Raw genomic sequence first — 57,671 nt, forward strand, 5'->3', positions numbered from 1 at the left:
AAAAGTTTTTCTTTTTTTAAAAAAATAGAAAACGAGAAGCGTATTCTTCTCGTTTTCTTATGATTATACAAGTTCTTTATATTTTTTCTGTTCTGCTTTATTTGCCCAAACGTAATGTCCAGGTTTGATTTCAACCATTTCTGGTTTGTCGGTTGAATAATCATGTTGATCAGGATCATAAACTTTCAGAACTTTTTTGCGTTCTAGAATTGGATCTGGAATTGGAACAGCAGATAGTAGAGATTGTGTGTATGGATGAATTGGATTATTAAACAATTCTTCCGTTTCAGCTACTTCTACAATAACTCCTTTGTAAATAACCGCAATACGATCAGAGATAAATCGAACGACTGAAAGATCGTGTGCGATAAAGAGATAGGTCAAGCCCAACTCTTTTTGGAATTTCTTAAGGAGATTTAAAACTTGCGCACGTACGGATACGTCAAGGGCTGAAATTGGCTCGTCTGCGATAACAAATTCTGGTTCCATTACCAAGGCACGAGCGATCCCAATCCGCTGGCGTTGTCCACCAGAGAATTCATGAGGATAACGAGTTAAATGCTCTGCTAGAAGCCCCACTTCATGCATAATCTCTTTTACTTTACGTACTCGGTCTTCTTCATTTTCGAATAGGTGATAATTGTACAAACCTTCTGAAATAATGTAGTCGACTGTTGCACGCTCATTCAAACTTGCAGCTGGGTCTTGGAAGATCATTTGAATTTTACGGATTAATTCATTTTCATCCTTGCGCGATTGCTTCCCATTGATTTTTTTGCCATCATAAAGGATGTCACCTGCACTAGTGTCATTCAAACCAATGATTGCACGACCAATTGTCGTCTTTCCACTACCAGACTCACCAACAAGAGAAAATGTTTCCCCTTTGTTGATGAAGAAATTTGCATTCTTTACAGCTACAAATTTTTTACTTCCTTCACCGAAGGAAATTTCTAGATCTTTAACTTCTATTAATTTTTCTGTCATTTCCTTCTCCTAGTCCTTGATTGTAGTGAATCCCATTTTCGCACTAATCTTTTCATGAAGATTATCAATAATTTCTGGTTTATTGACTTTTGGTGCATCTTCATGTAAGAGCCATGTTTTAGCCCAATGTGTATCAGAAACATTGAAGACTGGTGGATGTTCCTCGAAATCAATTTGCATCGCATAGTCTGAACGCAAAGCAAATGCATCCCCTTTTACTGGTGAATATAATGATGGGGGAGTCCCTGGGATAGAATATAGATCACCTTTAGATGTAGACAATTGTGGCAAACTTGAAAGGAGACTCCATGTATAAGGATGTCTTGGGTCGTAGAAGATTTCTTCTACTTTACCAAATTCTACAATTTCACCAGCATACATTACAGCAACCTTATCTGCAATACTTGCCACCACTCCTAAGTCGTGAGTGATAAAGATTGTTGTAAAGTTATATTCTTTTTGCAATGATTTCAACAAGTCAATGATTTGAGCTTGGATGGTTACGTCAAGGGCCGTTGTAGGCTCATCACAGATCAAGATATCTGGGCGACAAGCAAGCGCAATAGCAATAACAATCCGTTGGCGCATCCCACCTGAATATTGGAAAGGATATTCATCAAAGCGACGTTCCGCTTCTGGGATTCCAACCTTTTCCATATAATCAATGGCCATTTCTCTGGCTTCTTTGGCACTCTTACCTTGGTGTTTAATAATAACTTCCGTAATTTGTGATCCGATTGTATTAATCGGGTCCAAACTGGTCATTGGATCTTGGAAGATTGTTGCAATTTTTGCACCGCGGATATCTTCCCAGTCTTTGTTTGACTTGAGTTCTGTTAATTCTTGCCCACGATAATTAATGCTACCATTGGCAATTCGTCCGTTGTCTTCTAACATTCCTGTGAAGGTTTTTGTCAAAACAGATTTACCAGAACCTGATTCACCAACAAGTGCCATGACTTCACCTTCAACAAGGTCTATGGACACATTGCGAATGGCTGTTAAGACACGATCCCGAACATCAAATTCTACTACGATATCGCGAGCAGATAAGATTACATTTTTATCATTTGTCATACCTACTCCTCCTATCTATGTGTACGTGGATCGCTGGCATCTGCAAGGTTTTGTCCAACGATATAGAATGACAAGGATACCAAGACTAAGACAGTCAGTGGAATCCAGAAAAGATACGCATTGGTTGTTACGTTTTGTGAGTAGTCTGAAATCAGACGACCTAAACTTGGAACTGTAATTGGCAATCCCAATCCAAAGAAGGAAAGGAAGGCCTCAGTTGAAATAAAGGCTGGCAACAATTGAGTTGTTGTTGTCACAATAACAGATACCAATTGCGGCAAAATATTTTTTGTCACGATTTTTAGAGTTGGAGTCCCCAAAGTACGGCTGGCCAAGTTGTACTCTAAATCACGGTAACGCATAATTTGGACACGGATAGAATAAGCAATCCCAATCCATCCTGTTACCGTCATCGCTAAAATCAAGTTCCAGAAACCAGCACCGATTGAGTAAGTCAAGACAATAACAATCAACATGAATGGAACGTTTGAAATAACGTTATAAACTTCCATCATGAAGCGGTCGATTGATTTTGACACACCCCAAATCCCACCAATCACTACACCAATTACAACGTTGATCAAGGTAGCAATGAAAGAGATGATAATCGAATTGCGGGCACCAAACCAAACTCCATCAAACAACGATTTACCATTGTTATCTGTACCAAAGAAAGCTTTGGCACTTGGAGGATTCAAACGAGCAGTGAAATCATTTACTTTACTTACATCATTGTAATCAAAGTTTGAAAACATTGGATAAACAAAACTCATCAAGAGAATTCCCACCAAGACTGCTAACATAAAAATGGTTGATTTCTTTTTGAAAAATTGGCGAAATACCGATTTCCAGTAGGAGTACGACGGCGCATCAATTGTTTCAGAGGCAAAGTCGTCACGTTCAACAAATTGGAATTTCTTTTTATCGATTGTAGACATTATTTGCCTCCTTTCTTAGTTGTCAATTTGATACGAGGGTCTACCATAACCATGAGAATATCACCTGCCATTGCTCCAAATACAGCAAGAAAGGTGAAGATGAAGACAAGCCCCACCACCATGGTATTATTCGATGCCTTGATGGAATCAATCAACATTTTACCCATACCAGGGAAGGCAAAGACGGTTTCTGTCAAGGTTGCCCCTGAGATAACCAAGACCAACTGAACAGGAATACCTGTAACGATTGGAACCATGGCATTTTTGAAGATATGCTTGCGTGAAATTTCTTTTTCAGAAAGTCCTTTAGCACGTGCAAAACGGACAAAGTCTTGTGAGTGCAAGTCAATCATATAACGGCGAATCCAAACAGCCAAACCTGGCGCACTCAACAGTCCCAAGATAACTGAAGGAAGAACGTACGATCTCCAGTCCTGAGCTCCTAAGACTGGGAAGGAGTCTGGAAGACCGATTGTTGAACCAACCAAGCGGACGATGTAGACCAAGGCAATCGTTGGAAGAGCCATCATCAATGTCAAGACAGCTGTTGAGGCACTATCAAACCATGTATTCTTCAACAAGGCCATGTAAGATCCCAATGGAATCGCAATCAAGTAAGCAATTGCAATCCCGATCAAGCCGATAATAGAAGAGCTCACAATCATGGATGGATTTTCATAGTTACTCAAAGTTGCTGTATAAGCATCTCCTTCACCAAAGCGGGCAATATCTTGAGCATCTGCCTTGCTTGGTGATTTGTAAGTACGTGAGTAGATATTGATAGAAGATTCTTTTTTCCCTGTTGGGAAGTTTACTTCACTCTTCTTGGTAGTTCCTTGTCCTTGTGTAATAACCTGAAGAACTGGCGTATTCGAATAAGTTGGATAAGATTCACCCAAGTTTAACGATACAAAATTTTGATGAATGAACGGGAATTGACCATTGAAATACAAAAGATATTTATGTTTAGTCCCCGAACCAACTACTGACCAACCAATAGCTGGATCATTTTCAATGCGAATATAGCGTTCAAGTTTTGGATTTGAAGCATCTTTGATGACATTTGGATGATCAATCTGAATCAGATTGCCGTAGAATCCAATAACACGTTCAAAGACAGGGACTTCACGAGTTGCGTAAAAGCCTTTGTTTTCAGGGAATCGTTTCAATACCCAGCCATTTCCAAGATTAGAAATGTACTTTTTGTAGATCTTTTCGTTTTCTTTAGTAGGCTCTACAGTTACTGATGAGTCTTCCTTGCTTGCTTTTTCTTTCAAAGCTTTTGAATCAAGATATTCTATATACCCCATACGATCATAGACTGTGTTTTCATAATTGATTTTAGAATCCTTAGTCTTTGCAATCTTATTGTAGTTAGGGTCGTTTTTGAAAATTAAATTTCTTGGGGTTAGCGTATAAATAATTGTATACGTCAATGTCGTAACTAAAAAGATCGACACTAACGAACGTAAAATACGCATAAATATATATTTTTTCATATTCCGTTCCTTTAATGTTCAAAAGAACTTTCTCCCCTATTAGAGAAAGTTCTGATGAAGGTGATTATTTAACGTGTTTTTCTAGTTCTTGCTGAGCTTTTTTATTTGAATCAGCTTTTTCTTTCAACCATTTTTCACGTGCTTGATCATATTGTTTTTTAGTAACAGGTTCATCTTGAACTTCAACATATTTGAAATAAGTTGATCCTTTGTTACCTGTTTGTGATGAAGGTCCAGAGAATGGAACTACTTTTGAAACAACTGTTCCAGCACCTGAACTTGTCATAGTTGGAATCACTAATGCACTATCTGTTAACCAAGCTTGAGCTGCTGCAAATTTGTCGTAACGAGTCACTACATCTTGCGTTTCTTTTTCTGCATCATCAAGCAATTTCGCAAATTCATCTAAACCGACTGCTTTAGCAGAAGCATTGTCGACACCACCAGCAAATCCAAGGTAAGTCTTAGTTTGGTCTGGTGAAGATGGTTGCAAGGTGTCAAGGTAAGTAGATGGATCATCGTAGTCTGGATTCCATCCTACAAGCCCTTGAAGATCCCAGTCAGTTTCTGCAGCTGATGGCACGTTCAATGTAATGTTCAAGACTTCATCTTGGTCCATCATTTGAAGGTCCACAACAACGTTTTCTGTACCAAGTGTTTCTTCAACTGATTGTTTGAAGGATTGCATCCGTGACACAAAGTTTGTTGAGTTTTGTGCAACTGGAACATCCAAGTGGATTGGGAATTGAACACCTTCTTTTTGGAGTTCAGCTTTTGCTTTTTCAAATTGAGCTTTTGCTTTTTCCTTGCTATAGAGGCCGTTTTGACCGTCTGCAAGATTCACACCGCTCCATTGATCTCCATATGTTTGCAACTTGTCTGCTACTACATCCCCAAAGTCTTTACCGTTTACTTGAACAAAGGCAGGTGCAGTGTACATGTTTCGAATAGCAGCCTTAGCGTATTCTTTACCATTGACTTGTGCTGAATAATTTTCGCGGTTCAAGGCAAATGTGATCGCTTGACGGAAATTCTTGTTTAAGATCGCTTTCTTAGTAGAAGATTTCTGATCATCTGACGTCTTAGAAGTATGGTTGTATGCTTGACGGTCAATGTTGAAACCAAAGACTGCTACACCAGCTCCAGGTTGTGTGTTGTAGATATTGTCTTTGTATTTCTTTTCAACAGACGCAAAGTTTGAACTTGCTGGGAAGAGACGAGCAACTGTGTACGATCCATCACTAAAGCCACGCGCCAATGAATCTTGATCTGATCCATCATAATAAGAGAATTTGATCTTGTCGATATGAACGTTGTCTTTATCCCAGTAATCTTCGTTCTTCTCAAAAGTGATTTCTGATTTAGAAGTGATTGATTTCAAAAGGAATGGACCATTGAACAAGATTGATTTGACATTACCTGGTTGACCAAATTCATCACCCTTGCTCTTCAAGAATTCTGTACTAATTGGGAAAAGAACCCCATTAGTTGTTTTTGAATTCCAGAAAGTTTCTGGTTGATTCAAGGTGTATTCAAGCGTATAATCATCTACTGCTTTGACCCCAACCTCAGAGAAGTCTGAAATTTTTCCTTCTGAGTAGTCTTTCAATCCTTTGATTGAGTCTTTCACCAATGGAAGAGATTCTGATTTCTTGTCTGCCGCATGCTTCAATCCAGTAACAAAGTCATGAGCTGTTACTTCGCCATGCTCTTCGCCGTCGGCATCATACCATTTAACACCCTTACGGATTTTGTAAGTATAAGTCAAACCGTCTTTTGAAACAGACCAATCTTCAGCAATAGATGGTACAAGATTTCCGTATTTGTCGTTTTCCAACAAACCATCTACACCGTTTGTTGTAATATCGTGTACAGAAGCTTTTGAAGATACAGTGTAATCCAAAGTTGTTGGATCATCTGTATAAACATAACCATATGTTGTATCTTTTTTTGATGCAGACTTGCTATCTTTTGAGCCAGAACATGCTGCAAGGAAAGTTGCTGCGAGTAATGTTACTCCGGCAAATGCAAAAACTTTACTTTTTTTCATTTTGAGTCTCCATTTTATTGAATTTAGATAGAATTATAGCATAAGTGAGACAAAAAGTAAACTAAATTTTCTGAATATTTGGCAAGTGAAAGGAGCCACTAAGCGGAGGACTGTCTAAAAAATCAATCCTTTTTAGTGGCTCCTTCCCCTACATAAACTTATGCGTTCTTACTATCCCAGCTATTTCGATTCGATGTGGTTCTTTAATTCTTCTTGGGCTTTTTTATTGGATTCAGCCTTTTCTTTCAACCATTTTTCTTTACTTGCATCGTAATCCTTTGTCTTGATGACTTCTTCTGAAAGTTCAAGATATTTATAGTTGGTTCCTGTACCTTTTGTTCCAACCCATGAAGCTGCACGACTATACGGAACAGTCCGTTGCAACATTGGCGTTCCACCATTTGAAACAGTTGGCAAGATCAAAGAACTATCGGTTAGCCATGCTTGAGCGGCTGCGTATTTCTCATAGCGTACAGCTTGATCACTCACTTCTGCATTGGCATCTTTTAAGAGCTCTGCATACTTCCCGAAATCAACTGCTGAAATAGCAGGGCTGTTCGAACCTGCATCCACACCTAGATAGTAGAAAACAGAACCGTTAACAGGACTTAAACTCTCCAAATAAGTAGATGGATCTTGGTAGTCTGGCACCCATCCTCCGCCTGCAAGATCATAATCTTTCTCAGCAGCAGTATCTGTGAAATAGGTAATGTTGTTAAAGTCATCATCAGATAATTTCTGAATATCTACGACAACATTGTCTGCACCAAGAACAGCTTCTACGGATTGTTTGAAGGAGCTAGCTTGTTGCACCTGACTGTTATCTGTCTGACTGACAACGTAATCCAGATGAATTGGGAATTGTACCCCTTCTTTTTGCAGTTGTTCTTTAGCTTTTGCAAATTCAGCCTTGGCCTTTTCTTGATTGTAGAGAGTGGTTTGGGCATCATCTAGATTTACGTCTTTCCACTCATCCCCATAGGTCACCAATTGTTTCTCAACAACCTTACCGAACTCTTCACCATTTACTTGAACAAAAGTCGGTGGAACCAAGGTGTTTCGAAGAATCTTGGTCGCCGCATCCGCACCAGATGTTTGAGCTGCATAGGCTTCACGGTCAAAGGCAAAGTTGACGGCTTGACGGAAATCCTTGTTTAAAATCGCTTGTTTTGTAGACGATTTTTGAGCATCTGTCGTTTTGGCTGTATGGTTATACTTCTGACGATCAATATTGAAGCCTAGGTAGTAAGATGTACCATATTGAACACCATAAACAATATTATCACCAAATTTCTTTTTCACACTCTTATAAGTAGAGCTATTTGGCATTACTGTCGCAAATGAATATTGACCATTTTCGAATTTCTTGATGACCGATTCTGGATCTGATCCGTCATTGTAGGTCAACTTCACATTATCAATATGAACATTCTTTTCATCATAGTATTCTTTATTTTTTACAAGTTCAATTTGAGATTTTGAAGTTAAATTCTTCAAATAATAGGGACCGTTATAGAGAATACTACTTGGTTTTAAAGAACCAAAGTCTTTTCCTTGAGATTCTAAGAAAGCTGCGTTAACTGGGAAAAGGACACCTGATGTCGTCTTAGAATTCCAAAAGCTTTCTGGACGTTCCAAGGTATATTGAACGGTGTAATCATCTAGGGCTTTCACGCCAACTGTCTTGAAATCTGTTGTTTCACCCTTGGCATAGGCATCCAAACCTTTAATGGAGTTTTGGATTAAGAAGAGACCTTCAGATTTTGATTCCACAGCATGTTTGACCCCTGTTACAAAATCGTGGGCTGTTACAGCACCGTACTCTTCCCCTTCACTGGTATACCATTTGGCATCTTTTCGAAGTTTATAAGTATAGACCAAGCCATCTTCTGAAACTGTCCAGTCTTCTGCCAAACTTGGGATTAAATTTCCATATTTATCATTTTCTAACAAACCATCAACAAGGTTACTTGTAATATCAGACGTCGTTGTACGAGTCGATGCAATGTAGTCCAATGTATTTGGATCTGTTGAATAAATATAAGAATAAGTAGATTGATTGCTGCTTCCACCACCGCAGGCTGTCAATAGAAGAGCGCTGGCTAGAGAAACACCGGCCAGTACGAACCGTTTATTTACTTTCATCACTATCTCCTTATGTTAGGTTTTCTACCATTATACACTATTTCTTCCATTTTACCAACTATCTTTCAAATTTGCCTATGACCTTCGAGTCCTAAGAGAGCAAAAATAGGAATAGAGCAGTTGCCTTCTTTTATGATACAATAGTAGAGACAAAAAACAATCGAGGATTCAAACGTGAAAAAAATAATCACCTTACTTCTTTGTCTAATTCTTACCCTTCTCAGTACTTCTCCTGTAAAAGCGGAGGACCTAGACCTTGGAGCCCAGCATGCTATTGCGATTGATGGGACAACAGGTAAAATACTCTACGAAAAAAATAGTGATGAGAAAAAAGAGGTTGGCGGAATCAGCAACCTTTTGACCACTTATCTCGTCTATGAAGCCATTCAGCAAGGAAAAATCTCTTTAACTGATGACGTGGATATTTCGGATAAAGCTTATCAACTAACCGCTGTCGAAGGTATCAGCAACGTCCCTATGGAAGCCCGTAAATACAAGGTTAAGGACTTGCTCACTGCTCTCCTCGTATCAAACGCCAATAGTGCCGCCATCGCCTTAGCTGAAAAAGTAGCTGGTAGCGAAGAAAAATTCGTCCTCCTCATGAAAGCAAAGCTCAAAGATTGGGGAATTACAGATGCGACGATTGTGAATGCTAGTGGATTGAACCAATCTATCATTGATGGGGATGAGGAAAATAAAAAGAAAAATACCGAAAATAAGCTGAGCGCTTATGATGTGGCAGTCATCGCAAAACATCTTCTAGAAGACTTTCCTGAAGTTACAAAAATCACCTCCCTCTCCCATGCAGAATTTGCTGGAATTCAATTGGAGAGCGGCAATTATATGTTGGAAAATATGCCTAACTATCGAGCAGGAGTAGATGGTCTAAAAACCGGAAATTCCGAAAAAGGGGGGATTTCATTTGTAGCCTCTACTAATCAAAATGGGATTCGAATGATTACCGTTGTCATTGGTGTTGAGGCAATCGATGGTGACCCTTACGCACGATTTGTTGCAACAGCCAATCTGATGAATTACGTTAGCCAAAACTTCGTTCCAAGCCTCATTGTCAGCAAAGGCGAAGCCTACAATAACAGCAAATCAACAGTTCTCGATGGCAAGAAAACAAGCGCCACTGCTGTCGCCAAGGATGACTTCATCGTGATCGAACGACAAGGAAGCCAAGCAGAACCTAAAACCACCTTTAAAAGTAGCCAATCTTCATTTAGCGCCCCTATAAAGAAAGGTACTTCTCTCGGAACCCTTACCTACACTGATCCAGAACCCATCGGTCGAGGGTATATCGAAGGTAAAGCCCCTAGTATGGAAATGGTGAGCGGAGAAAATATCCAAAAAAGTTTCTTCTTAAAAGTATGGTGGAATAAATTTGTTCGTTACGTCAACGAAAAACTATAAATGCTCATAAACAAAAAAAGAGGTCACCCTCTTTTTTTGTTTATTTTATTCCTGTCAACAGAACTTCTATCGAACTTCGAAATAAGGAAAAGCAGTATCGCTGTCTATTGGATGAGTCGGGATTTCTTGTTCAATCACCGCACGCCAACCTGCTACCAATTCTTCAAAAGTTAAGCTAGCTTCAGGTGTAGCTGTTGTTAGCTTCCGACCAAACCAAGCCATGGTCGCCGTTTCTAATTGAAGCATGGCATAGCTAATCACAGGAACATTGGCAGCTTCATAATTCTCATTTACTGCTTGGGCAACTTCTGATGCTTGTGGAAGAAGTTGATTGCTGATTTTATCTACAACACTTGCGTCCATCTCTCGCCAAGAAAGTAATTGACCATCTACCTGATAAAAGAGCTCAAAGGTTTCTTGATTTTTCTTAAAATTGGTAAGAACAAAAGCACGTTCTACCGCATCGGGACCACCAACAGCCTTGACAGCGTTTATCAAGAGAAGCTCTTCCGTTTGTCTCCAGTAATCATCTGCTTCTGCTTCAAGATCAAAAACAAATGCCTGATCCAACTCTTCAATCGGTGCTTCTCCCTTATTCACTTTTTCAATCGTTCCAAACAATCGCTTTAAGAATCCCATTTACTTCTCCTTTTGGGTTTTATCCAACTGACCCTTCCATTTCGTAGCTAATCAAGCGGTTGAGCTCAACTGCATATTCCATTGGTAGTTCTTTTGTGAAGGGCTCTACAAATCCCATAACGATCATCTCAGTAGCTTCAGATTCTGACAAACCACGACTCATGAGGTAGTATAGTTGTTCTTCTGAAATCTTAGAAACCTTAGCTTCGTGCTCCAATGCAACTTGCGAGTTGTGAATTTCATTAAACGGAATGGTATCTGATGCTGACAAGTCATCCATGATAATGGTATCACACTCGATGTGACTGACAGATTTCGCTGAATCTTTATTGAAGGTCACTTGTCCACGGTAGTCAACCTTTCCTCCACCTTTCGCGATGGATTTTGAGACGATTGAAGAGCTGGTATGTGGAGCATTGTGGATCATTTTAGCACCTGTATCTTGGTGTTGCCCCGCATTTGCAAAGGCGATAGAAAGCATGGTCCCACGCGCACCTTCTCCATCCAGATAAACAGACGGGTATTTCATGGTCGTTTTAGCCCCGAGGTTTCCATCAATCCATTCAACTGTCGCATCTTTAGTCGCTTTGGCCCGTTTGGTTACCAAGTTATAGACATTGTCGGACCAGTTTTGGATAGTCGTGTAACGCATATAAGCGCCATCCAAGGCAAAAATTTCGACAATAGCAGCGTGCAAGCTGTTGCTTGAATAAGTCGGTGCTGTACATCCTTCTACATAGTGAACGCTAGCGCCTTCGTCAACAATAATCAAAGTCCGCTCAAACTGACCGGTATTTTCATTATTAATCCGGAAGTAGGTCTGCAAAGGAACATCGACCTTTACACCCTTCGGTACATAGATAAAGGTCCCACCTGACCAAACAGCTGAGTTGAGGGCTGCCAACTTATTATCCGTTGGAGGTACCAACTTAGCAAAGTATTGCTTAAACAAGTCTGGGTATTCCTTCAAAGCCGAATCTGTGTCCGTAAAGATAATTCCGAGCTTTTGGAATTCCTCCTTCATGTTATGGTAAACTACTTCAGACTCATACTGAGCAGCTGCTCCGGCCAAGTAAGCACGCTCTGCTTCTGGAATACCAATCCGTTCAAATGTTTCCTTGATTTTTTCAGGCACTTCATCCCAGCTACGTGCAGGTTTATCAGATGGTTTTTGATAATAAATCAAATCATCAAAATCAATATCTGACAAGTCCGCTCCCCAAGTTTGCATCGGCATTTTTTTAAATGCTTCATAAGACTTCAAACGGAACTCCAGCATCCATTCTGGCTCATTTTTCGCAGCAGACAACTCGCGAATAACCGATTCATTCAACCCTTTTCCTGTTGACAAGATTGGGTCTACATCATCGTGAAAGCCAAATTTATATTCACCAAGATCAATTGGTTTTGGTTCTACTCTTTCTTCTGTCATATCTTTCCTTTCATTTTCTTTTTAGCACTCTTTCCATGTGATTACTCTTCTAGTCTGGACAATCAGCAGCCGAATGTTAATAGCACTTCTCACCAGAAGCTCGGTTAAAAAACAGACTTGAATCTTCATCACTTTTATTCATCATTAGGCTTGAGCATCGATTGCTTTTTTGAGAGCATTCCAAGCCAGGGTCGAGCACTTGATCCGTTGTGGAAATTTAGCAACCCCAGCTAAAAAGGCTGCATCTCCCAACTGGTCTTGACGAGTATCTTCTTTTCCTTGGACCATTTCTGAAAAAATAGTCGCCAACTCTAGCACTTCTTCTTTGGATTTTCCTAGGACAACGTCTGTCATCATACTAGCAGAAGCCGTCGAAATCGTACAACCTGAGTTGACAAAGGCAATGTCCTTGACTACTCCTTCATCATCAAACTGAACAGACAAACTAATCACATCGCCACAGGTTGGATTGTTTAAGTTGATTTGTTCAACCCCTTCAATCTTTCCATGGTGATGGGGATTTTTTGAATGGTCAGCTACTACAGCCATATAGAGGCTATCTAATTTAGAAAGTGCCATTGAAAAACTCCTTTGTTTTTATCAGCGCTTCTACAAGCTTATCACAGTCTTCCTTTGTATTGTAGAGATAAAAGCTAACTCGAGCAGTCGCTGGAACCTCCAAATACTGGATCAAAGGTTGAGCACAATGGTGGCCTGCCCGAACGGCAACTCCTTCATAATCCAAGGCGGTCGCAAGATCATGAGGATGCAGATCCCCTAAGTTGAAGGAGATCACCCCAGAGCGTTTCGCTAAATCTTGGGAGCCATAGATTTTCAAGCCTTCAATCGCTTGAAGTTTAGGAAAGACGTAGGCAATCAAGTCTTGCTCGTGATGCTCAATGGCATCCATGCCAATGGCCTCCAAATAATCAATCGCCGCAGCTAAACCAATAGCGCCAGCCATATTTGGAGTCCCAGCTTCGAATTTCCAAGGGAGTTCCTTCCAGGTTGCGGATTGTTCATAGACAAAGTCAATCATTTCCCCACCAAATTCAACAGGTGACATTTGATTGAGATAGTGCTCTTTTCCATACAAGACTCCAATTCCTGTCGGTCCAGCCATTTTATGCCCGGAAAAGACAAAGAAGTCTGCATCTAGTTTTTGCACATCAATTTTCATATGCGGGACTGATTGAGCCCCGTCCACTACCATAATGGCTCCTTTTTCATGAGCCAATTGAGCGAGTTCCTGGATAGGATTAATTACCCCGAGTACGTTAGAAGCATGGGTAATGGAAACAAATTTGGTTCGATCTGTCAATTTTTCTCGGAAATCCTCTAGATCCAGACCACCGTCTTTCAAGTAGGCATAGACCAACTTCGCCCCTGTCTTCCGACAAGCTTCCTGCCAAGGAAGGATGTTGGAATGGTGTTCCATAATAGAGATGAGGACCTCATCCCCCTCTTCGAGGATTTCCTCTGCAAACCGCCCAATCCAGTTCAAACCTGTCGTAGTCCCTCTCGTAAACAAGACCTCTTTGGTCGAGGAAGCATTTATAAAACGACGGACAGTTTCTCTTGCTGCTTCATAGGACGCGGTCGCCCGTTCGGCCAAGGTATGAACCCCGCGGTGAACATTGGCGTTATTCTCTTGGTAATAGCGATTCACCGCTTCTAGGACAGCTTTTGGTTTTTGTGTCGTCGCTGCATTATCTAAATAGACAAGCGGCTCATCATTCACTATTTGATCTAAAATCGGGAAATCTTTCCGAATCTTTTCGACATCTATCATGTTTATCTCTTCAATAATTTATCTTCAATGGTTTGGATCATTTCTTCACGAACTTCTTTGACTGGAATCTCCACGATCACTGATCCAAGGAACCCACGAACAACTAGGCGTTCTGCAGTTGCCTGATCCAAGCCACGGCTCATGAGGTAGTACATGTCTTCTGGATCTACCTGACCGATAGAAGCTGCGTGACCTGCAGTCACATCATTTTCATCGATCAAAAGAATTGGGTTAGCATCGGAACGAGCTTGGTCAGAAAGCATTAACACACGGCTTTCTTGTTGGGCATCTGCCCCTTTTGCTCCTTTAATAATGTGGCCAATCCCGTTGAAGGTCAAGGTTGCCTTTTCAAGAATGACCCCATGTTGGAGAATGTTCCCTACCGAATTGCAACCATAGTTGGTTACACGGGTATCAATCCCTTGTACCTGACGACCACTAGATAGGGCTACGACCTTCAAGTCAGCATGGCTGCCGTTTCCTATCAAGTCACTATCAAAGTCAGCAACGACATTTCCTTCGTTCATGACACCGATTGCCCAGTCAATGCTAGCATCCTTACCTAGTTTCCCACGGCGGCTAATGTAGGCAGTGACATTCTCACCAAGACGATCAATCGCAGCAAACTTCACTTGCGCACCTGAACGTGCAATGACTTCTACTGTGATATTGGCAGTTGCTTTAGCACTACCCTCACCACGTGACTCCAGACGCTCAAGGTAGCTAATCTTACTGTTCTTACCAGCGATAATCAAGATGTGCTTGTTAAATGGCACATCGCTATCACTATCCTGGTAGAAGACACCCTCGATTGGCTCCGCGATTTCTACATGATCTGGAATATAAAGAACAGCTCCACTATTGAAATAAGCTGTGTGGTAGGCTGCCAACTTGTCATCATCATATTTAACGGATGACATAAAAAAATCTTCTACGACCTCTGGAATTACTTCCAGAGCTGAGTGGAAGTCTGTAAAGATGACTCCCTGGTTGGCCAAGTCAACTGGAATCTGTTCAAATACTGTATGAGTTCCATGCTGAACCAATTTTAATTGATTGTCAATCGCAGTGAAGTCTGGCACAGCAGTAAGGGGCTCACTTTCTGTGATCGTTCCATCGCCAAGATTCCAACGATGAAATTTCACGCGTTCAATCACGGGTAGTTCTAAATCATCAATTTTATCAAAAGCCTTCTGGCGCAAGTCCTGCAACCATTGGGGCTCTGCATGCATTTCTGAAAAAAGTTTGATATTTTCTTTGGTCATTTACTCCTCCTCAAAGATCCTGTTCAGTTTCGGACACAAGATTAGAGTTCTTCTTTGTAGTCGTAACCTAACTCTTCTGCTAATTTCGCGTATCCTTCACGCTCCAAACGCACAGCAAGTTCAGGACCACCTGAAAGGACAACACGACCTTCCATCATCACGTGAACCACATCAGGAGTAATGTAGTTTAAAAGACGTTGGTAGTGGGTAATAATCATGGCACCAAAACCTTCGCCACGCATTTCATTGACCCCTTTTGAAACTACTTTAAGGGCATCAATATCCAAACCGGAGTCAATCTCATCAAGAAGGGCAAACTTCGGTTCCAACATCAACAATTGCAGAATCTCATTGCGTTTCTTCTCACCACCTGAGAAACCTTCGTTCAAATAGCGTTCTGCCATTTCTTCCTTCATATTGAGGAGTTCCATTTTCTGGTCCAATTTTGTGATGAAATCACGAACAGAAATTTTTTCATCCTCTTCTTTGCCCGCATTCATGGCTGCACGAAGGAATTCAGCATTGGTAATTCCTGGAATTTCTGATGGGTATTGCATAGCCAAGAAAAGGCCCATGCGAGCACGTTCATCCACTTCCAATTCAAGGATATTCACTCCATCAAATAGAATTTCACCCTTGGTCACTTCATAGTTTGGGTTCCCCATGATGGCTGCAGATAGGGTTGATTTCCCTGTCCCGTTAGGTCCCATGATGGCTGCAATTTCCCCTGTTTTAAGGGTCAAGTTCACGCCTTTTAAAATTTCCTTGCCTTCAATTTCTACATGAAGATCTTTAATCTCTAATACTGACATTTGTATTCCTTTCTGCTATAGAGTTTTGTCTTATCTAGTATAACAAAAAAAAGCCTAAAAGGCTTTTCTGGTGTTTAGAATCGTTCTTATTTAGTCTTGTTTTTTCTATTTTGTCGAACTTCCTCTCGATAGGCAGAATTTCCGATATAGCGTAAGCAATTGAGGAGCGGACTATGGTTCGGACCTAAGACTCCAATCAATTCTGCTAATAATTCAACTCCTAATACCAAACCGATGACAAGCAGAACGCCACCAATACGAGTCGAAATATTCAATAGAAGAGAAATCATAGCAAAAATCATCGAAATTCCATAGATGACCAAGACAGTTCCACGATGCGTTAAGCCCAAAGAAAGTAGGCGATGGTGCAAGTGATTCCGGTCTGGGGCATAGAACTTCTGGCCAGAGAGAGTCCGACGAACAATCGCTAAAAAGGTATCCGTAATGGGAACTCCCAAGATAATCATCGGCGTGACAACCGCAACTGCCGTCGCATTCTTAAGACCTTGCAAGGACAAAACAGAGATCATAAAACCAATGAAGAGGGCACCTGTATCCCCCAAATAAAGAATCGCTGGATGATAATTAAAGGGGAAGAAACCAGCAATGGCCATGACTAAGACAAAAATCGTCATAGTCAGAAAGAGATTGGGCACTGGGAGAAAGAAATGAGAAACAATCCCCATCGTCACCAAGGAAATAATCGAAACCCCACTGACCAGGCCATCCAACCCATCAATCAAATTGACTGCATTGGTAATCGAAATGATCCAAACGACTGTTAAAATATAGGACAACCAGGGATCAAAATGAAGAAATGGCCCTCCAAAAGGGATCTTGAAATCATTTAAGCGAAAATCTGTAAAGAACCAGATCACACTAGCCCCTAGGAAAATCCCCAGCATCTTTAACCGCGGCGATAATTCTTTTATATCATCGATTAAACCAGTCAAACCTATAATCCATCCTCCAACGACAACTGGTAAAGTATAGGTCAGATAAGATGTCTTAGCTACATAGCCTTTGGTAATCATCGGTAGCAATACCACGGTTGCAATGGTGAAAGCAAGAAGAATGGCTAAACCACCAGCGCTGGGCATTGGTTTTTTATTGATCCGACGCGCATTTGGATAGTCTACGGCATCTATTTTAAAGGCCAATAACCTCACAAAGGGAGTTAGAATCAAACTGATCAAAAAAGTTGCAATCAGGACCAGGATAAATTGTAATGGAAAAGTAATCATACCAAATTAACCTTTTGAAGTTCGTGAATAGCATCTGAGACGAGCAAGAGATGGCCATGTTCCTGGAGGACAGCTCTAGTAGTATCTGTATCTTCCGCATATTCACGCATGGTTGCCAAGAGCCAACCTGGATAATCTTGCGGGCACCCTTCCAAATCAATCAAGACGGTTAAATAGTAAACCCCGTCCATTTTATAAAGTTCCGAAGTCTCGACCGCATAATGAACTGTCTTTGTAAACCGAATCACTTCTTCTAACTGAGAGAACTGGAGGATATAATAAATATACCGTGTATCTACTGGATGATTCTGTGTATCTTCTTCTGAAAGCTGATTCTCATCAGCCAATTCCTCAGCTTCTAAATGACGGATAGCATCGCCGTCTCCCTTACTCTTTTCAGAGATGGTTTTTTCCAAGGTCTTGATAAATTCGTCTGGAGACATTTGCGACAATTCTTCCATATCAGGCAAGTCGGAAAAGTCTTCAAAATTTAGATGCTGATCAATTTTTGATTTGGTCACAAAAACATCGAGCTTATCCGGCTTAGGAGTCACTCGGAAACTCAACATGCCACTGTCTAAGAAGCTTTCTGGCATTTCCAATTCATCTAAGATGGTATAGAAAAATTCTTCTGTTTTTTCTTGAGGCACCAAAAAATCAGCCATTTCCATGCCTCGTTCCTCCAAATCCTCTAATTGAATCGTGATTTTAATGGTTGAATCACTGATTTGCTTCATCTTCATGACTGCACCTCATACTGTTAGTCTTTCTATTATACTAAAAAGGGACATATTTTTCAAAACATGACCCCCCATCTCAGATATGAAAAAACTTAAACAAAAGAGCACTTCCTCCCCCCTCAAACATAGCCATTTGAAGAGAAAGAAGAAGCACTCCTATCTCATGGTTAGATAAAGATTTTAATTACTGCATAGACCAGCAAAATCGCTCCCAAAACAATCCGATATTTTCCAAAAACCGTGAAGTCATGAGTTTTAACATAATCTGTCAAGAAGCGAATTGCTACCATACTGACTCCGAAGGCAACTGCCATAGCGACCAAAAGGATCGTTCCTTGGCTGAAGCTTAAAGCATTTCCTCCCAAGACAAACTTAGCGACCTTTAATAGACTAGCTCCAAACATAGCAGGAATCCCCAGATAGAAGGTAAATTCTGTCACAACTGAGCGGCTAACTCCATTGACCAAACCACCTACAATCGTTGCACCTGACCGACTGGTCCCTGGGAAAAGTGACAAGACTTGGAACAAACCAATATAGAGAGCAGTCTTATAAGGCAACTTGTGTAATTCCGTCACTTCTGGCTCTACTTGCTCCCGTTTTTCAAGGTAAATAAAGGCCCACCCATAGGTGATCAGCATGATGGCTACAGAAAAAGAGTTATGAAAATGAGCTTCAAACCAATCATCCAATTTAAAGACAAAGAGCAAAGGTAGGGTCGCTACAGCAACCTTGGCCCACAATTGCCAAGTCCGTCTCACCTCTTTTTTCGATTTTCCAGGCTTAAATGGATAAAGCTTGTCGAAGTAAATCACGACGACGGCCATAATAGCACCAAGCTGAATAACAACATTAAACATCTCCATAAAGGCAGGGTTCTGATCCTTAAACTGAATAAAGTCTTGGATCAAAATCAAATGACCTGTACTTGAGATTGGAAGCCACTCGGTGACTCCTTCAACGATTCCAAAAAGAATCGCTTTTATCACTTCAATGATAAGCATCTTCTTCTCCTAAACTTACATTTGCTATATTATAACACATTTCTAGCCATAGAACCAGATGTGCTTGCAAGGATACATAGACTAAAAAAGAGAGTGGGACAGAAATCGGTAATTCGTTAGAATTCGATTTCGTCGTCCCACCTCCGCACAGTTGAGTAGGGCTGTAAAAGCTGATGAAATCAGCGTAGTAGAGCCCACTCAACCACTGCGTCTTGCTCAACAATCCCAAAATAATTGAGAGGCTAGGACTTTTGTCCCAGCCTCTTCTATAAAATTATACACACAACTGTGGCTAGCTAGCACTTTTCGACTCTAAAAAGCACCGAAGCCACCGCCGCCACCGCCACCAGAGAAGCCACCACCAGAACTACCACCCGAAGATACTGTAAAATGACTAGCAGTTGTCGCGGTCGTTCCATAAGTAGATAAGAGATGGCTGGAATGGATCAGATTACTACGAAATGGAGTGTAGACATAGGCATCCATACTTGGGTTGTCTAGGTGGATTTGACGAAGTTTCATCACTTTACTTACTTGATCTGCAAAACCAAACAGAGTAGCATAGACTAATAAGCGATTCCATAAAACCAGCGATTGAACTTCTGCTTCTTCCAAATGAGCGATATCCCGCAACATATTACGGAAGCTATCCCAGTAATAGCGCTGTTCTGCACCGAGGTCCGTTGGGACTCCATCCCGTCGATAGAGGGTGAACTTCCCTTGGAAGGATGCCGGAAGAATCCACATTACCAACACATAGATCACACAAAAGATAGAGAGCCAATTCAAGATGAAATAAGCAATTAGGCCGGCTACCAAAGCAATGCTCCACGCAGCCCATCCAAAGAAGAGACACATACGGCCTGCACGATCCTCCCCTACCTCTAAAGGACGGTAGCAAGGAGAAAGGGCAAAGGTTTGGATCTTTTGTTGAACTGCCTGAGCGACACGAGAAATCGCTGCATCAATCCGATCTTGCGCTTGTTTTCCTCGCTTGCGAATGGCATCTTGCTCTTTCTCAGAGGCATATTTATAGAGAGAATCCGAAATTTCATAATCTGAAAACAAGTCATCTGTTCTACAATATTTTTGAGAACCGAAAGCTAGTCTAAGAAATTCGCGCTCAAATTCATCCAATGTATCTTCATTTTGAATGGTTAAAACTGTATGAGTGTCGTATTGCTCACAGATGATATTTTTTCGATCAATCAAATCAAGTAAGGTTGCTTGCACCAACTGATCAAATTTAAAGGCGCCCCGAGCATGTTTTTTGGTTGGAGAAATCTCATCTAGCTCTGTAGAGTATACAATCGAGGCCATTAGTAGAGGCGCAACGTCATTTGGAATCTCATACAAGCGGCTATTTTTTGGGAAAACTCTGGTAGAAGTCACAGATTGCATGAATTGATGACGATAATAAATAGCAAGAAGAAGGATGAACAGAATAAGGATTGGGAGTAGGACCTTCATAAATAAGCGAATCCAGGTCCGTTTTTGAACAATTCCTGCTTCCGTCCGATGATAGTTGGACTCCTCCATCAAACCTGTATCGCGATAGGATTCCCCAAAGGAAGCTACATCCGATTTCCGCCAGTAAGCATAAATTTCAACACCTTCTTTTCGTTTCAGATTCTCTAGAGTAGCCTTATAGTTTGCTTCTTCTTTCTGAACAGTTGCCTCAGCCCCCAAATAAGCCGTATGGATATTCAGTTCCGACTTCGAGGCAGGCGTGGCAAATTTCGGGATAACCTGTAACTCTACTTTTTTGACCTCTTGATCCCCATCACTGATTGGTTTCCAGTTCAATAATAGGATATCTTGGTGAACATAGAGCAGGTTTTTTAAGCGCCAGATAACCTTTATCTTGACAGTATCCCCTGCACTTCCGCCGTTATAAATCTTTACCTGATAACCATCGCCTAAATTATGAACTTCTGGTTCTTGCGACAAGGTTCTACCTTCCACTTCCACCAAAGGAGGAATGACTATTTCAAAACCTTGAGGCATTTTACCCGCACTTCCCAAGGTGACATATTGACCATTATAGGAAGTTGTAAAATGATAGACCAATTCTTCCTCATAGGTAGCATCATCCCAAGTTTCCAAGGTAAGAGTCCCCCGATAAGACTGAACCTCATAGGAAGGACCATCCGCTTTTACAAAACCTGTTACAAATAGACAGGCCAACACTGCCAATAGAACATACAGAATTTTTTTCATTTCCCCTATACTCCTTTGGTTTATTATAGCATTTTTTCATGAAAAGGCTATCAGGTTTGAAAAGTAGACCAATTTCCTGTACAATAAGATGATACTATTTATAAAGGAAGAGGAGACTACATGAAAAAAACTATCATTGGAGTCTTTGCCGGAATATTGACAGTACTATTCATTTTTCTGGCAATGACTCAAGGTTCAAAAGAAGATGAATATCTGCGTATTGGTATGGAGGCGGCTTATGCTCCTTTCAACTGGACTCAAGAAGATGACTCAAATGGAGCCGTGAAGATTGATGGCACCAACCAATATGCCAATGGATATGATGTTCAAATTGCCAAAAAAGTAGCTGAGAAGCTTGGAAAAAAACCACTAATTGTAAAAACATCTTGGAATGGACTTATCCCAGCTCTCTCATCTGGAAAAATCGATATGATCGTCGCCGGGATGAGCCCTACTGAAGAGCGTAAAAAAGAAGTAGCATTTTCAAATAGCTACTATACCAGTGAGCCAGTCATGCTGGTACGTAAAGATGGAAACTATGCGAATGCCACTAGTCTAGATGACTTTAAGAATGCAAAGGTCACCTCTCAACAAGGGGTCTACCTATATAATCTCATCTCGCAATTAAAAGGGGCCAAAAAAGTGACTGCGATGGGCGACTTTGCCCAGATGCGTCAAGCTTTAGAATCTGGCGTTATCGATGCCTATGTTTCTGAGCGTCCCGAAGCCCTTACCGCCGAGTCCGCTAATCCTAAATTTAAGATGATCCAATTCAAAAAAGGATTTGAAGTTGGAGAAGAAGATGCGACCATCGCTATCGGGATGAAGAAGGGTGACACTAGACTTGACCAAGTCAATGCGGCACTAGCCAATATTTCATCTGAAGACCAAGTCAAACTGATGGATGACATGGTTACAAAACAACCTGTTTCAACAGATACTAGTGAAAGCAAGGAACCTTTCTTTGACCAAGTAGTAAACATCTTAAAAGAAAGCGGTCCACAGTTCTTGCGTGGAACTGGAATGACCCTCCTCATCTCCATGACGGGAACCATTGCTGGGTTGATTATCGGTTTGTTAATTGGTGTCTTCCGAACTGCCCCTATGTCTAAGAACAAGGCCCTCGCCGCCTTGCAAAAATTCTTCGGTTGGTTCCTCAATGTCTACATTGAAATCTTCCGTGGAACTCCGATGATTGTTCAATCCATGGTTATTTTCTACGGTTCAGCCCAAGCCTTCAACATTTCCTTGGATCGTACCTGGGCGGCTATCTTTATTGTTTCGATCAATACAGGGGCTTATATGAGTGAGATTGTTCGTGGAGGAATCTTAGCAGTGGATACTGGTCAGTTTGAAGCGGCTACCGCTCTAGGAATGACCCATGGACAAACCATGCGTAAGGTCGTCCTTCCTCAGGTCGTTCGGAATATCTTGCCAGCGACAGGGAATGAATTTGTCATCAACATCAAGGATACATCTGTCTTGAACGTTATCTCCGTGGTCGAACTTTACTTTACAGGAAATACAGTTGCAACACAGAATTTCAAATACTTCCCAACCTTTACGATTATTGCGGTTATTTACTTTATCCTGACTTTCACTATCACCCGTATCCTTCGTTACATCGAACGTCGCTTAGATTCTGATACCTATACTACTGGTGCCAATCAAATGCAAGTCAAAGAGGTGAAATAATGGCAGAAAAAATACTTGAAATCAAACACTTAAAAAAATCCTACGGTCAAAACGAAGTTTTGAAGGACATCTCTCTTTCTGTTGAGAAGGGTGAAGTAATCTCCATCATTGGGAGCTCTGGTAGTGGGAAATCTACCTTCCTTCGCTCCATCAATCTCTTAGAGACACCGACTGATGGGGAAATCCTCTACCGGGGGCAAAACGTTCTTGATCCTGACTATGATCTCACCCACTATCGGGAAAAATTGGGCATGGTTTTCCAAAGCTTCAACCTATTTGAAAACTTAAATGTCTTAGAAAACACCATTGTCGCTCAGACAACTGTCCTAAAACGGGACAGAGAAACGGCTGAGAAGATTGCTAAAGCGAATTTAGAGAAAGTTGGTATGGGAGAACCTTATTGGGCTGCTCGTCCAAAACAACTTTCAGGAGGACAAAAACAACGGGTCGCTATCGCTCGGGCCCTCTCTATGGATCCGGATGCCATTTTGTTCGATGAACCAACCTCTGCTCTGGACCCTGAAATGGTCGGAGAAGTTCTTAAAATTATGCAAGACTTAGCCAAAGAAGGCTTAACCATGATCGTGGTCACCCACGAAATGGAATTTGCACGAGACGTCTCAAGTCGTGTTATCTTTATGGACAAGGGGGTCATCGCTGAACAAGGTGATCCGAAAGAAATCTTTACCAATCCAAAAGAAGAACGGACCAAAGAATTCTTACAACGTTTCTTAAACTAAAACAAACTCCCTCACTGGAAATCCTTCCGATGAGGGAGTTTTTTAATACCTTCAATTGAAAGTATGATTCCACACATAAACTTGTTGAAATCCTTTGATAGATATGAAGAAAACTAGTGATACTTTCCTACGATATCCTGATTTATACTATATAAAAAGAAGGGAAGCTTTTTCCCTTCTTTTTTATATCTAAGTTTAATTTTCGAATTTTTGATGATTCTTATCATAAAAATCGATCAAGCCAAGCGCAGTTTCAAACGAAATGTTTTTCACTTTTGCACGACCTTGCGCAAGTGCAATGATAGACATTTCACGGGCGTTCGTTTCTTTACTGATACGATAGCCAGTGATCTTTTTATCACGTACCCAACCAACAACTGATTCCACTTTTTCGAAGTTCGATTTAGCCATGATTCTTCTCCTATATTATTATTTCCAATACTAATATAAAATTTTTTGCATATTTTGTCAACCATAATAGCTGAAAATACGAACAATTTTAAAAAAGTCAGATATTTTGTTATTTAGCTTTTAAAGCTGAGAGGATTTGGGTGCGAATATTCTCTACGCCATCCGGATTTGCTGGTAAGAAGAGGGTATTGGTACCTTGTTTTTCTGCAAAGTTATTCAAAGTATCCAAATATTGGTTGGTCAAAAGAATCGACATGATCTGTTCTTCTGTCAAATTCACATTGGTGTCTTTCAATTCCTTGATAGAATCTGCCAAACCATCTACAATGGCCTTCCGTTGCTCTGCAATCCCGACCCCGTGAAGGCGATCTTTTTCAGCTTCCGCTTCGGCTGCGGTAACAATTTTAATCTTATCCGCTTCAGCCAATTCTTGAGCAGCCACACGTTTCCGTTGAGCAGCGTTGATTTCATTCATTGACTGCTTCACTTCAGCATCTGGTTCAACCTTGGTAATCAAGGTTTTTACAATGATATACCCGTAGGTTGACATTTCTTCAGCTACTTGTTTTTGAACCTCAAGGGCGATTTCATCCTTTTTCTCAAACAATTCATCCAAGGTCAACTTTGGAACAGATGAGCGCAGAGCATCTTCGATGTAAGATTTGATCTGAGCTTCTGGACGCATCAATTTGTAGTAAGCATCCGTTACATTGTTTTCATTTACACGGTATTGTGTCGCGACATTCATAGTAACGAATACGTTATCTTGTGTCTTCGTTTCGACTACAATCTCGCTTTGCAAGAGACGCAATTGCACACGCGCAGCAATTTTATCGATTCCAAATGGTGCACGGACATGAATCCCACTGTTGCTGATCTTTTGATAGCGTCCAAAACGCTCAATAATTGCAACAGATTGTTGTTTCACCACATAGAGTGAGCTAATGAATACAGTAGCTCCAACTACTAGAATAGCCAATAGAAAAATCCAAATCATTTACTGATTCTCCTTTATATTTTATTACTTTTTTGAAGTGACTCTTTGTTAAAGAAGCCATCATACCAACATGTTATAGAGGGTTTCATTTCCGTTTAAGTTAATGAAAGAAGGGTCAAATTGTTCAATCCGATTGATCAGACCTGCATAATCATGCTTATCTGCCAAAGTGACACCAATCAAGACTGGGCCAGTCCCCTTACTTGCTCGTTTGATGTACTCAAACCGCGTGATATCGTCATTTGGGCCTAAGATATCATTTACAAATTCTCGAAGAGCTCCTGGACGTTGCGGGAAGTTGACGATGAAGTAGTGTTTAATACCATCATAGATCAAAGCTCGCTCTTCCATCTCTGGCATCCGGTTAATATCATTGTTCCCACCAGAAATCACACAACAAATGGTCTTCCCTTTGATATACTCTCTCAATACTTCTAAAGCCGCTACACTGGCAGCTCCAGCTGGTTCTGCAACCAAGCCTTGCTTAGAATAAAGATCAATCAAGGTCTCAGATATCAAACCCTCGTTGACGCCAATCAAGGTCTCAACATTTTTTTTCGTTGCCTCATAAGTCAACTGGCCTACCTTTTGAACAGCAATCCCATCCGCAAACTTATCAATCTGTTTGAGTTTTACCGGGCCTCCAGCTTCAAAGGCTGCCTTCATCGACCGAGCCCCATCTGCTTCAATTCCAATAACCTCGATTTCCGGCGCTTGTTCCTTGATATAGGTGGATACTCCGGCGATGAGGCCTCCCCCACCAACCGGTACTAACACCGCATCGAAGTCAATGGATTCTTTTTTAGCTTCCTCTAGAATTTCGTAGGCTACAGTTCCTTGACCCGCTTGGACATTGGCATCATCAAATGGATCAATGAAGGTACAGTTTTTAAGTTCAGTATATTCCTGCGCCGCCTTAGAAGAAGCATCAAAAGTATCTCCTACTAATTTAATGGTCACGTACTCTCCACCGAAGAAACGAACCTGGCTAATCTTTTGCTGAGGTGTCGTAATCGGCATAAAGATGGTCGCTGGTATTTTCATTTCCCGGCAGGTGTAGGCAACTCCTTGAGCGTGATTGCCCGCCGAGGCACAGACTACTCCTCGCTCTCTCTCTTTCTCATTCAACTGAGAAATCGCGTAATAGGCTCCACGAATCTTAAAGGAACGAACCCGCTGCGCATTTTCTTTCTTTAAGTAGATTTTCGCTCCATACTTTTCGGATAAATAATGATCATAATCTAAGGGAGTCTCAACAACCACACCCTTTAAGACCTTATGGGCTTTTATGATATCTTTCGATGTTATCATGATCTTCCTCTTCTTCTCCTTATTTCATCTAATTATATCAAAAGACTGCAAAAATTTCAGCGTGTTTTCCAAATTTTCAGAAAAATCACCCAAAATGTTCGATATGGCACGTCTCTTCATACAGATTCTGCTAAATGGTTGAAAATACCTTCCAATCCATCTCTGCTATTGATGAAAAAGAAGTTGGGATTTCTCCCAACTTCACCATCACCTCATTAGTTATAGATTTTAAAGGCGTCGTCGTCATTTTTTCCAACGAATGGCATTGCTTTACGCAATTCAGCACCAACTTTTTCGATTTCAAGGTTAGCCGCTTGTTCACGGTAAGCAGTCAATTTTGGACGACCAGCTTTGTAGTCGTTCACAAAGTCGTTGGCGAATTTACCATTTTGGATATCCGCAAGAACGGCTTTCATGTTTTCTTTCACTTGTTCAGTGATGACACGTGGACCTGAAACGTAGTCACCGTATTCAGCAGTGTTTGAAATTGATTGACGCATTTTCTTGAATCCACCTTCGTAGATCAAGTCAACGATGAGTTTCATTTCGTGAAGCACTTCAAAGTAAGCCAATTCTGGAGCGTATCCAGCTTCCGTCAAGACTTCGAAACCTGCTTCGATAAGGGCAGTCAAACCACCACAGAGAACGGCTTGTTCACCAAACAAATCTTCTTCAGTTTCTTCTTTATAAGTTGTTTCCAAAAGACCAACGCGTGCTGAACCAACACCTTTACACCAGTCCATGGCGATATCTTTAGCATTTCCTGTAGCATCTTGGTAGACAGCGTAAAGTGCTGGAACACCAAATCCTTCTTCATACGTACGACGTACCAAGTGTCCAGGTCCTTTAGGCGCACACATGAAGACATCTACATCCGCAGGAACTTTGATAAATTCGAAGTGGATGTTGAAACCATGTGCAAATCCAACAGCATTTCCAGCTTCCAAATTTGGAGCAATTTCTGCTTCGTACAATTCTTGTTGGATTTCGTCTGGAGCCAAAATCATGATGACGTCAGCTAATTTAGTTGCTTCTGCTACTGTGTAAGTATCAAAACCATCTTCTTTTGCTTTGTCAAAAGATTTTCCTGGACGTACACCGATGATCACATCGTGACCTGAGTCACGCAAGTTTTGTGCGTGGGCATGACCTTGTGAGCCATAACCGATAACGGCGATTTTTTTACCGTCAAGTGCTGCTACTTTTACATCTTTTTCGTATTCCATTTGAACTGCCATAGTTATTTCTCTCTTTTCTATTTTTATTGCCTATTAGGCTATTTTAACAAATTTAGGTTGGATTTTAATCGCGGGTAAAGCCAGTTGCACCAGTCCGTGCGACATTTTTAATCCCATAAGGACGAATGACACGCAAGAGAGCTTCATTCTTCTCTGCATTTCCTGTCATCTGCACGGTGATGGAACTTGGAGCCACGTCTACCACAGTCGCGCGGAAGGGCTGGATAATGGCCAGCAATTCTGCCCGTTTCTCTGCAGGTGCAGAGACCTTGATCAGAATAACTTCACGCTCTAGGTGAGGCTTATCTGTAATGTCTCGGACGCGAATCACATCGACCTGGCGATTGAGTTGCTTGATGATTTGTTCGACTTCATCATGAGATGCAACATCGATGATGATGGTAATCCGCGATACATTCGGATTTTCTGTCGCTCCCACTGAGATACTCTCAATGTTGACTTGTCGTCTGGACAAGACACCGGTAAAGCGATTGAGAACCCCTGACCGGTTTTGAAGTTTGGCTGTTAACATTCTACGCATTAAACTTCACCCCCAACATCTCATGATTGCTCTTACCAGCTGGTACCATTGGTAGAACGTGTTCTTTCCGAGAAATGTCAATCTCGATGAACATTGGTACATCTTCGGTAATGACTTCCAAATCCTTCTCGAGGGTCTCGGGATTGTCAAATTTGTAGTTCTTAATCCCATAGGCTTGCGCCATCAATTGGAAGTCTGGCAAGGTTTCAAAGACGGACTCTGATGTTCGTCCATCATAGAAGGCTTCTTGCCACTGCCGAACCATCCCAAGTGAATGGTTGTTGAGCATGATGACCTTGATCGGAATCTTGTAAACATTCAAGATTGCCAATTCTTGGTTGGTCATCTGGAAGCCACCATCTCCGACAAAGAGCACGACTTCTTTGTCTGGATTGGCAATCTTAGCACCAATTGCAGCTGGTACACCGAATCCCATGGTCCCTAGACCACCAGAAGTCACTAATTGCCGTTCGTTTTGGTATGGGTAGTACTGAGCTGCCCACATTTGGTGTTGGCCAACGTCTGTCACGACGATGGCATCCCCCTTGGTCAACTCACCCACGCGTTCAATAACTGCTTGGGGTTGGACCACGCGTTCTTTCTTATCGTAAGAACGAACCCGGTTCTTATCTTTTGTGACCTTCTCGATCCATTTCTCCGTATTGTTGTGAACGACTGGCTCTGCCAACAATTGTTGTAGAGCTTTCTTCGCATCGCCAACGACGGGAATATCGACTGCAATGATTTTACCAATCTCTGCTGGGTCAATATCAATATGAGCGACTTTGGCATTCTTCGCAAAGGTCTTTGGATTTCCTGTCAGACGGTCATCGAAACGACAGCCAATACTGATCATGAAATCCGCTTCAGTCATGGCAATGTTGGCTGCAAAGGAACCGTGCATCCCACCCATTCCAAGGAAGAGAGGATGGTTGGTCGCAATCGTTCCCTGACCTAAAAGGCTAGTCACTACAGGGATCTGATAGCGTTCTGCTAAGGCTACCAATTCTTCTGCTGCTTCCGCATAGCTAACGCCACCCCCAGCCAAAAGGACTGGTTTCTTAGCCTTGCCCAATTGCTTCAAGATTTTCTTAATCTGCAATTCATTTGGCTCAATGGTCGGCTGGTAACTTGGAATGTTGATTGCTGGGTTGAATATATAATCTGTTTCTAAGGCAGAGACATCTTTTGGAAGGTCAATGACGACAGGGCCTGGACGACCAGTTGTCGCAATATGGACCGCTTCAGTAATAATCCGTGGAATATCTGCCGTCTCTCGTACTTGGTAATTGTACTTGGTGATTGGCATGGTAATCCCAACAATATCTGCCTCTTGGAAGGCATCCTTCCCGATACCGGAACGGTTGACCTGTCCAGTAAATACAAGAAGAGGGACACTATCACTCATGGCATCAGCAATACCTGTAATGGCATTGGTTGCCCCTGGTCCACTAGTGACGACTGCGACACCCAACTTTCCAGTTGATTTGGCGTAGCCTTCAGCTTCATGCAAGCAGCCTTGTTCATGTCGGCCAAGAATGTGTTTGATCCCTTTAAAACTATAAATAGCATCGTAAAGGGGCAAAACTGCTCCACCTGGGTACCCAAAAATGGTATCAATCCCAAGATCTCGAAGCGTTTCTAGCACAAGCTCTGAACCTGTCTTTGCAGTTTCTAAGGTAATTTTCTCCATGTCTCTCCTTTCTGTTTCTTTGATTATCAAATGAGCATGCTACTATCATACCATTTTTGGAAAATATTTCAAGTAAAAATCACAAATTTTCTGAATTTTCTATCCAAATCCGAATAATGAAATTTCTCCTAAAAAAAGAACAATCCAATCAAAAAAGTCTCTAGGAATCCTAGAAACTTTGCTTGCTTATAGCCAGCCCCTTTCTTGGGCAATCTTTGCTGCCTCTGTCCGGTTCTCTGCATCCAACTTGGTCAGAATGGCTGACATATAATTGCGGATGGTCCCGTTAGAGAGAAATAAACGATCAGCAATTTCTTGGTTGGAAGCTCCTTTGGCGACTTCTTTTAGGACTGCTTGCTCCTGAGAGCTTAGAGGATTGGGATGAGTCAAGATCCCCTCCATTAATTCAGGAGAATATTCTTTTTGCCCTGCCAAAACGGTATGAAGTGTTGCCATCAAATCTGTGATACGACGTTCTTTTAAGACATAGGCATCGACTCCAGCCTTGAGAGCCCGCTCAAAGTAACCCGGTCGTTTAAATGTGGTAACGATGACAACCTTGAGCTGGGGTTGTTGACTTTTGACCCATTCCAACACTTCTAGTCCTGTTTTGATAGGCATCTCAATATCTAAAATAGCAATATCAACTGGATGGGTTTCGAGTAAGCGAATGGCTTCTTGCCCATCTCCAGCTTGCAAGACTTCTTCTACATCCTCTTGCAAAAGCAAGAGCTGGCAGAGGGCATCGCGCAACATACTTTGGTCTTCTGCAACTAATAAGCGCATCTTATTTCCTTTCTTGATAGGGGATCCGTATTTCTATCCGGGTCGGCTTGTGTTGATGACTGATCTCCAGCTCTCCTCCCAACAAGGCAATCCGTTCGCGAATCGAGTGCAGGTCCTTGTCGGAGACTTTGTCAAAGCCGATCCCATCATCTTCAGCAACCATTTCTACACCTGTCTCGGTGGAGCGATAAGAGAGAAGGGCTTGCGTCGCTTTAGCATGTTTGATCATATTAGTAGCTAATTCCAGAGATACCATGGCTAGAGCAGACTCTAGGATCGGCGAGATGCTGGCTGTATCGAGTTCATTCTGAATCTCTACTTTGACTTGCGCCACTTCGAGCATTTGCTTGACGGTTTCTAGCTCTCTTGTGAGAGTTCGCTGCTTCAAGTTCTCGACAATCTCTCGGACTTGGTGCATGGACTCTTGACTGATGGCTTGAATCTCTTGCACCTGCTCCTGCGCCTTCTCAACCTGCCCCAATGACAAGAATTGATCGGCTAGATCCGCCTTGACACTGAGCATAGCAAAGGTGTGGCCCAGACTGTCATGTAGATCGCGGCCAATCCGATGGCGCTCGTTTTCTGCCAACAAGAGATTGATCTGGGCATTTTGCTTGGCATGGTCAGCTTTCAACTCTTCCATCATCCGAATCCGAACCATGCCGTAAGTCATGGCATGAGTAAAAAAGAAAATGATGATTAAAAATACCCATTCATACTCCATCGCACTCTGTTTGAAAAAGATGGCCCCAAAAAGCAGGAATTGCGATAGAAAAACTGTCCAAAGATAGGGAGAGCGAAAATTGTGAATCTCAAAGTGATAGACCAATAGGTTGCTGATGAAGAAATAAAACCAAAAATAGTTGGCGTTAATAAAAAGAGTATTTCCTGCTACATAGGCTAGGAGGTATAGCCAACAAATCCAGGTCAGCTTTTTGTTTTCAGTAATCAAGACTCCTAGATAGGAAGCAATAAACAAGAGGGCTAAAAAGAAGTGCCAGTAGGGGACCTCCCCTAATAAAATAGAGATAAAGGGAAAGCCCATAAAGACTAGGCTAGCGTAAAACATATAATGGATACGCTTGAGTTTTTCAATCATGAACGAACCTCAGAATGACGACGATAAACAATGACAAGGGTAAAGAAGACCAGGGTAAACAAGGTTAAATAAAGACTAGCAAAGACATTGACCTGTCCCTTGTTTAAAAAGGTCTTAATCAGTTCCATCAATTGATAGGTTGGTAGACATTTGCCGATGGCTTGCATCCATTCTGGAAAGAGGCTAATGGGCATCCAAAGGCCACCCATGACAGCCAGCCCCATGTAAAGGAGATTACCTACAACAGACATCAATTGACTAGAAGGAAGCAGGGTCAAGACCAGACCGATGGCCACAAAGGCTAGGCTTCCTAGGATGAGAATAAAGGCCGACAAGACCCAATCCTGTAGGGACATATTCACATGACGCACCACGTGGCCCACGGTAAAGACAACTCCAATCGATAGGAGAAAATCGACAAAGAGACCCACAACCTTTATTAGATAATATTCTACCATAGATACCGGGGTATGGCGCAAGACTTTTTGCCAATTGTTGAGTCGATCGGTTTCAAGAACTGTTGGAAAAGAAAAGATAGCCGTAGACATCATAGAAAATGCCGTCATAGAAAGGAGATAATCCCTCATAAAGTGAGCGGGTGCTCCTGGTGTCTCCTGGTACATCCCTGAAAAGAAGAGATAAAAGGCCGTGGGCATCCCAATTGATAACAAGTAATAAATGGCTTGGCGTCTAGTCAAATGCCACTCAACCACGCCGAGAGCTTTCATGCGTTTCATCTTCTCTACCTACTTCCTTTGTATTTTCAAAAATAGAATCCAATAAACTTCTATTGGTCACCTCGATCTCTTGGATCGAACATCCTTCTTCCTGCAATCGCCTCCACAAACGATTGGCATCACCTGTCACAACCTGAAGGGCATCGGGTTTGACCGTCACTTGACCAACTCCGTCCATCCCTGCCACTAGAGCTTGGTATCGCAAAGGCAGGGTAAAATGTTTTTCTACCTCTTCACTTCTCATAGCTAGTGGCGTCGTATCTCGAAGCAAATGGCCCTGGTGCAAGACCAGGATCCGATCAGCCGTATGCTCGACTTCCTCGATGTAATGGGAAGAATAGACTATAGTCACACCTTGGTCCTTTAAATGCCCGACGATCTCCCAAAAGCGTTGGCGAGTGGACGTATCCATGGCAGCCGTTGGCTCATCCAAAAACAGGAGACTGGGACGACCAATCAAGGTCAACACAAAGGATAAAAGACGCTTTTGCCCACCAGATAGCTTACTGGCTAATTGCTTCTTTTGTTCTGGAGTAAAACGCAATAGATCATCGATGTCATTGACCGTTAAAGGGTTGGGATAAATGGAGCGAAAGAAACTGATCAGTTCCTGCACAGTTAGCTTTTGCACGATGGCATTCTCTTGAGGGAGATAAGAGACACTAGCCTTTAACTGAGGATGACCAGGAGCTTTTCCCTCTACTTCAATAGTTCCAGAAGTCACCTTCCTATCTCCTAGGAGGCAATCCATCAAGGTTGTCTTCCCTGCCCCGTTTGGTCCAATCAAGGCCAGGCAATCCCCTCTCTCGACTGTGAAAGAAAGATCTTCTAGGATCACCTTTCCTTTGATGCTTTTGTTCAAGTTCTCAACTCTAATGACACTCATGGGACTCTCCTTTCAACCAAATCTGGCCAGCTGGAATGATGACATAGACGACCAAGGTTACTCCCCAAACCGTCTGGAAAAACCAGCTAGGAAAATGGGCAGAAAACCAGCCCGTCATCATCTCAGTTACCCAAAGGAGCAAACACAAGACAGCTACCAATCCAATTTCAAGTTTCTTTTTCATTGCTCCATCTCCTTTTTAACAGCCTTGATCATTTTTATCCCTTCTTGGACTGCCCAGCTCATGATGCCAATTCCAGCAAATAATTCCCAAGGGAAATGGTAATAGAGACTATCATCCTTTGAAAAGATCAAATAGACGACCATCCCAACCACTGTTAACGTAAACACTTTATAGAACCATTGTTTCATTTTTCCTTACCTCTTACTTTCTGACTATATTATAGCGAAAGGAATAACAGGCCACTAGATGATTTTGTCACTGGCTCACATGACATATGTCATGGAAAATAAAAAAAGGTCGGACAAGAGTCCGAACCTATGGTGCTGGGGTTTCTTCTTTGAAACCATGGAGTTTTAATCCTGTGAAAACGGTCGATGCCTTGATGTCTTTCAGGTCACCGATACCAAGATCTTTAAAGTAAGATAGATCTTTAACCTTGTCCCAATCAATGGTTTCCATATCAACAGAGACCGTTGAGGCTAATTTTTTCTCTGGAGTGACCGTATATTCGATACTGAAGCCAGCCGTGTCTTTCAGAGCCATGTATTCTGAATCTGACTGCAAACCTTCATTGATAATTTTTGTCATCTCTTCAGGACTTAGATTAGCTGAATTAGTGGCAATTTTTTCTGGTAGGGCCGATAAAACATCTAACTTTAATTTCTGAACCTTATCACCTTTTGTCGTGATGGTGTAGCGATGTTGATTGCCATTGATTTCTGCAGTGAGAACCTTGGTTTCTTCCTTTGCCTCACTGGTAACAGTTTCACTTTTTTCTATCGAAGTAGTGGTTGAGCTTTTTGATGTTTCTGTGGACTGGGACTTAGTAGCACAACCCGTCATCACAAAAAGCAAAGCTCCTAAAAAGCAGATTACCTTTTTCATTTGCTTTTTTCTCCTATTTCTATTTTTCTAAAGTATAACATATCAAATAAAAATTGTCTAAAAACACCTATCTAATCGCTTTCATAAAGCTTTTTTTATCAAAAAAAGAGCCAAAAAATCATTTTTTTGGCTCTTTTTCCTGTTATTTTTGAAATTTTTTGATTATTCAACGCTAAACAAATATGGGTAAACTGGTTGATTTCCTTGATGAATTTCGACTTCGACGTCTTCATATTTAGCCATCAAGTTTTGAGCCAAGTCATTAGCTAGATCTTCTTTACCATCTTCACCAATATAAATCGTGACAATTTCACTATCTTCGTCCAACATCTTGTCAAAGGTTGCTGTCAAGGTTTCCATCATATCTGGATTGGAAACGACGATCTTACCATCAACCATTCCAAGATTGTCGTTTTCATGGATTTCAAGACCATCAATAGTGGTATCACGAACGGCTGTCGTCACACTACCTGAAACAACATCTTCCAATGAAGCGCTCATGCGTTCGTAGTTTTCTTCAATCGACTTGCTCTCATCAAAGGCAAGAAGACTGGTCAATCCTTGAGGGATGGTCTTCGTCTCAACAACTGCTGCAGGTTGATCAATCACTTCTGCTGCAGATTGAGCCGCCATCAAGATGTTCTTGTTGTTTGGCAAGATAATGATGTTGCGCGCATTCAACTCTTCAACTGCTTTGACAAAGTCTTCTGTTGATGGGTTCATGGTTTGACCACCAGAGATGATGTAATCCACTCCTTGCGCTTTGAAGATATCCGCTAATCCGTCACCCGCAACGACTGCAATGATGGCATATTCTTTTGCTTCGGCTGGTTTCGCTTGGCGCTCTTCTTTTTCAACTTGTGCTTCGTGCTGGTTGCGCATATTGTCGACTTTTACCTTGACCAAGCTACCATATTTCAATCCTTCTTGCATGACAAGACCTGGATCTTCAGTATGGACGTGGACTTTGACGATTTCGTCATCGTTGACGACTAGTAGAGAATCCCCAAGATTGTTCAAATAGTTACGGAATTCGTCGTAGTCAAAGTCTTTGACATAGGTTGGACCTTGCTTCAAAGCGACCATGATCTCTGTACAGTAACCAAAGGTGATATCTTCAGTTGCCACATGACCCGCTACGGACTTGTGGTGCTCTGCGTTGATCATTTCTGACATGGTTGCTGGAGTCGCCACAAATTCTTCAGAAGCGATGAATTCTCCTGTCAAAGCTGATAGGAATCCTTCATAGATGAAGACCAAACCTTGACCACCAGAGTCCACCACACCGACTTCCTTCAATACTGGAAGCATATCTGGTGTTTTGGCAAGGGCTGTTTTAGCTCCTTCAAGGGCTGCACGCATGACTTCAACCGCATCATTGGTTGATTCTGCTTTTTTCTTGGCACCGATAGCCGCCCCACGAGAAACGGTCAAGATGGTTCCTTCTACTGGCTTCATAACCGCTTTATAGGCTACTTCAACCCCTGCTTGGAAGGCTGCCGCAAGAGCTGCCCCATCCAATTCATCCTTGTCTTTGACGCTTTGAGAAAATCCGCGGAACAACTGAGAAGTAATCACTCCTGAGTTTCCACGCGCTCCCATCAAAAGCCCCTTTGCAAAGATATTTGCTGCTTCACCAACAGTTGAAGCAGAGCGATCGGCTACTTCTTTTGCACCATTTTCAATGGTCATCCCCATGTTGGTTCCAGTATCACCATCTGGTACAGGAAAAACGTTCAATGAATTGACATACTCGGCTTGTTTATTTAAGCGAGTAGCCCCTGCTTGGACCATTTCTTGAAATAAACTAGTTGTAATTTTAGACACGATTATTCTCCCACAATTTTAATGTTTTGGATATAGACGTTGACTGTATCCGTTGTGATTCCAAGTTGATTTTCTAAACTGAATTTGACACGCTCTTGAATATTTTTTGAGACTTCGCTAATCTTTGTACCATAGCTCAAAACAGTGTAAACATCAACCGCAATACTTCCTGCTTCCGCTGTTTTCACAACGACACCCTTAGAGTAGTTTTCCTTACCTAAGAGAGCTTGGAAATTATCTTTAATCGCGTTTTTGCTGGCCATTCCAACCACTCCAAAAATTTCAGTGGCTGCACCGCCTACAACAGTTGCGATGACATCATCGGTCAATTCAATTTGACCATCTTTTGTATTGATTTTTACTGTCATAATTTCTACCTCAAAAGTATTTTATATTCTATTTTACCATAAAAGAGGGCGCGTGTAAAAGGGATACACCTTTCTCCTATCAGTTGATACAAATGTCCAAAAAGAGAAAAAATGAAGAAAAAGAAAAGGGAGTGGGAAAGAACTCCGTAAAATAAAAAAAGTTGAAAAGGTTCCCCAAACCTTTTCAATTTTCCCACCCCCGCACAATTGATTAGGAAGTACGAATGTTTCAAACATGAGTAGTTCCAATCAACCACTGCGTCATACTACTATTCCTATCAAAAAGCGAAGGCTGGACACTTTATGCCCAGCCTTCTTTCTTTATTAAACGCGTTCTACTTTACCAGATTTCAATGCACGAGCTGAAGCCCAAACTTTTTTAGGTTTACCATCGATAAGGACAGTTACTTTTTGAAGGTTTGGTTTTACGGCACGTTTGGTTTGGTTCATCGCGTGTGAACGGTTGTTTCCTGATACAGTCTTACGACCAGTAAAATAACATACTTTAGCCATTCTGTTTTGCCTCCTATTAGATCTAATATTACGGATGTGCTAGCACCACATACCGTACTATATTACCAAAAAAACTTTCTCTTGGCAAGACCTTTGAATAAGTTTTTCTTAGATCGGATTATGAAAAGGAATTCTCACCTACATAGATGATTTCTAGATTCCCCAGTGAGACCTCTCCGACGATGTAAAAGTCTTTGCTGGTTAAATTGCTAGGATTTTCCTGGTGTTGGATAGCTGACAAAGAACTTTCTACATTGACATGAACCCGCCAATCGCTTGGCACATAAAGACTCAAACTTCCAAGGGAGACATCCACCGCAAACTGGGCAGATGGACCTTCGATCCGGCAATTGTCAAAATAGATAGAAGCTTCTCCCAAGCTCACATCCGCACTTCCACCTGTAAAATTCTGGTCATTCAAATACTTGGTCACTGTAGAAAAGGAGACATCAATGTCATTGCCAGCAGTTTGAGAAGATGTTCCTGCTGAGTAGGAGTTCCAAGTAGCTTTTGCTTTTTTGGAAGGCTTAAAGAGAATATTGAGACCAATCACCGCTAAAATAGAAGAAAAGATGACCACCGAATTGGATACTGGAAGAAAATGGTATTGGCCGTTAAGGGAGAAGAGGGCCAAAATCCCATATAGGAAGCCCCAACCAAAGTGGCGCTTCAAGAAACTAGAGAGGGAAAGGACTGCGAGCAAGACAACCCAAGCCAGCGTCCAGATACTGATCTCCCATTTTACAAAATAGCCTTGTAAGAGCACCAAGGCTGCTAGGAGGATTAAGAAAATCCCAATTAATTTATTTTTCATTTTGTTACCTCATTTCCTTTAACCGTTCTTTTAAGAGTTGATAATAGTGTCGGGACACGTGTACCTGCTTATGGGTTTGATAAAAGTTTACTGTACTGGTTCCCGAAAAAGATTTTTCGATGGAATAAATCTGCTTGGTATTAACGATGGTCGACTTGGAGATGCGACAGAAAGCAATCGGCAAGATTTCTTCCAATTCGTAGAGTTTTTGACGGACCTCATATGCCTCTTCTCTGGTACGCCCATAGATCTTTTCACCATCTGTTTCAAAGAAGAGAATTTCTGACACATCTACAAAGTACTCGCTTCGATCCTTGTAAAAGGTCAAGGGCGTCATTTTTTGCTCCAAGATCAACTGTTGCAAGCGGGCGACATCCTCCGTCAATCGAGGAGCCCGAATGATCATTTCTGGCTCATCCATCTGCGGATCTAATTCGATACGAACTTTCATAGGACTCCTTTCTTAACCTTTGTTAGTAACATTATAACAGCTGTTCAAAATCTTACAAGTCCTTTTCGGTAAGTGGTTCTTTTCAGCCCCTAAGTGGTTCTTTCAGACAGGTAAAAAGAGGCTGGGACAAAAGTCCTAGCCTCTCAATTATTTTTGGATTGTTGAGCAAGACGCAGTGGTTGAGTGGGCTCTACCACGCTGATTTCATCAGCTTTTACAGCCCTACTCAACTGTGCGGAGGTGGGACGACGAAATCGAATTCTAACGAATTACCGATTTCTGTCCCACTCTCCTAAAGCGAATAAAATTGGAAGCATTATTTTTCTTTTGGTGCGTCTGGAAAGAGAAAACCGAGACCAAGACAAGCCAAGACACCCGCAGTAATCACGACCCCATTTGAAATCGGAAGGAGGTCATAGATGGCATTGGCAATGATAAAACCAATGATGGCACAAATCAAGCTGGACTTGTAGTCTTTCTTGAGTGCATTTTCAAGCGTAAAGAAAGCAAACAAGACAACTGGAACCAATGGCCAAAGATTGGCATCTATTTTCGGATAACCAATGATACTAAAAGTGATAACGGCGAGAGCTGCAAGGATAAATCCAAAACCAATTAATTTTTTCATGATACTACCTCTTTTTGTATTTATATCAGAAGACTAGCTTCTTTTGATAATCCTACTATAACAAACAGAAGCAAGGGTGACAAGGAAATTTGGATAAGCGGTCGAATTATCGGACTATCTGGTTGAACTTCTTTCGACCCTATCAATTCTAAGACCTGCTATTCTTCTACTTTCTTCCTATATAAACTAAAAAGAAAAATCTCTGAAAGTTAGTGGATCATCCACTGACCTGCAGAGATTTAAAGAGGTTTCGTCTTTTAGCAAATCGCTCTAGCTACAAGCGATTCAACTCTTCCTTCAGATACTTGGCAAGATGTTGATGTGCAAATACTCCTGCTTTTTCTTCCGCCGTCGGATTGTAATTGGTGTTGGTATTGACATCATAAACATAAATCTGACCAGTTTCAGATTCCACCCACTCAATGGCTGCCACATCTATTCCTGCTGCAGTTAAAAAGTCTTCATAAGCTTGTTGGCGATCAAGTGGGAGGGGTTCCGTAATTTGAAATTTATCTGAAGTTTCTAGCTGAGCTGGTCCATGTCCGATTTGGCACCCATCTGCTGGACACAGTTGGAAGCCGTCTGAGGAATCAATCGATACGGTATAAAGAAACTGGCGGTTAATAAATTCCGAACGGCGAATACGACCATCTGCTGGTTTGATATAAGCTTGTAGCAAGGTAATCCCATCAACAGAAGGCTCAAAAGCTGGACTGTTCACATATACTTCCAATTCCTCTTCCGAATGAAACAACTGAACTCCCAGTCCTTTTCCAGCACGATTATGCTTGGTAATCAAGGGATAAATATTTAATTTTCTAGCAGCTTCAATAATATTTTCTTTTCCTAAGACAGCTACTGTTTCTGGCGAGGCGATGCCGGATTCCCCTAATTTTAGATATTGTTTAATTTTACTAATTTCAAGATTAATGGCACCCGTCCCATTCACCACTTTACGACCATGCGCTTCTAACCAAGTCAGGACTTGCTCCGTAAATTCAGGAGCATAGCGATGACCTCTTGTATGTGAAGAAGCAGACATGCGATTATAAAAGACTCCTAGCGGAGGCGGACTCTGAAGATCTAATATCCCACTTGATAAATCCCACAATTCATAAGGGACTTCTTCCTTTTTCAACCATTTCACTAGATGTTCTGTCCACTCAAGATTTTCATGAATAACATACACTTTTGCTTGACTCATTTTTTCTCCTTTACGAATAGTGAACAGCTAATTCACCAGCTTGGTTCACCTCTAAAACATGACCCTCTGTCTTTTCAATGACGCTAACAGTTAAGACTTGTCCCAATACATTGAGCATGGTCCGCCCTGCATTCACAAAGAAATCAACTGCAAAGATCAGGGCAACACCTTCTACTGGCAAGCCTAACTGAGGTGCTGCTGCTAATAAAACAACTATTGCCCCTGAAGGGACTGTAGCTGCCGTCTTTCCAATCAAGGTTAATAGTAAAACAGTGAAGATAAGACCAGAGAGAGAAAAGGTAATCCCATAAGCATGGGCAATAAAGACAGTTGCTACAGAAAAGTAAACTGCCGCTCCTTCAAGATTGAAAGTATAGCCTAAAGGAACAACCAAATCGATGACATGCTCATCATGACCTTGTTTCTTCAAATCTTTCAATAGTGGTGGTAAGACAACACTAGAACTACCTGACACGAATGCTAGAGTTAAGAGACTCCAAATCTGGCGAAAGGCAATCAAATAAGGTACTCTAAATGCAAAAGCAATCAAAGGAAAGATGACTAGAGCCAACACAGCGTATGCTAGATAAGTCCCTGCCACAAATTGACCCAATCCGACCAGTTTATTCAGCCCTGTAGTGGCAACATCCTTAGCAATAAAACCAAAAATACCGATTGGTGACAATTTAACAATAACACCAACAATTTTATAAATTGCATCAATCCAAATCTGGAAGAATTCAATTACTTTTTGTGTTTTTTCATCTTTTAGACTACCGACACCGTACCCCAAGAAAATAGCAAATACGATAATCGGAAGCAAAGCCCCTTCTGACAAAGACTTCACAATATTTGATGGAATAAAGCCAAGAAGAAACTCATCCAGATGGATGCTTTTAGCAATCCCTTCAATATTTCCTCCAGACTGCCCAATGTTGACTCCTTGACCAAAGCCAAGGAAGTAACTCGCAAACACAAAAATAAAGGTGATGGCCGTCGTTACGACAAAGAAATAAAGGAGCGTCTTAGTTAAGAGTTTTCCAAAGGATTTTTTACCAATTACTCCTGCAACTGCTACAACAACAGTCGGAAAGACAAGGGGAATAATCACCATGTTGATCAAACTAATAAAGGCTTGCCCTAAAAATTGATAGAAGCTGGCAAATTGCGGCCAAACAAGGGCAACCAGCACCCCTAAAACTAAGGCAATCAAGAGTTGGATTCCTAAAGAAATCTTAGACCATAATGTACGTAATTTCATTCGCATCTCCTTTGTTCTATTTTGAAAGTTATTCTACTACGATTCCTCCACTCTGACTAATATATATTAACTATGAAAGGTATAAAAAAGATTTATGGCTAGTCCTACAAAAGCTGATCTACAAAGGGAAATTTGACCGTCCAGAATCAAAAACCGACTGATCATTTTTATAGAATTTTGCATGTATTCGAATCTTTCTTTCATCCAGACGGAAAGCTATATCTACTAACAACCATTCTGTCTAAACAAGCAAAAAAAGCCCGTCAAAATAGGCTTTTTCTTGTATCATTTGATGCCGAATGCAGGGATCGAACCTGTGACCTACGCGTTACGAGTGCGTTGCTCTACCAACTGAGCTAATTCGGCGATTACCCCTATAGTATAGCACTCTAAAAACGGATGTCAAGGGATTCTTAACCCATCTTTTTAATCAAAATCTGACAAGGATTTTGAGGCCCCCAAAGTTGCGGAAAAATCTCTAATTTTTTAAAACCAAGACTGCGATAAAAGACATTTGTTCGGTCATAATCTTTATTTGAACCTTCTGCGACTGTTTTGACCTGTAGGTAGTTCACTTGTTTGACTGCTTCTCTTTCTATAGTCGTAATTAAATCCCTTCCAATTCCATGACCTTGGAATGATTTTTTCACGCCTAGACAGTCAATTTCAGCACAATCTTCACTTGAATATGATAAACTTATAAACCCTACTACATCACTTTCTTGATAAGCGGCCCACACTTGCAAGTCCTTGGATCCTTCGATGTAGGCTTGCGTGCTTTCTGGTATTCCAAACCATTCTGGCAAATCCTTTAAAACCTCGGCGACAACTGCCATTTTTTGCTCTTCATCCTTAACTTCTTTAATAACAAGCATCATAAGTTCCTTTCTTGATTTTAATCTTACTTTAGCTCTTAGGAACCCGCACTTTCGTAGGCGTCTAACCCCCTGTCCCAAAGCTTTAGAGAGATGCAAAAGAAGATAAGAGAAATCAGAATCAGACCACCAATATTCCAGAGTCCATCCTTGCCCTGCAAGAAATAGCTGGCAGGATAGTAGGCCGTAAAGGCGAAAGGTACAATAAAGCTAATTAACCAACGAAGGAGCGAATTGTAAATAGAAATAGGATACTTGGCAAAATCATTAAACATATAGAAAATGTAAATCATGGCACCTGACTGCTTGGTCCAAAAAGCGATACTGGCTGTTGCAATTTTCAAGGAAGTATAAATCAAGGTCGCAAAAGGAATACAAACTAGAAAAATCAGGAATTTTGGAACAGTCCAAGCAATGCTAGTCGCCGTTGTCGCTAGTAAAATTCCACCGACCAAGAGTTCACCCAAGGCATCAATCTGAAAGGTCTCAACCAGAATATGAAATAGTGGATTGATAGGACGAGTCAGATACTTGTCAAATTCTCCTTTTCGGACTAGTCGTTGACCTAAAGCCCAGAGATTGTCAAAAAAGAGGTGGTCCAAACCCTTAGGAATCAAGGAGAAGCCATAGATAAATGCTATCTCTTGAAAGCTCCAACCTTCTAGGGATGGAATGTGTTGAAAGAGTACATTAAGAAACAAGAGGTTCAGGCCTTGAGTCAGAAAGACTCCCAACACACCAACCACAAAATCTACCTTGTATTCCATGATTTGCTTGATGTACTGTCTGATAAAAATCAGATGCATGCGTTGATATTTTTTCATACTAACCTCCCTGAATGGTGATAAATGACTGGACTCGTTTCCAAATCAACTGAGACAAGCCCACCATCACTATAAACCAGAAAAGCTGAAGCAAAAGTGCTTGAAGAATCTGACTAACATCGTATTTCCCAACAATAATCATGACCGGAGTGTAAATTAAGGATGAGAAAGGTAAGAAGGACAGAATATCTGAAATGACCTTTGGAAAGAAAGCCAAGGGAATCAGACTCCCTGACATAAAGGCCACTATGGAAGTCTTAAGTAGGTTGGAACCCCAAAGATTTTTAAATACAAAGGCTGAAAATCCAAAGCAGATATTAAAGAAAAAGTTAATCAGATAGGCCAGCGTTAAGCTAAAAAGATAAAGGGTAGTTAGTCCCAGCACTTCTACAATCCCTTGCCCAGATAAGATTTTCATCAAAACAATGACACTTAAAAATGGCAGTCCAACAGAGATAAAAATCAACCACTTGGAACCAAGCTCCGTAAAGAGGTAAGAAGCCGCAAAATGCACTGGTCGCAACAAGCGCATGATAATGGAACCATCCTTGACCTCATCACCAATCATAAAGGAAGAATCCGACCTAGTCAGAAGATTAGTCACAAAACTCATGATGATGTAGAGGGTGATATCCGCCATACTGAAGCCCTGAATCAAAGGCTCCTGAGAGGACTCAAAGACAGCCTTCCATAGATAAAAAGCCACAAAAGCACCCATGACATCGCCAATCCGATAAAGAATAAAGTTGACTCGATAGCTAATCAACTCCTGAATCCCTGCATTGATAAAGGGTTTATAACGTCTCCACAATTTGACCATCTTAGAGCTCCTTTCGATAGAAGCGACGGATAATATCTTCAATATCCGTATCCTCCATCTTCAAATCACGGATTTCAAAATCAGACAGGGTTTGCTTGATAATATCAGCTGAGTGGTAACGGGAACTGTCAAATTCAATATTGAGGCTATTTCCTTGTCTATCAATGGTCATATCAGACAAGCCTTCATAGTGAGAAACTAAGTGACTTTGACCTGGTAGTAGTTCAAAGGAAAGAGTCTTCATCTTGCCAAAGGTATCCTTAAGCTGGCTGACCGTTCCATCAAAAATCTCCTGCCCCTTGTCAATCATAAAAATCCGATCACAGAGTTGCTCAATATCACTCAGGTCGTGAGTGGTCAAGAGAATGGTTGTTTCTTCCTCCTGATTGATTTGGGTAATGGCCCGACGAATGTTGTCCTTGACCGACACATCCAAACCAATGGTCGGCTCATCTAAAAAGAGAACCTTAGGATTGTGGAGCAAGGAAGCCGCAATGTCCGCCCGCATCCGTTGACCCAATGAAAGAGTCCGCACAGGATCCTTGATAAATTCCTTCAAATCCAAGACTTCATTCAAAAAGTCCATACGCTTGTGGAAGAGCGAGTCTGGCACATCGTAAATCTCTTTCAAGACCGTGTAAGTCTCTTGCAGAGCCAAATCCCACCACAGCTGGGTACGTTGTCCAAAGACTACTCCAATATCCTTGACATAATCTTGACGATTGTCCTGCGGAATCTTGCCGTTAATCCGACAAAAACCAGATGTCGGTTTTAAAATCCCTGTCAGCATCTTAATAGTTGTCGACTTCCCAGCACCATTGGCCCCGATAAAGCCTAAAATCTGCCCTTTGGGAACCTCAAAGGTCAAATCTTTGACCGCTTCAAAGATCTGCTTTTCAGGATGAATAAAGGAGCGCAAGGCTCCTTTTAACCCCGGCTCCTTAACTGTCTTCACAAAATTTTTCTGAAGATGTTGCACTTCTATCATTGCCATATCTATCTCCCTATCGTAAGAAGCAACATTGTATTTTTGACTACAAATATTCTAAATCCTTACTTTCTTCACTTTCTCATTATTATTACAGAAGGCTTTATACCAAACTATTATAGTCTAATAAAAACAGGAATGCAAGCGCTTGCTTATTGATTATGAAATTAGAGAGTTCTCTCTTAAAATGAAACTTTTAATCAAAAATTCTGTTAAATAGTTTCCTTAAGACACCAAAAAACCTGCCCTTAGGGGCAGGCTACGAATTGTAAAAAGGCAAACTATTTTGATCAATATGAATCATAATCTCCTAATATTAACTCAACAATTTAATTATACCATGTAAAAACTATATTGGCCCTTCAAACAAAAAATTATTACTAGAAATGAGTGAATTGTTTTGTTTACAATAAACACTTTTCCAAATAAGAGAACCAAAAAAGACCTACCCTTACGGATAAGCCTTCTTACATGTTTATTTCTTTATTCAATCACTTGGCTTTCTGCTACTTTCTTGTACCAATGTGCAGATTTCTTAGGATAACGTTCTTGCGTTTCAAAGTCCACATAAAAGAGACCATAGCGTTTTTCGTAACCATTTGACCAAGAGAAGACGTCCATGAGGGACCAGATGAAGTAACCTTTGACATTGGCTCCATCCGCAATCGCATCGGACAAGACTTCCAAGTGTTGCTTCACATAATCAATCCGGCCATCATCGTAAACAGTGTTGTCCACAAATTCATCTTTGTATCCAAGCCCGTTTTCAGTGATGTAGATCTTCTTGTAGTTTGGATAATCTTTCTTGACACGCATGATTTGATCATACAAACCTTGAGGGTAGATGATCCAGTCCCAGTCAGTACGAGGTACATAGTCAGGAGCTACACGACGTCCAACACCTTTGATTTGGTATTTAGAGCTTCCTTTTTCACCTTTACCATTATGAATGATTTCTGTTTCGCCGTCAAAAGCTTCCATCCAGTCACTCATGTAGTAATTGATCCCAAGAAAGTCATTCAGGTCTTTTGCAGCTTCAAGCGCTGCAAAGTCTTCGTCACGAAGATCCAAGCTACCACCATTGACAGATAAGATGTGATTAACACCTTCCATGGTTGCATCTGAATAGTGTCCAAGGTAAGTAGCATCTAGAATAAACTTGTTATGGATGATATCTTCCAATTCAGCCGCCCGAACGTCTGCTGGATTTTCTGGATCCAACGGATACTTGGTTGGAAGAGCGTGCACAACTCCGATTTCACCTTCATACCCTTTGTCTTTATACAATTTCACAGCTCGAGCATGCGAAACCATCATATTGTGGTGTGATTGGAAAACTTTGGCAAGGTCATACTGAATCCCTGGAGGGAATTTTCCTACTAAGTATTGACCATCACCGATTGGGCCAATTTCATTAAAGGTTGTCCAATAGTTGACTTCTGGGAATTCTTCAAAACAAAAGGCAGCATAATCTACGAAGTGTTCGATATTTTCACGATTCAAGAAGTCTCCGTTTGAGTGAAGAGCTTCAGGAGTATCAAAGTGGTGAAGAGTTACGAATGGTTCTACATGACGTTTATGACATTCTGCAAATAAGTTATGATAGAATTCTACCCCTTTTGGATTGACTTCACCATAACCAGTTGGGAAAATACGTGACCAAGCAATAGAAATGCGAATTCCGTTTACGCCATATTCTTCAGCCAACTGTAAGTCTACTGGATATTTATGGTAGAAATCGCTTGCTGGTTCTGCTGTATACCAATAGTTATCAGCTAAGTATTTGTCCCAAGCAACTGGTCCTTTTCCGTCAGTATGGGTAGCTCCTTCTGCTTGATAGGCAGCCGTTGCCCCACCAAAAATAAAATCTTTAGGAAGTGTTTTTGTCATTTTTTCACCTATTTCTTATTTGGATCAAATAAAAAGTGAGGGGAGAGGAGTTAGTGAGCCATCCATCTCCATCTCACTTATTCGTTCTTATTCTTCAAACTGCGCTTGAACAAAGGCTAGGGCGCCTTGTCCATCGCGTGTTAACTTAATGTACTGAGCACCTTCTGTCTTCGCCAATTTGATGCCTAGTTTATCTGTTTCAGCCTTCATATCTTCGAAGTTGGAAGCAACCTGAGGCGCCAAGATAACAAGGTCAAATTCTGGCAACATTTCCCGGTGAGCACCGTAGCCACCTGCTGCTGCTTTGACAGGAACATTGTATTCTGCTGCTGCCTTGTTTAAGGCATTGGCAAGGAGTCCACTGGTACCACCACCGGCACAGAGAACCAAGACGTTTGTTTCTTTTGTGATATTGTTTTGAACAGGTTCGTCTTCAACACCAGCTTTTTCAAGAATCGCATCAGCTTTAGCTGTATTGAAGTTTGCAGCAACTTTTTCTTTCAAGCTGTCGTTTGCTTTACCAGAACGTTCTTCTTCAAGAATTTGTTCATCATAAACCTTAACAAATGGATAGTAAATGATTACGTCTACAACTACTAGAAGAGCAGCAAGGATGAAGGAAAGAACTTGGAAGTTTGTACCAAGGACAATTCCGAGAGGACCAGGTGTTACCCATGGAAGGTTAGCGGAGAATGAGTTCATTCCCAAGGTATCAACAAAGAATTTGAAAATCCAGACGTTTGCGATTGGCGCAAAGATAAATGGAATGAAGAAGGTTGGGTTCAATACAATTGGAGCACCGAAGAGAATTGGTTCATTGACCCCAAAGAAGGTAGGAACGACGGAAGCACGTCCAATCGCACGGTTTCGTTCAGATTTACATAACCACATGAAGAGGAATGGAACAATCAAGGTTGCACCAGTACCACCCATGGTAACGATAAACATTTGAGTCCCAGAAGTGATGACTTTATCTGCGTGTTGGCCTGCTTGAAGCAAGTGTAAGTTGTTATCAATATTTGCATAAGTGATCGCCGCAATCGCTGGTTCTACGATAGAAGGACCGTGGATACCAACAAACCAGAAGAAGGCATAAGCACCAAAGATAAGGGTAATTCCAAGATAACCATCTGCCGCAGAAAACAATGGAGCTAGAAGTGTTCCGATTGATTCCGCAACTGTTACACCGATAGCACCTTTAACAATCAATTCAAATGCATACAAGAGAACAATTGAAACTGTGAATGGAATCAAATCTTTGAAGACTTGTGAAATATTCGGTGGAACCTCGTCTGGCATGCGAATCGTCACATTATTCTTCACACAGACCTTATAAACATTAACTGTAACAAAGGCTGCAATGAAAGCTGTCAACAGACCTTTTGTACCCATGAATGCTGTTAAGAATCCACCTTCTTTAGCAGGTTCAGCAGCCATGAGCAAGAATCCAACCATTGAAGCTAACATTGTAGAAATGAAGTTGATTTGGTTGGTTGCTGGGAGATCACGGTTCATAGAATCGGTCAAAGCCTTAGCTGTAGTTCCCCCAACAAAGAAGGCCAAGATTCCCATAGAATAATTATATGGGGTCATCAAGAATGTTTCAATATCTTTAGACCAGTGGAAGCCCCAAGCGTTTGGTACATACGCAATCAGGATGAAGATAGATGAGAAGAGGATAACAGGCATCCCTGCAATAAAGCCATCTCGAATCGCTCGTAAGTATTTGTTTCGAGAAATCTTTTCAAAGAAAGGTTTCCCTTTTTCAATCAGTTCAATCAGTTTATTCATTATCTTGCTCCTCTTTTATATAGTTCAATGAGATGGTGAATCACGTCTTTTAATAAGATCGTTGTCATTAAGTGGTCCTGCCCATGCATCATGGTAATGCTGTATGGGAGGTCTTCTCCTGCTGCTTCTTGTGCTAGCATAGTTGTTTGAGATTTGTGAGCCTCTGCGATACAGCTTCCTGCCTCTTCTACCAAGCTTTCAGCCTGAGCGAATTCACCCTTTTCAGCCGCCTTAAGGGCTTCCAAGAGTTTAGAGCGAGCATCCCCTGCATACGCAACGATCTCGAAACCTAATAATGTCATTTCTTCTTTGGTCATGACCAATTCCTCCAATTTGAATTTCTTAATATTTAATAGTTGTTACAATAAGCGTTGAATGTGTAAGACCAGATAGACCCGTTCACTCTTGTACAAGTCAACCCCGGTCTCCCTAGAAATTACATCATAAATCTTGGAACCAATCTCAAAAGCTAATGGATAAGAACTTTTGATATGCTCCTCCATATCTAAAAGCGATTGATTATCATCGCGATTGCGATCTAGGTAATCCAAGAAGTAGTTGAGATGAATCATGAAGCGATCATAAAAATTGTTATTGGCTTCAGTCCGTTTGATTGAATAACTATTCAGAACCTCTTCCACGCCTTTTAAAATTTCTTTTCGTTGATCCATGGAATCTACGACTTCTACTTCATTTTCACCTTCTGCGTTGATGAAGTGATACGCAATGCGAGTGACCTCATCTTCGGGGAAGCTAGTCGTGAGCTTATCCCGATAAATATCAACTGCCTCTTTAGCAATCTCAAAAGCCACTGGATAGTTTTCTGAGATATCCAAAAGATTACTTTCCTTATACCTACCTTGAGTCACTGCCTGGTAAGAGCAAAACATGTGGTCGGTCAAGGTCACATAGATATATTCTTGAACAGGGTAGTGATACTTTTTGCTCAAGTAATCAATCATCTCGTAGGTCACTGTGATGAAGTCTAAAGGAACGTCTTTTAACAGGGTCATAAAGTTCTCTCTGGATTCCTCTGTTTTCATCCGAAAGAGTTTTTCTACCTTTTCTTTTGGAACTAGGTCACCCTTCTTTTTCCCAAAAACAATTCCTTTTCCAATGACAATCAGTTCTTCCCCTTTGTCATTTCTCACCAGAGCAACATTGTGATTGAGTGGATTTAAAATCCGATACATGGTACTCTCCTTGTTAGTTTATTCAAGGTTTGAGGTATAAAAAATGACCACAAATGAGATTAGAGAGAGTCTTCCCTAATTCATCTGTGATCATGCGTAATCTAACTTACTAACACTCACCTTGTATTCAATTATGGATTAAGTATAGCACACGCTTTTGTTTTTGTAAACCCTTTCTTAACAACTTTTTAACTTTTTTGTTTTTTTCTAACAAATAGCTGTTTATCGTTGTATTCTCTGGACTCTTCAAGGAAATTCGAACGACCATCGTTAAAGGAGTGGTCTACACTGTTAAATACGCTCTTTCCAAGAAGTTGCGACTTGGTCCAAGACTTGGTTGAGTTCTTCAATGTTGCGACGACCTTCGGTACGCAACCATTCACGAGCTGCTTCTTCCCCATTCTTGATGTAGGCTTCTACAGATCCAGCCCAAGTTGCACGGCCACAGAGGACCCCGTTGAAGTTCGCGCCTGCTTCATGGGCAAAGACTAAGGTTTCTTGGAAGAGTTTAGCAGAGACACCGGCACTCAAGTAGATGTATGGAAGGTTGGTTGCTGCTTCTTGTTCTTTAAAGAAGGCAGCAGCTTCTTCACGGCTATGAACAATTTCTCCATCGCCAAAGCCTTCAACGTATTTGACGTTAACTGGCACTTCTACTTTCAAAACATCGATGTTGAAGCGTGGGTCTGAGAAGACTTTCATAGCTTCGATAACCTTGCGAGGTTTTACTTTCGCATATTCTACAGATCCGGCATCCGCGATTTTTTCATCATAAGCCAAGATTTCAAGGAAGAATGGAATTTCTTCTGCAGCACATTCTGAACCGATGCGTTCAATATAGGCTTGTTTTTCTTGGTTGAGTTCTTCTGCACTATCCACATCATAGTAGAGCAAGAATTTCACTGCATCTGCACCTTGTTCTTTGATGCGTTTAGCTGACCAAAGGTTAAGGCAGTCTGGCAGACGCTTAGTGCTAGAAGTGTCGTAGCCTGTTTTTTCATAAGCCAACAAGAGACCTGCTTCTGCATCCAAGACCTTAGTCGCTGGAAGTCCATACTCAGGGTCCAAGAGCATAGAAGATGCGAATGGTGTCAATTCTTCAGCCACCAAGACCTTCAATTCTTCCATTTGAGCCACGGTTGGTTCTGTATCTTGATACTGAGCCATAAGGCGTTTCAAGGCACCGCGTTGGTCAAAGGCCAAGGCTGAGATCACACCCTCTTTGGTGCTCAATTTTTCTAAATAGTTGCGTTTTTGTTCTGTTAATACCATCTTATACCTCTTTTACATTTATCTGTTGATACAAATCATCATAGCGATGAATATTGATATGGCCTGTCGTTGCTTCTTGAGCATTCAACATGCCAAGGACATTGGCTTTGGTTAAAAGTGCTTGGTCGTCTTCCTGATGATAGAGAGCTGAGGCAATCCCCGCAACTGTCGAATCACCAGATCCAACTGGATTGACCACTTCAATTTTTGGAATATCCACTTTATAGAAGACATCACCATGTTTGGCAAAGGCACCGTAAGCTCCTAGGGAGACGATGACCCATTCGATTCCTTTAAATAAGTCAGATTGAAGGACCTCTTTTAATTGATCTAAATCCGTAGTCACTTCGTAGCCTAAGAGTTGAGACAACTCTTCATTATTGGGTTTAATCACTGTTGGTTGAACGGGAGCTACTAGTGCTTTTTCTAGGGAAGCGCCTGAGCAGTCCAGAACGGCTGGTTTCCCTGCCTTCTTAGCGCGCTCGACCAATTGAGAATAATAATCAATTGGCAAGCCAGCTGGTAAACTACCTGAGATGGCAACGACTGCTACATCTGGAAGCAAGGCTTCATAGTGATCAAGAAAGGCTTGCCCTTCTTCTTCAGAAACAGACGGACCTTTTTCCAGGATTTCAGTTTGCTTCCCTTCGTGCAGGATCGCAATACAATTCCGGGTCTCCCCTTGAATTTCAAAGAATTCTTTGCCGATTTCCTGATCCAGATGGTCCAAGATAAATTGGCCTGTTGAACCACCAATCAGACCAGTTGCCGTGACAGGATCTCCAATCTCTGCAAGGACCCGTGTGACATTGAGACCCTTCCCTCCTGCGGTTTTGCTTACCTTGTCAACTCGATTGACCGTATCCAAGTGTAAGCTTTCTAATGGATAGGAAATGTCGATTGAAGGGTTCATGGTTACCGTTAAAATCATAGACTCACCTCTTAGTCGTGGTATTCCCCACGGTCCCATTTTTCAAGGAATTCTGTGAAGAAATCCTCATCCTCTTGACGGTCGTTGTGGGTTTCCAAATGTTGAATCTTGGCAATCAATTTCTTGTTTTCTTCACTTGGTTTGTATTCCGCATGGATGAAGGCTTCCAAAATGTCACACATCAGAAGTTCTCCTGTGACCTTCCCTCCAAAACCAATCACGTTGGCATTGAGTTCTTCTTTCGCATAAAGAGCAGAGGTCATATCGCGGACCAAGGATGAACGGATACCCGGAACCTTGTTAACCGCGTTGTTAATTCCAACGCCAGTTCCACAGATACATACACCAAGATCTGCTTGACCACTCACTACTGCTTCCCCAACCTTCTTCCCAAAAATTGGATAGTGGGTCCGAGCATGGTCATAGGTTCCGAAATCAAGGACCTCATGACCCAATGATTTCAAAAATTCAGAAACAGCCATTTTTTCAGTTGTAACAATATGATCACATCCAATTGCAATTTTCATTTTTCTCTCCTCCTTAGCACATCTTGTTGAGCATATCGACACGGATTTGGTGGCGACCACCATCGTACTTACCGTTTACAAATCCTTTGGCGATATTTTTGGCCAATTGGTCACCTACGATTTGAGCACCCATGGTGATCATACGAGAATTGTTGTGTCCACGGGTCATGTAGGCAGAACGCTCATCTGAAACTTCTGCAGCAACCATTCCTTTAATTTTAGTTGCGACCATAAATGGACCAGCTCCGTAAGCGTCAATAACAATACCCAGATTATCTTCTGCTTGTTTCACTTCTTTTGCAACAGCTAAAGTCACATCGACAAAGTCTTGCCCTTCTTCTGTCACGTCCACGACTTGGAAACCTTCTGCTTCCAAATATTCTTTGACTACTTCTTTTAAGCGAATACCTGCTGCATCCGCACCAACTACAATTGCCATCTGCTTCTCCTTTTTGCATTTCTGTCAACAAAGAAAGTTCTCCTCTTTCTTCATTCGACTTCGTTTTGTTATTCACAAACACAGTATAGCGCTAATTTTGTTTGTTGTCAACTATTTTTTGTTTATTTTTTTCATTTTTCTTTATTTTTTATTATTTTTTAGCCCTAAATTGTTTGTAATAAACAAAAAAAGAGAGAATCATTCTCTCTTTTTCAGTTTATTATTTATACAATCACACGTGTATATTCCTCTAATTCTTCATGTGCTTTCTCAGATGCATCGTCCGTTATCACCGCAGTTACTTTTTTCAAGGAACAGATAGAGGTAAAGTCTTCCTTACCAATCTTGGAGGAGTCAATCAGTAGGTAAGCTTCAGAAGAACGTTCTAAGGCTAACTTTTGCGTATAGGCTTCTTCAAAAGAAGAGGTCAGAACGCGTCCATCCACAATGCCATTCCCACTAAAAAACATCTTGTGGAAGTACATTCTTTCCATGAGAGTGTTCGTTATCTCGCCGACAAAAGCTTGACTGGTTTCTCGAAGCTCCCCTCCTAAGAGGATTACCTTAAAGGTATCACTTTTTTTCTTTAACAATTCTTGAAAAATCGGTAGACAATTTGTCACCACGCGCAGTTCCTTATTATTAATGGCTTCGGAAAGAACCTCAACAGAGGTCCCCGGCCCAAGGAAAATACTCTCGCCTTCTTTTATCAGCTCGCTAGCTTTCTTTGCTACTTCACGCTTAGCCAGAATATTCTTTAGCAACTTCTCTTCATGGGGCAGTTCCCGTGAAGGGAGGAATTGGTTACTTTTGGCTCCATTTCGAACCCGAATAAGGAGACCTTGCTTTTCCAATTCAATCAAATCCCGACGGACCGTCATATCCGACACCTGCATACTTTCCATGATGTCTTGAACATAAACGGTTCCAGCCTTATTGACCAGATTGATAATTTCATTCAGTCTTTCCTGTTTTTTCATTTCCTACCTACTTGCTTCGTTTTTGTTTATTATAACCTTAAACTGTCAGAATCGCAATCATTATTTGTTTGAAACAAACATTTTTCAGAAAAAGAGAAATTAAAAAGGCTTATCCTTGCGGATAAACCTCTGGTTAATAACGTTTCAAACAAGATTAAGCTTTGTTTTCGCTACCAAATACGTCGATACGTTCTTCAACTGAAGCTGTGATTGCTTCGAATCCTGGTTTCAAGAATTTACGTGGGTCGAAGAGTTTCTTCTTGTCGTATTCTGCTTCGTTTGCATCGTATTCACGTACGAATTGACGAGTTGCATTTGCGAATGCGATTTGGCACTCAGTGTTAACGTTAACTTTCGCAACACCAAGTTTGATAGCTTCTTGGATTTGCTCATCAGGGATACCTGAACCACCGTGCAATACGATTGGGAATCCTGGAAGAGCTTCTGTCAATTTCTTCAAGTGGTCAAGGTCAAGACCTTCCCAGTTTGCTGGGTATGGACCGTGGATGTTACCAATACCTGCTGCCAAGAAGTCGATTCCTGTAGCAACCATTGCTTTAGCATCTTCGATTGGTGCCAATTCACCTTTACCAACGATACCGTCTTCTTCACCACCGATTGTACCAACTTCAGCCTCAACTGAGATACCTTTAGCGTGAGCTTTTTCTACAACTTCTTTCGCCAATTTAAGGTTTTCTTCAACTGGAAGGTGTGATCCGTCGAACATGATTGAAGTGTAACCAACTTCGATACACTCAAGAGCATCTTCGTAGTGACCATGGTCAAGGTGGATTGCAACTGGTACAGTGATACCCATTGCTTCAACAAGGTTAGCGATCATGTTGCGAGCTACTTTGTAACCACCCATGTATTTAGCAGCACCCATAGAAGTTTGGATCAAAACTGGAGCTTTTTTAGCTTCTGCTGCACGCAAGATAGCTTGAGTCCACTCAAGGTTGTTTGTGTTAAATCCACCAACTGCGTAACCATTGTCACGAGCTGCTTGGACAAATTTTTCTGCTGAAACGATTGCCATTAGTAGTAGGCCTCCTCTAATTTTTTGTGGTTAAACCACTTACATTGTTTATTTTATCACTTTTTCATTGAAAATGCTAGCTTTTCCTGAGTCTTTAAAGCGTTTTCTTCTCTTTCAAGCGATCTTTCTCCTAAATGAACAAGAAAAAAGACAGCCGAAGCTGTCTTGATCATCCGATGCGGAGAGAGGGACTTGAACCCTCACGACCTAAAGCGGTCACAGGATCCTTAGTCCTGCGCGTCTGCCAATTCCGCCATCCCCGCGATTGAGTACCCTACTAGTATATCAATCTTCTACTTTCTTGTCAAGATTTTTTTCAAACTTTTTTCAAAGCTTGTCATTTCTTCACAAAAGGGAGTGGGAAAGAACTCCGACTAATTAAAAAGTTGAAAAGGTTCCCCAAACCTTTTCAATCTTCCTACCCCCGCATAGCTTCAACAGTCTGGGAGACTGTTGAAGGTTGCGGATAAAGGAAACTTTGTTTCCCTCATTAGGTCATCTTTGGAGCTTGAATAGCGAACAAAGATGCCAATCAACCACTGCGTCATGTAGTTATTACTATTATAGTCCAAAGGCTGGACACTTATTGCACACCCTTGATTTTTATTTGCTATCGTGATTCTCAACGGCCGCTGTGATAAAGGCTGTGTAAAGTCCTTCTGGGCGGTTTGGACGGCTTGACAATTCTGGGTGGTATTGGCAAGCGACAAAGAATTTGTTCTCTGGGATTTCAACGATTTCGACCAAACGGTTGTCTGGTGAAACGCCTGAGAAGACAAATCCTGCTTCTTCGAACTGTTCACGGAAAGCATTGTTAAACTCATAACGGTGACGGTGGCGACGTTGTACCACTTCTTGATGGTCATAGGCAGCTGCTGCTTTTGATCCTCGTTTGAGTTTAGATGGGTAAAGACCGAGACGGAGCGTTCCTCCCATGTCTTCCACATTGATTTGGTCCCGCATGATATCGATAATTGGATACTTGGTTTCTGGATCCAATTCGGATGAATTAGCTCCTTCAAGTCCTAAGACATTACGGGCAAACTCGATACAGGTTAACTGCATCCCCAGACAGACACCCAACATTGGGATGTCCTGTTCACGCGCATACTTGATGGCTTGAATTTTTCCTTCTGTTCCCCGTTGACCAAAACCACCTGGGACGATAATCCCATCAGCATCAGCTAGGAGTTCCGCTACATTCTCAGCTGTCACGTCATTAGCATTGACCCAATTAATCTTCACTTCGGCATCATTGGCATATCCTGAGTGCTTCAAGGCCTCAACAACAGAAATGTAGGCATCTTGCAATTCTACGTATTTTCCAACCAAGGAAATCTTGACCTGTTTCTTGAGGTTCATGACCTTGTCGACCATCGCAGACCATTCGGTCATATCTGCTGCAGGAACATCCAATTTCAAATGGTCACAAACAATTTGGTCCATGTTTTGTGCTTGCAAGTTCAATGGAATTTGGTACAAGTGTTCTACATCAAGCGACTCAATAACAGCTTCTGGGGCTACATCACAGAATTGGGCTAGTTTATTTTTAATTCCTTGTCCAGCTGGCTTTTCTGTACGAATGACCAACATATTTGGTTGGATTCCCAAACCACGCAATTCTTTGACAGAGTGTTGCGTTGGCTTGGTTTTCATTTCACCAGCTGCCTTAAGATAAGGAAGCAAGGTTGTGTGGATGTACATGACATTTTCAGCCCCAACATCAGACTTCATTTGGCGAAGAGCTTCAAGGAAGGGAAGGGACTCAATGTCTCCAACGGTTCCACCAACCTCTGTGATGATGACATCTGAATCCGTCGTAGTTGCTGCACGTTTGATCTTTTCTTTCAAGGCATCCGTGATATGGGGAATGACCTGGACAGTTGCTCCAAGGTATTCTCCACGACGTTCCTTGCGAAGGACCTCACTATAAATTTTTCCTGTTGTCACATTTGAGTACTTATTCAGGTTGATATCGATGAAGCGTTCATAGTGACCCAAGTCCAAGTCTGTCTCTGCCCCATCATCTGTTACAAAGACTTCCCCGTGCTGGTAAGGACTCATCGTCCCTGGGTCAATATTGATATAAGGGTCAAATTTTTGAATGGTCACTTTCAATCCACGATTTTTGAGCAGGCGACCGAGACTCGCTGCGACAATCCCTTTCCCAATGGATGATACGACACCACCAGTGACAAAAATATATTTTGTTGACATATGCTTTCCTCTTCTTCTAATATGGTGGAGGCCATTCCCCTTTTCGGAAAAACAAAAATAGCCCCCTAATGATTAGGGAGCTCCGACCTCAAAATGAGGTGCCCGAACAATATCTTACCGCAAATGGTCTACTTTGTCAAATTGAAACTTTCATGAAAATGATTTTTATACACTTAAGTAGCTGGCTCCACGCCATTTCTTGTGACGATAAACTTCTCAAATTGAAGATCAGGCATGCAGGAAGCAAGATCCTTGTGGATCCGTTCCAGTGCTTCCAAGCGCATGTCTACAGAGGTCGCTCTGTTTCCCTGGATGATAAAGAGGGCATTGCGGGTAGTCTCCTCCATCTTATAGCGTTC

The 57,671-nt window shown here is 41.5% G+C and carries 56 protein-coding genes and 2 tRNA genes (1 of these 58 running past the window's edge); 3 read left to right on the forward strand and 55 right to left on the reverse strand.

What is annotated here, in order from left to right:
• Window positions 1-63: 63 nt before the first annotated feature.
• The 6 genes from AC3E8G_RS03760 to AC3E8G_RS03785 form a co-directional block, all read right to left on the reverse strand.
• The gene (locus tag AC3E8G_RS03760; RefSeq protein WP_048714745.1) at window positions 64-987 is read right to left on the reverse strand and encodes an ATP-binding cassette domain-containing protein; all 924 of its coding nucleotides are present in this window, start codon (window positions 985-987) and stop codon (window positions 64-66) included.
• A gap of 9 nt (window positions 988-996) precedes the next feature.
• Complete coding sequence (locus AC3E8G_RS03765) at window positions 997-2,064, reverse strand: ABC transporter ATP-binding protein (RefSeq protein ID WP_490677066.1); 1,068 nt, start codon at window positions 2,062-2,064, stop codon at window positions 997-999.
• Window positions 2,065-2,075: 11 nt separating this feature from the next.
• Entirely contained in the window at window positions 2,076-3,002 is a 927-nt protein-coding gene (gene oppC, locus AC3E8G_RS03770) for an oligopeptide ABC transporter permease OppC (RefSeq protein WP_048692005.1), read from the reverse strand.
• Window positions 3,002-4,501: an ABC transporter permease gene (locus tag AC3E8G_RS03775; protein ID WP_490677067.1), complete on the reverse strand. Its 1,500-nt coding sequence runs from the start codon at window positions 4,499-4,501 to the stop codon at window positions 3,002-3,004. Before AC3E8G_RS03775 ends, oppC begins: the two co-directional genes overlap by 1 nt.
• Window positions 4,502-4,565: 64 nt before the next feature.
• The gene (locus tag AC3E8G_RS03780) at window positions 4,566-6,551 is read right to left on the reverse strand and encodes a peptide ABC transporter substrate-binding protein (protein WP_223363921.1); all 1,986 of its coding nucleotides are present in this window, start codon (window positions 6,549-6,551) and stop codon (window positions 4,566-4,568) included.
• A 180-nt stretch (window positions 6,552-6,731) separates the two neighbouring features.
• Window positions 6,732-8,696 (reverse strand): peptide ABC transporter substrate-binding protein, encoded by a 1,965-nt coding sequence (locus AC3E8G_RS03785; RefSeq protein ID WP_272080723.1) that lies wholly within the window; start codon window positions 8,694-8,696, stop codon window positions 6,732-6,734.
• A gap of 174 nt (window positions 8,697-8,870) precedes the next feature.
• Here AC3E8G_RS03785 and pbp3 point away from each other — a divergent pair, with 174 nt between their 5' ends.
• On the forward strand, window positions 8,871-10,112 hold the full coding sequence (gene pbp3 / locus AC3E8G_RS03790; RefSeq protein ID WP_490677068.1) for a D-alanyl-D-alanine carboxypeptidase PBP3: 1,242 nt from the start codon (window positions 8,871-8,873) through the stop codon (window positions 10,110-10,112).
• 66 nt (window positions 10,113-10,178) lie between these two features.
• Here pbp3 and AC3E8G_RS03795 read toward each other — a convergent pair whose 3' ends face one another.
• From AC3E8G_RS03795 to AC3E8G_RS03840, 10 genes are all read right to left on the reverse strand, one after another.
• The gene (locus AC3E8G_RS03795) at window positions 10,179-10,751 is read right to left on the reverse strand and encodes a hypothetical protein (RefSeq protein ID WP_490677069.1); all 573 of its coding nucleotides are present in this window, start codon (window positions 10,749-10,751) and stop codon (window positions 10,179-10,181) included.
• A 19-nt stretch (window positions 10,752-10,770) separates the two neighbouring features.
• Complete coding sequence (gene sufB / locus AC3E8G_RS03800) at window positions 10,771-12,183, reverse strand: Fe-S cluster assembly protein SufB (RefSeq protein WP_006594961.1); 1,413 nt, start codon at window positions 12,181-12,183, stop codon at window positions 10,771-10,773.
• A gap of 144 nt (window positions 12,184-12,327) precedes the next feature.
• A complete protein-coding gene (gene sufU, locus AC3E8G_RS03805; protein WP_490677070.1) occupies window positions 12,328-12,762 on the reverse strand; it encodes a Fe-S cluster assembly sulfur transfer protein SufU in 435 nt (144 codons plus the stop codon).
• Window positions 12,749-13,975 carry a cysteine desulfurase gene (locus AC3E8G_RS03810; protein ID WP_485770137.1) on the reverse strand — a complete coding sequence of 409 codons (1,227 nt, stop codon included), beginning with the start codon at window positions 13,973-13,975 and terminating at the stop codon, window positions 12,749-12,751. The genes sufU and AC3E8G_RS03810 overlap by 14 nt, the downstream gene beginning before the upstream one ends.
• Window positions 13,976-13,977: 2 nt before the next feature.
• Window positions 13,978-15,240, reverse strand: coding sequence for a Fe-S cluster assembly protein SufD (gene sufD, locus AC3E8G_RS03815; RefSeq protein ID WP_233332448.1), 1,263 nt, complete (start codon window positions 15,238-15,240; stop codon window positions 13,978-13,980).
• Window positions 15,241-15,281: 41 nt separating this feature from the next.
• Complete coding sequence (gene sufC / locus AC3E8G_RS03820; RefSeq protein ID WP_048692034.1) at window positions 15,282-16,052, reverse strand: Fe-S cluster assembly ATPase SufC; 771 nt, start codon at window positions 16,050-16,052, stop codon at window positions 15,282-15,284.
• Between the two features lie 86 nt (window positions 16,053-16,138).
• A complete protein-coding gene (locus AC3E8G_RS03825) occupies window positions 16,139-17,296 on the reverse strand; it encodes a glycosyltransferase family 4 protein (RefSeq protein WP_233332450.1) in 1,158 nt (385 codons plus the stop codon).
• Entirely contained in the window at window positions 17,293-18,039 is a 747-nt protein-coding gene (gene mecA, locus AC3E8G_RS03830) for an adaptor protein MecA (protein ID WP_233332451.1), read from the reverse strand. Before mecA ends, AC3E8G_RS03825 begins: the two co-directional genes overlap by 4 nt.
• Before the next feature lie 164 nt (window positions 18,040-18,203).
• Complete coding sequence (locus AC3E8G_RS03835) at window positions 18,204-19,040, reverse strand: undecaprenyl-diphosphate phosphatase (protein ID WP_233332455.1); 837 nt, start codon at window positions 19,038-19,040, stop codon at window positions 18,204-18,206.
• A 312-nt stretch (window positions 19,041-19,352) separates the two neighbouring features.
• On the reverse strand, window positions 19,353-21,260 hold the full coding sequence (locus AC3E8G_RS03840) for a DUF2207 family protein (RefSeq protein WP_490677071.1): 1,908 nt from the start codon (window positions 21,258-21,260) through the stop codon (window positions 19,353-19,355).
• A gap of 120 nt (window positions 21,261-21,380) precedes the next feature.
• On the opposite strand from AC3E8G_RS03840, the gene AC3E8G_RS03845 reads away from it, so the two are divergent.
• Both AC3E8G_RS03845 and AC3E8G_RS03850 read left to right on the forward strand, forming a co-directional pair.
• Window positions 21,381-22,955 carry an ABC transporter substrate-binding protein/permease gene (locus AC3E8G_RS03845; RefSeq protein WP_233332459.1) on the forward strand — a complete coding sequence of 525 codons (1,575 nt, stop codon included), beginning with the start codon at window positions 21,381-21,383 and terminating at the stop codon, window positions 22,953-22,955.
• Window positions 22,955-23,695: an amino acid ABC transporter ATP-binding protein gene (locus AC3E8G_RS03850; RefSeq protein ID WP_009732258.1), complete on the forward strand. Its 741-nt coding sequence runs from the start codon at window positions 22,955-22,957 to the stop codon at window positions 23,693-23,695. Before AC3E8G_RS03845 ends, AC3E8G_RS03850 begins: the two co-directional genes overlap by 1 nt.
• Before the next feature lie 195 nt (window positions 23,696-23,890).
• On the opposite strand, the gene AC3E8G_RS03855 is transcribed toward AC3E8G_RS03850, so the two are convergent.
• From AC3E8G_RS03855 to AC3E8G_RS04045, 39 genes are all read right to left on the reverse strand, one after another.
• The gene (locus tag AC3E8G_RS03855; RefSeq protein ID WP_006594972.1) at window positions 23,891-24,106 is read right to left on the reverse strand and encodes a capsule biosynthesis transcriptional regulator; all 216 of its coding nucleotides are present in this window, start codon (window positions 24,104-24,106) and stop codon (window positions 23,891-23,893) included.
• Between the two features lie 109 nt (window positions 24,107-24,215).
• Entirely contained in the window at window positions 24,216-25,103 is an 888-nt protein-coding gene (locus AC3E8G_RS03860) for an SPFH domain-containing protein (protein ID WP_023022202.1), read from the reverse strand.
• A 60-nt stretch (window positions 25,104-25,163) separates the two neighbouring features.
• Window positions 25,164-26,414, reverse strand: coding sequence for a threonine ammonia-lyase IlvA (ilvA, locus tag AC3E8G_RS03865; protein ID WP_233332461.1), 1,251 nt, complete (start codon window positions 26,412-26,414; stop codon window positions 25,164-25,166).
• 215 nt (window positions 26,415-26,629) lie between these two features.
• On the reverse strand, window positions 26,630-27,652 hold the full coding sequence (ilvC, locus tag AC3E8G_RS03870; protein ID WP_023027688.1) for a ketol-acid reductoisomerase: 1,023 nt from the start codon (window positions 27,650-27,652) through the stop codon (window positions 26,630-26,632).
• A 64-nt stretch (window positions 27,653-27,716) separates the two neighbouring features.
• Window positions 27,717-28,193: an acetolactate synthase small subunit gene (gene ilvN, locus AC3E8G_RS03875; protein WP_006594976.1), complete on the reverse strand. Its 477-nt coding sequence runs from the start codon at window positions 28,191-28,193 to the stop codon at window positions 27,717-27,719.
• Window positions 28,186-29,886: an acetolactate synthase large subunit gene (locus tag AC3E8G_RS03880; RefSeq protein ID WP_272080697.1), complete on the reverse strand. Its 1,701-nt coding sequence runs from the start codon at window positions 29,884-29,886 to the stop codon at window positions 28,186-28,188. The genes ilvN and AC3E8G_RS03880 overlap by 8 nt, the downstream gene beginning before the upstream one ends.
• 186 nt (window positions 29,887-30,072) lie before the next feature.
• Window positions 30,073-30,672, reverse strand: a complete 600-nt coding sequence (locus AC3E8G_RS03885; RefSeq protein ID WP_490677072.1) for a response regulator transcription factor — start codon at window positions 30,670-30,672, stop codon at window positions 30,073-30,075.
• A 1-nt stretch (window position 30,673) separates the two neighbouring features.
• A complete protein-coding gene (locus AC3E8G_RS03890; protein WP_490677073.1) occupies window positions 30,674-31,771 on the reverse strand; it encodes a sensor histidine kinase in 1,098 nt (365 codons plus the stop codon).
• Complete coding sequence (locus AC3E8G_RS03895) at window positions 31,768-32,508, reverse strand: ABC transporter permease (RefSeq protein WP_233332473.1); 741 nt, start codon at window positions 32,506-32,508, stop codon at window positions 31,768-31,770. Before AC3E8G_RS03895 ends, AC3E8G_RS03890 begins: the two co-directional genes overlap by 4 nt.
• Window positions 32,477-33,394, reverse strand: a complete 918-nt coding sequence (locus tag AC3E8G_RS03900; protein ID WP_490677074.1) for an ABC transporter ATP-binding protein — start codon at window positions 33,392-33,394, stop codon at window positions 32,477-32,479. The genes AC3E8G_RS03895 and AC3E8G_RS03900 overlap by 32 nt, the downstream gene beginning before the upstream one ends.
• The gene (locus AC3E8G_RS03905) at window positions 33,381-33,578 is read right to left on the reverse strand and encodes a hypothetical protein (protein WP_048714779.1); all 198 of its coding nucleotides are present in this window, start codon (window positions 33,576-33,578) and stop codon (window positions 33,381-33,383) included. Before AC3E8G_RS03905 ends, AC3E8G_RS03900 begins: the two co-directional genes overlap by 14 nt.
• Window positions 33,575-33,766: a hypothetical protein gene (locus AC3E8G_RS03910; protein ID WP_490677075.1), complete on the reverse strand. Its 192-nt coding sequence runs from the start codon at window positions 33,764-33,766 to the stop codon at window positions 33,575-33,577. The genes AC3E8G_RS03905 and AC3E8G_RS03910 overlap by 4 nt, the downstream gene beginning before the upstream one ends.
• Window positions 33,767-33,893: 127 nt before the next feature.
• The gene (locus AC3E8G_RS03915) at window positions 33,894-34,463 is read right to left on the reverse strand and encodes an SP0191 family lipoprotein (RefSeq protein ID WP_490677076.1); all 570 of its coding nucleotides are present in this window, start codon (window positions 34,461-34,463) and stop codon (window positions 33,894-33,896) included.
• A gap of 162 nt (window positions 34,464-34,625) precedes the next feature.
• Complete coding sequence (locus AC3E8G_RS03920) at window positions 34,626-36,290, reverse strand: DAK2 domain-containing protein (RefSeq protein WP_490677077.1); 1,665 nt, start codon at window positions 36,288-36,290, stop codon at window positions 34,626-34,628.
• A 2-nt stretch (window positions 36,291-36,292) separates the two neighbouring features.
• On the reverse strand, window positions 36,293-36,658 hold the full coding sequence (locus tag AC3E8G_RS03925; RefSeq protein ID WP_006594986.1) for an Asp23/Gls24 family envelope stress response protein: 366 nt from the start codon (window positions 36,656-36,658) through the stop codon (window positions 36,293-36,295).
• A 324-nt stretch (window positions 36,659-36,982) separates the two neighbouring features.
• Entirely contained in the window at window positions 36,983-37,171 is a 189-nt protein-coding gene (rpmB, locus tag AC3E8G_RS03930; RefSeq protein ID WP_001140948.1) for a 50S ribosomal protein L28, read from the reverse strand.
• Window positions 37,172-37,289: 118 nt separating this feature from the next.
• Complete coding sequence (locus tag AC3E8G_RS03935; RefSeq protein ID WP_154858860.1) at window positions 37,290-37,985, reverse strand: LiaF transmembrane domain-containing protein; 696 nt, start codon at window positions 37,983-37,985, stop codon at window positions 37,290-37,292.
• Window positions 37,986-37,989: 4 nt separating this feature from the next.
• Window positions 37,990-38,436, reverse strand: coding sequence for a LytTR family DNA-binding domain-containing protein (locus AC3E8G_RS03940; RefSeq protein WP_154858862.1), 447 nt, complete (start codon window positions 38,434-38,436; stop codon window positions 37,990-37,992).
• Between the two features lie 316 nt (window positions 38,437-38,752).
• A complete protein-coding gene (locus tag AC3E8G_RS03945; RefSeq protein WP_154854532.1) occupies window positions 38,753-39,064 on the reverse strand; it encodes a hypothetical protein in 312 nt (103 codons plus the stop codon).
• A 274-nt stretch (window positions 39,065-39,338) separates the two neighbouring features.
• Window positions 39,339-40,268 carry an ATP-grasp domain-containing protein gene (locus AC3E8G_RS03950; protein WP_293873979.1) on the reverse strand — a complete coding sequence of 310 codons (930 nt, stop codon included), beginning with the start codon at window positions 40,266-40,268 and terminating at the stop codon, window positions 39,339-39,341.
• 10 nt (window positions 40,269-40,278) lie between these two features.
• Window positions 40,279-41,529, reverse strand: coding sequence for a dicarboxylate/amino acid:cation symporter (locus AC3E8G_RS03955; protein WP_490677078.1), 1,251 nt, complete (start codon window positions 41,527-41,529; stop codon window positions 40,279-40,281).
• 293 nt (window positions 41,530-41,822) lie between these two features.
• Window positions 41,823-41,895, reverse strand: a tRNA-Thr gene (locus tag AC3E8G_RS03960).
• 47 nt (window positions 41,896-41,942) lie between these two features.
• On the reverse strand, window positions 41,943-42,404 hold the full coding sequence (locus AC3E8G_RS03965; protein ID WP_490677117.1) for a GNAT family N-acetyltransferase: 462 nt from the start codon (window positions 42,402-42,404) through the stop codon (window positions 41,943-41,945).
• A gap of 38 nt (window positions 42,405-42,442) precedes the next feature.
• The gene (locus AC3E8G_RS03970; protein WP_490677079.1) at window positions 42,443-43,228 is read right to left on the reverse strand and encodes an ABC transporter permease; all 786 of its coding nucleotides are present in this window, start codon (window positions 43,226-43,228) and stop codon (window positions 42,443-42,445) included.
• Window position 43,229: 1 nt separating this feature from the next.
• Window positions 43,230-44,048, reverse strand: coding sequence for an ABC transporter permease (locus tag AC3E8G_RS03975; protein ID WP_490677080.1), 819 nt, complete (start codon window positions 44,046-44,048; stop codon window positions 43,230-43,232).
• A 1-nt stretch (window position 44,049) separates the two neighbouring features.
• Window positions 44,050-45,042, reverse strand: coding sequence for an ABC transporter ATP-binding protein (locus AC3E8G_RS03980; protein WP_490677081.1), 993 nt, complete (start codon window positions 45,040-45,042; stop codon window positions 44,050-44,052).
• Between the two features lie 477 nt (window positions 45,043-45,519).
• Complete coding sequence (gene lacG, locus AC3E8G_RS03985; RefSeq protein ID WP_154858874.1) at window positions 45,520-46,926, reverse strand: 6-phospho-beta-galactosidase; 1,407 nt, start codon at window positions 46,924-46,926, stop codon at window positions 45,520-45,522.
• 87 nt (window positions 46,927-47,013) lie between these two features.
• Entirely contained in the window at window positions 47,014-48,717 is a 1,704-nt protein-coding gene (locus AC3E8G_RS03990; protein ID WP_490677082.1) for a lactose-specific PTS transporter subunit EIIC, read from the reverse strand.
• On the reverse strand, window positions 48,717-49,034 hold the full coding sequence (locus AC3E8G_RS03995) for a PTS lactose/cellobiose transporter subunit IIA (RefSeq protein WP_154858878.1): 318 nt from the start codon (window positions 49,032-49,034) through the stop codon (window positions 48,717-48,719). The genes AC3E8G_RS03990 and AC3E8G_RS03995 overlap by 1 nt, the downstream gene beginning before the upstream one ends.
• Before the next feature lie 42 nt (window positions 49,035-49,076).
• Entirely contained in the window at window positions 49,077-49,910 is an 834-nt protein-coding gene (locus AC3E8G_RS04000) for a PRD domain-containing protein (RefSeq protein WP_048788782.1), read from the reverse strand.
• A gap of 291 nt (window positions 49,911-50,201) precedes the next feature.
• A complete protein-coding gene (lacD, locus tag AC3E8G_RS04005; protein WP_485771065.1) occupies window positions 50,202-51,182 on the reverse strand; it encodes a tagatose-bisphosphate aldolase in 981 nt (326 codons plus the stop codon).
• A 1-nt stretch (window position 51,183) separates the two neighbouring features.
• The gene (locus AC3E8G_RS04010) at window positions 51,184-52,113 is read right to left on the reverse strand and encodes a tagatose-6-phosphate kinase (protein WP_490677083.1); all 930 of its coding nucleotides are present in this window, start codon (window positions 52,111-52,113) and stop codon (window positions 51,184-51,186) included.
• A gap of 11 nt (window positions 52,114-52,124) precedes the next feature.
• Window positions 52,125-52,640 carry a galactose-6-phosphate isomerase subunit LacB gene (lacB, locus tag AC3E8G_RS04015; protein ID WP_490677084.1) on the reverse strand — a complete coding sequence of 172 codons (516 nt, stop codon included), beginning with the start codon at window positions 52,638-52,640 and terminating at the stop codon, window positions 52,125-52,127.
• A gap of 13 nt (window positions 52,641-52,653) precedes the next feature.
• Complete coding sequence (gene lacA, locus AC3E8G_RS04020; protein WP_006595007.1) at window positions 52,654-53,079, reverse strand: galactose-6-phosphate isomerase subunit LacA; 426 nt, start codon at window positions 53,077-53,079, stop codon at window positions 52,654-52,656.
• Window positions 53,080-53,303: 224 nt separating this feature from the next.
• Complete coding sequence (locus AC3E8G_RS04025) at window positions 53,304-54,059, reverse strand: DeoR/GlpR family DNA-binding transcription regulator (RefSeq protein ID WP_006595008.1); 756 nt, start codon at window positions 54,057-54,059, stop codon at window positions 53,304-53,306.
• 154 nt (window positions 54,060-54,213) lie between these two features.
• Window positions 54,214-55,095: a class II fructose-bisphosphate aldolase gene (locus tag AC3E8G_RS04030; RefSeq protein ID WP_006595009.1), complete on the reverse strand. Its 882-nt coding sequence runs from the start codon at window positions 55,093-55,095 to the stop codon at window positions 54,214-54,216.
• A 177-nt stretch (window positions 55,096-55,272) separates the two neighbouring features.
• Window positions 55,273-55,358 (reverse strand) — tRNA-Leu (locus tag AC3E8G_RS04035).
• 340 nt (window positions 55,359-55,698) lie between these two features.
• On the reverse strand, window positions 55,699-57,312 hold the full coding sequence (pyrG, locus tag AC3E8G_RS04040) for a CTP synthase (protein ID WP_490677085.1): 1,614 nt from the start codon (window positions 57,310-57,312) through the stop codon (window positions 55,699-55,701).
• Between the two features lie 173 nt (window positions 57,313-57,485).
• Window positions 57,486-57,671, reverse strand: the 3' portion of a protein-coding gene (locus AC3E8G_RS04045) for a B3/B4 domain-containing protein (RefSeq protein WP_490677086.1). It continues 510 nt past the right edge of the window; only the last 186 of its 696 coding nucleotides appear in the window; its start codon lies beyond the right edge, outside the window — the gene reads right to left on this strand; its stop codon occupies window positions 57,486-57,488.

It is taken from the genome of Streptococcus sp. SCPM-O-B-15294 (M123), assembly GCF_058200455.1.

Excerpts from the sequence above, each read along its gene's own strand:
- AC3E8G_RS03900 (WP_490677074.1), bottom strand. The coding sequence starts at position 33,394 with ATGAGTGTCATTAGAGTTGAGAACTTGAACAAAAGCATCAAAGGAAAG.
- AC3E8G_RS03970 (WP_490677079.1), bottom strand. The coding sequence starts at position 43,228 with ATGAAAAAATATCAACGCATGCATCTGATTTTTATCAGACAGTACATC.
- AC3E8G_RS03990 (WP_490677082.1), bottom strand. The coding sequence starts at position 48,717 with ATGAATAAACTGATTGAACTGATTGAAAAAGGGAAACCTTTCTTTGAA.
- ilvN (WP_006594976.1), bottom strand. The coding sequence starts at position 28,193 with ATGCGTAGAATGTTAACAGCCAAACTTCAAAACCGGTCAGGGGTTCTC.
- oppC (WP_048692005.1), bottom strand. The coding sequence starts at position 3,002 with ATGTCTACAATCGATAAAAAGAAATTCCAATTTGTTGAACGTGACGAC.
- AC3E8G_RS03855 (WP_006594972.1), bottom strand. The coding sequence starts at position 24,106 with ATGGCTAAATCGAACTTCGAAAAAGTGGAATCAGTTGTTGGTTGGGTA.
- AC3E8G_RS03955 (WP_490677078.1), bottom strand. The coding sequence starts at position 41,529 with ATGAAATTACGTACATTATGGTCTAAGATTTCTTTAGGAATCCAACTC.
- AC3E8G_RS03795 (WP_490677069.1), bottom strand. The coding sequence starts at position 10,751 with ATGGGATTCTTAAAGCGATTGTTTGGAACGATTGAAAAAGTGAATAAG.
- AC3E8G_RS03760 (WP_048714745.1), bottom strand. The coding sequence starts at position 987 with ATGACAGAAAAATTAATAGAAGTTAAAGATCTAGAAATTTCCTTCGGT.
- AC3E8G_RS03995 (WP_154858878.1), bottom strand. The coding sequence starts at position 49,034 with ATGACCAAAGAAGAAATGACATTATTAGGTTTCGAGATCGTTGCGTAT.
- AC3E8G_RS03825 (WP_233332450.1), bottom strand. The coding sequence starts at position 17,296 with ATGATTACTTTTCCATTACAATTTATCCTGGTCCTGATTGCAACTTTT.
- AC3E8G_RS03885 (WP_490677072.1), bottom strand. The coding sequence starts at position 30,672 with ATGCGCTTATTAGTTGCAGAAGACCAAAGTATGTTGCGCGATGCCCTC.
- AC3E8G_RS03935 (WP_154858860.1), bottom strand. The coding sequence starts at position 37,985 with ATGAAAAATAAATTAATTGGGATTTTCTTAATCCTCCTAGCAGCCTTG.
- ilvC (WP_023027688.1), bottom strand. The coding sequence starts at position 27,652 with ATGGCAGTTCAAATGGAATACGAAAAAGATGTAAAAGTAGCAGCACTT.
- AC3E8G_RS04010 (WP_490677083.1), bottom strand. The coding sequence starts at position 52,113 with ATGATTTTAACGGTAACCATGAACCCTTCAATCGACATTTCCTATCCA.
- mecA (WP_233332451.1), bottom strand. The coding sequence starts at position 18,039 with ATGAAGATGAAGCAAATCAGTGATTCAACCATTAAAATCACGATTCAA.
- rpmB (WP_001140948.1), bottom strand. The coding sequence starts at position 37,171 with ATGGCTAAAGTATGTTATTTTACTGGTCGTAAGACTGTATCAGGAAAC.
- AC3E8G_RS03835 (WP_233332455.1), bottom strand. The coding sequence starts at position 19,040 with ATGCTTATCATTGAAGTGATAAAAGCGATTCTTTTTGGAATCGTTGAA.
- lacG (WP_154858874.1), bottom strand. The coding sequence starts at position 46,926 with ATGACAAAAACACTTCCTAAAGATTTTATTTTTGGTGGGGCAACGGCT.
- lacD (WP_485771065.1), bottom strand. The coding sequence starts at position 51,182 with ATGGTATTAACAGAACAAAAACGCAACTATTTAGAAAAATTGAGCACC.
- AC3E8G_RS03840 (WP_490677071.1), bottom strand. The coding sequence starts at position 21,260 with ATGAAAAAAATTCTGTATGTTCTATTGGCAGTGTTGGCCTGTCTATTT.
- AC3E8G_RS04025 (WP_006595008.1), bottom strand. The coding sequence starts at position 54,059 with ATGAAAAAACAGGAAAGACTGAATGAAATTATCAATCTGGTCAATAAG.
- AC3E8G_RS03905 (WP_048714779.1), bottom strand. The coding sequence starts at position 33,578 with ATGAAAAAGAAACTTGAAATTGGATTGGTAGCTGTCTTGTGTTTGCTC.
- AC3E8G_RS03945 (WP_154854532.1), bottom strand. The coding sequence starts at position 39,064 with ATGAAAAAATTAATTGGTTTTGGATTTATCCTTGCAGCTCTCGCCGTT.
- AC3E8G_RS03915 (WP_490677076.1), bottom strand. The coding sequence starts at position 34,463 with ATGAAAAAGGTAATCTGCTTTTTAGGAGCTTTGCTTTTTGTGATGACG.
- sufB (WP_006594961.1), bottom strand. The coding sequence starts at position 12,183 with ATGACAGAAGAAAGAGTAGAACCAAAACCAATTGATCTTGGTGAATAT.
- lacA (WP_006595007.1), bottom strand. The coding sequence starts at position 53,079 with ATGGCAATTGTAGTTGGTGCGGATGCAGCAGGTATTCGCTTAAAAGAA.
- AC3E8G_RS03775 (WP_490677067.1), bottom strand. The coding sequence starts at position 4,501 with ATGAAAAAATATATATTTATGCGTATTTTACGTTCGTTAGTGTCGATC.
- AC3E8G_RS04000 (WP_048788782.1), bottom strand. The coding sequence starts at position 49,910 with ATGTATCGGATTTTAAATCCACTCAATCACAATGTTGCTCTGGTGAGA.
- AC3E8G_RS03810 (WP_485770137.1), bottom strand. The coding sequence starts at position 13,975 with ATGATAGATGTCGAAAAGATTCGGAAAGATTTCCCGATTTTAGATCAA.
- AC3E8G_RS03925 (WP_006594986.1), bottom strand. The coding sequence starts at position 36,658 with ATGACAGTAAAAATCAATACAAAAGATGGTCAAATTGAATTGACCGAT.
- ilvA (WP_233332461.1), bottom strand. The coding sequence starts at position 26,414 with ATGATAACATCGAAAGATATCATAAAAGCCCATAAGGTCTTAAAGGGT.
- AC3E8G_RS03965 (WP_490677117.1), bottom strand. The coding sequence starts at position 42,404 with ATGCTTGTTATTAAAGAAGTTAAGGATGAAGAGCAAAAAATGGCAGTT.
- AC3E8G_RS03950 (WP_293873979.1), bottom strand. The coding sequence starts at position 40,268 with ATGAGTCAAGCAAAAGTGTATGTTATTCATGAAAATCTTGAGTGGACA.
- AC3E8G_RS03980 (WP_490677081.1), bottom strand. The coding sequence starts at position 45,042 with ATGGCAATGATAGAAGTGCAACATCTTCAGAAAAATTTTGTGAAGACA.
- AC3E8G_RS04030 (WP_006595009.1), bottom strand. The coding sequence starts at position 55,095 with ATGGCAATCGTTTCAGCAGAAAAATTTGTCCAAGCAGCTCGTGACAAT.
- pyrG (WP_490677085.1), bottom strand. The coding sequence starts at position 57,312 with ATGTCAACAAAATATATTTTTGTCACTGGTGGTGTCGTATCATCCATT.
- AC3E8G_RS03765 (WP_490677066.1), bottom strand. The coding sequence starts at position 2,064 with ATGACAAATGATAAAAATGTAATCTTATCTGCTCGCGATATCGTAGTA.
- AC3E8G_RS03910 (WP_490677075.1), bottom strand. The coding sequence starts at position 33,766 with ATGAAACAATGGTTCTATAAAGTGTTTACGTTAACAGTGGTTGGGATG.
- sufU (WP_490677070.1), bottom strand. The coding sequence starts at position 12,762 with ATGGCACTTTCTAAATTAGATAGCCTCTATATGGCTGTAGTAGCTGAC.
- AC3E8G_RS03895 (WP_233332473.1), bottom strand. The coding sequence starts at position 32,508 with ATGAAACGCATGAAAGCTCTCGGCGTGGTTGAGTGGCATTTGACTAGA.
- AC3E8G_RS03975 (WP_490677080.1), bottom strand. The coding sequence starts at position 44,048 with ATGGTCAAATTGTGGAGACGTTATAAACCCTTTATCAATGCAGGGATT.
- AC3E8G_RS03845 (WP_233332459.1), top strand. The coding sequence starts at position 21,381 with ATGAAAAAAACTATCATTGGAGTCTTTGCCGGAATATTGACAGTACTA.
- AC3E8G_RS03850 (WP_009732258.1), top strand. The coding sequence starts at position 22,955 with ATGGCAGAAAAAATACTTGAAATCAAACACTTAAAAAAATCCTACGGT.
- AC3E8G_RS03860 (WP_023022202.1), bottom strand. The coding sequence starts at position 25,103 with ATGATTTGGATTTTTCTATTGGCTATTCTAGTAGTTGGAGCTACTGTA.
- AC3E8G_RS03940 (WP_154858862.1), bottom strand. The coding sequence starts at position 38,436 with ATGAAAGTTCGTATCGAATTAGATCCGCAGATGGATGAGCCAGAAATG.
- AC3E8G_RS03890 (WP_490677073.1), bottom strand. The coding sequence starts at position 31,771 with ATGATTGAAAAACTCAAGCGTATCCATTATATGTTTTACGCTAGCCTA.
- AC3E8G_RS03785 (WP_272080723.1), bottom strand. The coding sequence starts at position 8,696 with ATGAAAGTAAATAAACGGTTCGTACTGGCCGGTGTTTCTCTAGCCAGC.
- sufD (WP_233332448.1), bottom strand. The coding sequence starts at position 15,240 with ATGACCAAAGAAAATATCAAACTTTTTTCAGAAATGCATGCAGAGCCC.
- sufC (WP_048692034.1), bottom strand. The coding sequence starts at position 16,052 with ATGTCAGTATTAGAGATTAAAGATCTTCATGTAGAAATTGAAGGCAAG.
- AC3E8G_RS03880 (WP_272080697.1), bottom strand. The coding sequence starts at position 29,886 with ATGGAGAAAATTACCTTAGAAACTGCAAAGACAGGTTCAGAGCTTGTG.
- lacB (WP_490677084.1), bottom strand. The coding sequence starts at position 52,640 with ATGAAAATTGCAATTGGATGTGATCATATTGTTACAACTGAAAAAATG.
- AC3E8G_RS03780 (WP_223363921.1), bottom strand. The coding sequence starts at position 6,551 with ATGAAAAAAAGTAAAGTTTTTGCATTTGCCGGAGTAACATTACTCGCA.